Annotated in this window: 59 protein-coding genes (2 of these 59 cut by a window edge); 32 read left to right on the top strand and 27 right to left on the bottom strand. The window is 67.1% G+C overall.

All coding sequences use genetic code 11. The features are described 5' to 3' along the window. The 6 genes from OCI36_RS07870 to OCI36_RS07845 all read left to right on the top strand — a co-directional run. Positions 1–183 carry the 3' portion of a hypothetical protein gene (locus OCI36_RS07870; RefSeq protein ID WP_261664546.1) on the top strand. Its footprint begins 96 nt before the window's first position, so only the last 183 of its 279 coding nucleotides appear in the window; its start codon lies beyond the left edge, outside the window; the stop codon is at positions 181–183. A gap of 220 nt (positions 184–403) precedes the next feature. Continuing rightward, entirely contained in the window at positions 404–1,414 is a 1,011-nt protein-coding gene (locus OCI36_RS07865) for an L-lactate permease (RefSeq protein ID WP_261664545.1), read from the top strand. Then, the gene (locus OCI36_RS07860) at positions 1,375–2,100 is read left to right on the top strand and encodes an L-lactate permease (RefSeq protein ID WP_261664544.1); all 726 of its coding nucleotides are present in this window, start codon (positions 1,375–1,377) and stop codon (positions 2,098–2,100) included. The genes OCI36_RS07865 and OCI36_RS07860 overlap by 40 nt, the downstream gene beginning before the upstream one ends. Positions 2,101–2,148: 48 nt before the next feature. After that, complete coding sequence (locus tag OCI36_RS07855; RefSeq protein ID WP_261664543.1) at positions 2,149–2,412, top strand: hypothetical protein; 264 nt, start codon at positions 2,149–2,151, stop codon at positions 2,410–2,412. Positions 2,413–2,601: 189 nt separating this feature from the next. Next, positions 2,602–3,666 (top strand): ABC transporter permease, encoded by a 1,065-nt coding sequence (locus tag OCI36_RS07850; RefSeq protein WP_261664542.1) that lies wholly within the window; start codon positions 2,602–2,604, stop codon positions 3,664–3,666. Between the two features lie 63 nt (positions 3,667–3,729). Continuing rightward, the gene (locus OCI36_RS07845) at positions 3,730–4,491 is read left to right on the top strand and encodes an ABC transporter ATP-binding protein (protein WP_261664541.1); all 762 of its coding nucleotides are present in this window, start codon (positions 3,730–3,732) and stop codon (positions 4,489–4,491) included. A 114-nt stretch (positions 4,492–4,605) separates the two neighbouring features. Here the strand turns inward: OCI36_RS07845 and OCI36_RS07840 are convergent, their stop codons facing one another. The 7 genes from OCI36_RS07840 to OCI36_RS07805 all read right to left on the bottom strand — a co-directional run bounded on the left by OCI36_RS07840 (position 4,606) and on the right by OCI36_RS07805 (position 12,655). Next, entirely contained in the window at positions 4,606–5,709 is a 1,104-nt protein-coding gene (locus OCI36_RS07840; protein ID WP_261664540.1) for a glycosyltransferase, read from the bottom strand. A 103-nt stretch (positions 5,710–5,812) separates the two neighbouring features. Beyond that, positions 5,813–6,241 carry a hypothetical protein gene (locus OCI36_RS07835; protein ID WP_261664539.1) on the bottom strand — a complete coding sequence of 143 codons (429 nt, stop codon included), beginning with the start codon at positions 6,239–6,241 and terminating at the stop codon, positions 5,813–5,815. Beyond that, positions 6,238–7,698 (bottom strand): phytoene desaturase family protein, encoded by a 1,461-nt coding sequence (locus OCI36_RS07830; RefSeq protein WP_261664538.1) that lies wholly within the window; start codon positions 7,696–7,698, stop codon positions 6,238–6,240. The genes OCI36_RS07835 and OCI36_RS07830 overlap by 4 nt, the downstream gene beginning before the upstream one ends. Continuing rightward, the gene (locus tag OCI36_RS07825; RefSeq protein ID WP_261664537.1) at positions 7,695–8,831 is read right to left on the bottom strand and encodes a glycosyltransferase; all 1,137 of its coding nucleotides are present in this window, start codon (positions 8,829–8,831) and stop codon (positions 7,695–7,697) included. Before OCI36_RS07825 ends, OCI36_RS07830 begins: the two co-directional genes overlap by 4 nt. Next, positions 8,828–9,538: a lysophospholipid acyltransferase family protein gene (locus OCI36_RS07820; RefSeq protein ID WP_261664536.1), complete on the bottom strand. Its 711-nt coding sequence runs from the start codon at positions 9,536–9,538 to the stop codon at positions 8,828–8,830. Before OCI36_RS07820 ends, OCI36_RS07825 begins: the two co-directional genes overlap by 4 nt. Continuing rightward, positions 9,535–11,046 carry a carotenoid biosynthesis protein gene (locus OCI36_RS13345; RefSeq protein WP_315941263.1) on the bottom strand — a complete coding sequence of 504 codons (1,512 nt, stop codon included), beginning with the start codon at positions 11,044–11,046 and terminating at the stop codon, positions 9,535–9,537. Before OCI36_RS13345 ends, OCI36_RS07820 begins: the two co-directional genes overlap by 4 nt. Positions 11,047–11,104: 58 nt before the next feature. After that, positions 11,105–12,655 (bottom strand): phytoene desaturase family protein, encoded by a 1,551-nt coding sequence (locus OCI36_RS07805; RefSeq protein ID WP_261664535.1) that lies wholly within the window; start codon positions 12,653–12,655, stop codon positions 11,105–11,107. A 116-nt stretch (positions 12,656–12,771) separates the two neighbouring features. On the opposite strand from OCI36_RS07805, the gene OCI36_RS07800 reads away from it, so the two are divergent. From OCI36_RS07800 to OCI36_RS07790, 3 genes are all read left to right on the top strand, one after another. Further along, entirely contained in the window at positions 12,772–13,860 is a 1,089-nt protein-coding gene (locus OCI36_RS07800) for a YpdA family putative bacillithiol disulfide reductase (RefSeq protein WP_261664534.1), read from the top strand. Positions 13,861–13,972: 112 nt separating this feature from the next. Next, the gene (locus OCI36_RS07795; protein ID WP_261664533.1) at positions 13,973–15,121 is read left to right on the top strand and encodes a VanW family protein; all 1,149 of its coding nucleotides are present in this window, start codon (positions 13,973–13,975) and stop codon (positions 15,119–15,121) included. Positions 15,122–15,205: 84 nt separating this feature from the next. Further along, positions 15,206–15,733, top strand: a complete 528-nt coding sequence (locus OCI36_RS07790; protein WP_261664532.1) for a DUF3105 domain-containing protein — start codon at positions 15,206–15,208, stop codon at positions 15,731–15,733. Positions 15,734–15,757: 24 nt separating this feature from the next. Here OCI36_RS07790 and OCI36_RS07785 read toward each other — a convergent pair whose 3' ends face one another. Next, on the bottom strand, positions 15,758–16,693 hold the full coding sequence (locus tag OCI36_RS07785) for a magnesium transporter CorA family protein (protein WP_261664531.1): 936 nt from the start codon (positions 16,691–16,693) through the stop codon (positions 15,758–15,760). Between the two features lie 472 nt (positions 16,694–17,165). Then, positions 17,166–19,001 carry an acyl-CoA dehydrogenase C-terminal domain-containing protein gene (locus OCI36_RS07780; RefSeq protein ID WP_261664530.1) on the bottom strand — a complete coding sequence of 612 codons (1,836 nt, stop codon included), beginning with the start codon at positions 18,999–19,001 and terminating at the stop codon, positions 17,166–17,168. 664 nt (positions 19,002–19,665) lie between these two features. On the opposite strand from OCI36_RS07780, the gene OCI36_RS07775 reads away from it, so the two are divergent. Continuing rightward, positions 19,666–20,373: a Crp/Fnr family transcriptional regulator gene (locus OCI36_RS07775; RefSeq protein ID WP_261664529.1), complete on the top strand. Its 708-nt coding sequence runs from the start codon at positions 19,666–19,668 to the stop codon at positions 20,371–20,373. Between the two features lie 93 nt (positions 20,374–20,466). Here the strand turns inward: OCI36_RS07775 and OCI36_RS07770 are convergent, their stop codons facing one another. Further along, entirely contained in the window at positions 20,467–20,991 is a 525-nt protein-coding gene (locus OCI36_RS07770) for a hypothetical protein (RefSeq protein ID WP_261664528.1), read from the bottom strand. A gap of 148 nt (positions 20,992–21,139) precedes the next feature. On the opposite strand from OCI36_RS07770, the gene ddrC reads away from it, so the two are divergent. The 3 genes from ddrC to nth all read left to right on the top strand — a co-directional run bounded on the left by ddrC (position 21,140) and on the right by nth (position 22,809). Next, complete coding sequence (gene ddrC, locus OCI36_RS07765) at positions 21,140–21,835, top strand: DNA damage response protein DdrC (protein WP_261664527.1); 696 nt, start codon at positions 21,140–21,142, stop codon at positions 21,833–21,835. Positions 21,836–21,899: 64 nt separating this feature from the next. Beyond that, positions 21,900–22,070 carry a hypothetical protein gene (locus tag OCI36_RS07760; protein ID WP_261664526.1) on the top strand — a complete coding sequence of 57 codons (171 nt, stop codon included), beginning with the start codon at positions 21,900–21,902 and terminating at the stop codon, positions 22,068–22,070. Next, the gene (nth, locus tag OCI36_RS07755) at positions 22,063–22,809 is read left to right on the top strand and encodes an endonuclease III domain-containing protein (RefSeq protein ID WP_261664525.1); all 747 of its coding nucleotides are present in this window, start codon (positions 22,063–22,065) and stop codon (positions 22,807–22,809) included. The genes OCI36_RS07760 and nth overlap by 8 nt, the downstream gene beginning before the upstream one ends. Before the next feature lie 28 nt (positions 22,810–22,837). On the opposite strand, the gene OCI36_RS13340 is transcribed toward nth, so the two are convergent. The 4 genes from OCI36_RS13340 to def form a co-directional block, all read right to left on the bottom strand. Next, positions 22,838–23,086 (bottom strand): hypothetical protein, encoded by a 249-nt coding sequence (locus tag OCI36_RS13340; protein ID WP_315941262.1) that lies wholly within the window; start codon positions 23,084–23,086, stop codon positions 22,838–22,840. A 57-nt stretch (positions 23,087–23,143) separates the two neighbouring features. Continuing rightward, positions 23,144–23,392, bottom strand: a complete 249-nt coding sequence (locus tag OCI36_RS13335; protein ID WP_315941261.1) for a hypothetical protein — start codon at positions 23,390–23,392, stop codon at positions 23,144–23,146. An 85-nt stretch (positions 23,393–23,477) separates the two neighbouring features. After that, complete coding sequence (gene fmt, locus OCI36_RS07745) at positions 23,478–24,476, bottom strand: methionyl-tRNA formyltransferase (protein WP_261664524.1); 999 nt, start codon at positions 24,474–24,476, stop codon at positions 23,478–23,480. Next, positions 24,460–25,125 (bottom strand): peptide deformylase, encoded by a 666-nt coding sequence (def, locus tag OCI36_RS07740; RefSeq protein WP_261664523.1) that lies wholly within the window; start codon positions 25,123–25,125, stop codon positions 24,460–24,462. Before def ends, fmt begins: the two co-directional genes overlap by 17 nt. A gap of 100 nt (positions 25,126–25,225) precedes the next feature. Between def and OCI36_RS07735 the strand changes: the two genes are divergently transcribed. From OCI36_RS07735 to groL, 3 genes are all read left to right on the top strand, one after another. Continuing rightward, entirely contained in the window at positions 25,226–25,807 is a 582-nt protein-coding gene (locus OCI36_RS07735; RefSeq protein WP_261664522.1) for a GNAT family N-acetyltransferase, read from the top strand. Positions 25,808–26,029: 222 nt separating this feature from the next. Further along, positions 26,030–26,317 (top strand): co-chaperone GroES, encoded by a 288-nt coding sequence (gene groES / locus OCI36_RS07730; protein ID WP_261664521.1) that lies wholly within the window; start codon positions 26,030–26,032, stop codon positions 26,315–26,317. Positions 26,318–26,457: 140 nt separating this feature from the next. Beyond that, positions 26,458–28,101 carry a chaperonin GroEL gene (groL, locus tag OCI36_RS07725; protein WP_261664520.1) on the top strand — a complete coding sequence of 548 codons (1,644 nt, stop codon included), beginning with the start codon at positions 26,458–26,460 and terminating at the stop codon, positions 28,099–28,101. 125 nt (positions 28,102–28,226) lie between these two features. On the opposite strand, the gene OCI36_RS07720 is transcribed toward groL, so the two are convergent. From OCI36_RS07720 to OCI36_RS07710, 3 genes are all read right to left on the bottom strand, one after another. Continuing rightward, entirely contained in the window at positions 28,227–30,053 is a 1,827-nt protein-coding gene (locus OCI36_RS07720) for a hypothetical protein (protein WP_261664519.1), read from the bottom strand. A gap of 47 nt (positions 30,054–30,100) precedes the next feature. Continuing rightward, positions 30,101–30,877 carry a roadblock/LC7 domain-containing protein gene (locus OCI36_RS07715; protein WP_261664518.1) on the bottom strand — a complete coding sequence of 259 codons (777 nt, stop codon included), beginning with the start codon at positions 30,875–30,877 and terminating at the stop codon, positions 30,101–30,103. A gap of 72 nt (positions 30,878–30,949) precedes the next feature. After that, entirely contained in the window at positions 30,950–31,600 is a 651-nt protein-coding gene (locus tag OCI36_RS07710; protein WP_261664517.1) for a hypothetical protein, read from the bottom strand. Between the two features lie 138 nt (positions 31,601–31,738). Between OCI36_RS07710 and OCI36_RS07705 the strand changes: the two genes are divergently transcribed. After that, positions 31,739–32,488, top strand: coding sequence for a HepT-like ribonuclease domain-containing protein (locus OCI36_RS07705; protein ID WP_261664516.1), 750 nt, complete (start codon positions 31,739–31,741; stop codon positions 32,486–32,488). After that, positions 32,485–33,123, top strand: coding sequence for a hypothetical protein (locus OCI36_RS07700; RefSeq protein WP_261664515.1), 639 nt, complete (start codon positions 32,485–32,487; stop codon positions 33,121–33,123). Before OCI36_RS07705 ends, OCI36_RS07700 begins: the two co-directional genes overlap by 4 nt. 40 nt (positions 33,124–33,163) lie before the next feature. Here OCI36_RS07700 and OCI36_RS13330 read toward each other — a convergent pair whose 3' ends face one another. Both OCI36_RS13330 and OCI36_RS07695 read right to left on the bottom strand, forming a co-directional pair. Continuing rightward, positions 33,164–33,469: a DMT family transporter gene (locus OCI36_RS13330; RefSeq protein ID WP_315941260.1), complete on the bottom strand. Its 306-nt coding sequence runs from the start codon at positions 33,467–33,469 to the stop codon at positions 33,164–33,166. Next, on the bottom strand, positions 33,430–34,107 hold the full coding sequence (locus OCI36_RS07695) for a DMT family transporter (RefSeq protein ID WP_315941259.1): 678 nt from the start codon (positions 34,105–34,107) through the stop codon (positions 33,430–33,432). The genes OCI36_RS13330 and OCI36_RS07695 overlap by 40 nt, the downstream gene beginning before the upstream one ends. Before the next feature lie 109 nt (positions 34,108–34,216). Between OCI36_RS07695 and OCI36_RS07690 the strand changes: the two genes are divergently transcribed. Beyond that, on the top strand, positions 34,217–34,897 hold the full coding sequence (locus tag OCI36_RS07690; RefSeq protein ID WP_261664514.1) for an SRPBCC family protein: 681 nt from the start codon (positions 34,217–34,219) through the stop codon (positions 34,895–34,897). Between the two features lie 104 nt (positions 34,898–35,001). On the opposite strand, the gene OCI36_RS07685 is transcribed toward OCI36_RS07690, so the two are convergent. Next, positions 35,002–35,331, bottom strand: coding sequence for a hypothetical protein (locus OCI36_RS07685; protein ID WP_261664513.1), 330 nt, complete (start codon positions 35,329–35,331; stop codon positions 35,002–35,004). A gap of 197 nt (positions 35,332–35,528) precedes the next feature. Continuing rightward, complete coding sequence (locus OCI36_RS07680) at positions 35,529–35,885, bottom strand: hypothetical protein (RefSeq protein WP_261664512.1); 357 nt, start codon at positions 35,883–35,885, stop codon at positions 35,529–35,531. Between the two features lie 64 nt (positions 35,886–35,949). On the opposite strand from OCI36_RS07680, the gene OCI36_RS07675 reads away from it, so the two are divergent. The 4 genes from OCI36_RS07675 (at position 35,950) to OCI36_RS07660 (ending at position 39,913) form a co-directional block, all read left to right on the top strand. Further along, on the top strand, positions 35,950–37,035 hold the full coding sequence (locus OCI36_RS07675; protein ID WP_261664511.1) for a pyridoxal phosphate-dependent aminotransferase: 1,086 nt from the start codon (positions 35,950–35,952) through the stop codon (positions 37,033–37,035). 53 nt (positions 37,036–37,088) lie between these two features. Beyond that, on the top strand, positions 37,089–37,463 hold the full coding sequence (locus OCI36_RS07670) for a YkgJ family cysteine cluster protein (RefSeq protein ID WP_261664510.1): 375 nt from the start codon (positions 37,089–37,091) through the stop codon (positions 37,461–37,463). Between the two features lie 175 nt (positions 37,464–37,638). After that, a protein-coding gene (gene prfB, locus OCI36_RS07665) for a peptide chain release factor 2 (protein ID WP_261664509.1) occupies positions 37,639–38,737 on the top strand; the annotation gives its coding sequence in 2 pieces (ribosomal slippage) (positions 37,639–37,683 and positions 37,685–38,737; 1,098 coding nt in all). Between the two features lie 216 nt (positions 38,738–38,953). Next, a complete protein-coding gene (locus OCI36_RS07660; RefSeq protein ID WP_261664508.1) occupies positions 38,954–39,913 on the top strand; it encodes a serine/threonine-protein kinase in 960 nt (319 codons plus the stop codon). A 66-nt stretch (positions 39,914–39,979) separates the two neighbouring features. On the opposite strand, the gene OCI36_RS07655 is transcribed toward OCI36_RS07660, so the two are convergent. Continuing rightward, positions 39,980–40,987 (bottom strand): 4Fe-4S binding protein, encoded by a 1,008-nt coding sequence (locus OCI36_RS07655; protein ID WP_261664507.1) that lies wholly within the window; start codon positions 40,985–40,987, stop codon positions 39,980–39,982. Between the two features lie 222 nt (positions 40,988–41,209). Between OCI36_RS07655 and OCI36_RS07650 the strand changes: the two genes are divergently transcribed. After that, positions 41,210–42,304 (top strand): hypothetical protein, encoded by a 1,095-nt coding sequence (locus tag OCI36_RS07650; RefSeq protein ID WP_261664506.1) that lies wholly within the window; start codon positions 41,210–41,212, stop codon positions 42,302–42,304. Between the two features lie 115 nt (positions 42,305–42,419). Here OCI36_RS07650 and OCI36_RS07645 read toward each other — a convergent pair whose 3' ends face one another. Beyond that, entirely contained in the window at positions 42,420–43,319 is a 900-nt protein-coding gene (locus OCI36_RS07645) for an ABC transporter permease (RefSeq protein ID WP_261664505.1), read from the bottom strand. Further along, on the bottom strand, positions 43,312–44,283 hold the full coding sequence (locus tag OCI36_RS07640; RefSeq protein WP_261664504.1) for an ATP-binding cassette domain-containing protein: 972 nt from the start codon (positions 44,281–44,283) through the stop codon (positions 43,312–43,314). The genes OCI36_RS07645 and OCI36_RS07640 overlap by 8 nt, the downstream gene beginning before the upstream one ends. 146 nt (positions 44,284–44,429) lie before the next feature. Between OCI36_RS07640 and OCI36_RS07635 the strand changes: the two genes are divergently transcribed. Both OCI36_RS07635 and OCI36_RS07630 read left to right on the top strand, forming a co-directional pair. Beyond that, positions 44,430–45,515, top strand: coding sequence for a hypothetical protein (locus OCI36_RS07635; RefSeq protein ID WP_261664503.1), 1,086 nt, complete (start codon positions 44,430–44,432; stop codon positions 45,513–45,515). Positions 45,516–45,560: 45 nt separating this feature from the next. Then, positions 45,561–46,487 (top strand): glutaminyl-peptide cyclotransferase, encoded by a 927-nt coding sequence (locus OCI36_RS07630; RefSeq protein ID WP_261664502.1) that lies wholly within the window; start codon positions 45,561–45,563, stop codon positions 46,485–46,487. A gap of 21 nt (positions 46,488–46,508) precedes the next feature. On the opposite strand, the gene tmk is transcribed toward OCI36_RS07630, so the two are convergent. Together tmk and OCI36_RS07620 are read right to left on the bottom strand one after the other, a co-directional pair. After that, on the bottom strand, positions 46,509–47,147 hold the full coding sequence (gene tmk / locus OCI36_RS07625; RefSeq protein ID WP_261664501.1) for a dTMP kinase: 639 nt from the start codon (positions 47,145–47,147) through the stop codon (positions 46,509–46,511). Beyond that, positions 47,144–47,947, bottom strand: a complete 804-nt coding sequence (locus OCI36_RS07620) for a Nif3-like dinuclear metal center hexameric protein (protein ID WP_261664500.1) — start codon at positions 47,945–47,947, stop codon at positions 47,144–47,146. The genes tmk and OCI36_RS07620 overlap by 4 nt, the downstream gene beginning before the upstream one ends. Before the next feature lie 153 nt (positions 47,948–48,100). Here OCI36_RS07620 and pstS point away from each other — a divergent pair, with 153 nt between their 5' ends. The 6 genes from pstS (at position 48,101) to OCI36_RS07590 (ending at position 54,488) form a co-directional block, all read left to right on the top strand. Beyond that, on the top strand, positions 48,101–49,129 hold the full coding sequence (pstS, locus tag OCI36_RS07615) for a phosphate ABC transporter substrate-binding protein PstS (protein ID WP_261664499.1): 1,029 nt from the start codon (positions 48,101–48,103) through the stop codon (positions 49,127–49,129). A 209-nt stretch (positions 49,130–49,338) separates the two neighbouring features. Continuing rightward, positions 49,339–50,181 (top strand): phosphate ABC transporter permease subunit PstC, encoded by an 843-nt coding sequence (pstC, locus tag OCI36_RS07610; RefSeq protein WP_261664498.1) that lies wholly within the window; start codon positions 49,339–49,341, stop codon positions 50,179–50,181. Positions 50,182–50,207: 26 nt separating this feature from the next. After that, the gene (gene pstA, locus OCI36_RS07605) at positions 50,208–51,065 is read left to right on the top strand and encodes a phosphate ABC transporter permease PstA (protein WP_261664887.1); all 858 of its coding nucleotides are present in this window, start codon (positions 50,208–50,210) and stop codon (positions 51,063–51,065) included. A 67-nt stretch (positions 51,066–51,132) separates the two neighbouring features. Further along, positions 51,133–51,891 carry a phosphate ABC transporter ATP-binding protein PstB gene (gene pstB, locus OCI36_RS07600; protein ID WP_261664497.1) on the top strand — a complete coding sequence of 253 codons (759 nt, stop codon included), beginning with the start codon at positions 51,133–51,135 and terminating at the stop codon, positions 51,889–51,891. A 205-nt stretch (positions 51,892–52,096) separates the two neighbouring features. Then, positions 52,097–53,635, top strand: coding sequence for a nitronate monooxygenase (locus OCI36_RS07595; RefSeq protein ID WP_261664496.1), 1,539 nt, complete (start codon positions 52,097–52,099; stop codon positions 53,633–53,635). A 130-nt stretch (positions 53,636–53,765) separates the two neighbouring features. Further along, positions 53,766–54,488 (top strand): phosphate signaling complex PhoU family protein, encoded by a 723-nt coding sequence (locus tag OCI36_RS07590; protein ID WP_261664495.1) that lies wholly within the window; start codon positions 53,766–53,768, stop codon positions 54,486–54,488. A 36-nt stretch (positions 54,489–54,524) separates the two neighbouring features. Here the strand turns inward: OCI36_RS07590 and OCI36_RS07585 are convergent, their stop codons facing one another. Continuing rightward, a protein-coding gene (locus tag OCI36_RS07585) for a hypothetical protein (RefSeq protein WP_261664494.1) crosses the window boundary here: on the bottom strand, positions 54,525–54,589 show its 3' end. It continues 139 nt past the right edge of the window; only the last 65 of its 204 coding nucleotides appear in the window; its start codon lies beyond the right edge, outside the window — the gene reads right to left on this strand; the stop codon is at positions 54,525–54,527.

Here is a 54,589-nt window from a genome sequence, read left to right as displayed (position 1 = left end):
GAATACGCCCGTTTTGTTAGCCGCAGCCGAGACGCCAGCACGCCCGATTTGCAGGTGCTGGTGCGCTGCCAGCAGCTGGGCAACCTGGCGCAGCTTGACGTGCGGACCGCCGGCCCCCTGCCGCTGGACAGCCTGACAACGGTCAGTGAGCGGTTGCTGGCGGCGCTACAGGCACAGCCGTAAGCAGGTGCCGAAACGGTGAAAATGTCTATGCTCTAGCGGCGGTGTGCTCTGAGTACGGAGAAATCTGGGGGCAGAGAAATCTGAGGGCAGAGAAAAAGGCTCTTGCGGGCCGGGCCGCCTTGTCCTTGGCTGCGTGACACGCTGGCCCGGCGCGGGCGCCCGAGCGGAATAATCGGGGCATGTCTCTCGCCGCTTCTTCTTTCACATTCCAGGTGCGTCCATGACGGCGCTGCTGGCCCTGCTGCCGATTGCCGCAGTGTTCGTGCTGCTGGTGGTGCTGCGGCTGCCGGCGGCGCGGGCCATGAGCCTCAGCCTGCTGCTGACGGCGGCGCTGGCTTTGCTGCACTGGCAGGTTCACCCGGCTGCCGTGGCCGCTTCACTGGCGCAGGGCGCACTGGTGGCGCTGTCTATCCTCTATATCGTGCTGGGGGCCATGGCGCTGTTCAGCGTGCTGCAGGTCTCGGGCGCGGTGGGGGTGATGCAGCGCGGCTTTACCGGCTTGACCGCCGACCGGCGCATTCAGGTCATTCTGATCACCTGGCTGTTCGGGGCCCTGATTGAAGGCGCGGCCGGGTTCGGCACGCCGGCGGCCATCGCTGCGCCGCTGCTGGCCGCGCTGGGCTTTCCGCCGCTGGCCGCCGTGGTGCTGCCGCTGATCGGCAACAGCACGCCGGTGCCGTTCGCAGCGGCCGGCACGCCGCTCCTGATTGGCATGCGCCAGGGCCTCAGCGAGGGGGGCGGCGGCAACGCCCTGGAACCGGTGCTGGCGGCCAGCGGCGGCATGGACCAGTTTCTGGGACAGGTGGGCGTGCAGCTGACCACCCTGGACCTGCTGGTCAGCAGCCTGCTGCCGCTGATTCTGGTGGTGCTGATGACCCGCACTTTCGGAGCGCGGCGCTCCTGGCGTGAGGGGCTGGAAGTCTGGCCGTTCGCGCTGTTTGCGGGCCTGGCCTACACGGTCCCCGCCTGGGCGGTGGCGCGGTTCAGCGGGCCCGAGTTCCCGGCCATCATCGGGGGCTTTGCCGGATTGTTGCTGTGTGTGGCTGCCGTGCGGCTGGGCTTCCTGCAGCCGGCTCGCCCCTGGGACTTTGCCGCGCGGACCAGCTGGCCGGCCGGCTGGAGTGGCGACCCGGCCGCTCCCCGGGCAACAGTGCGCCGAGCGGCCCGGTGGCCGCAGAGCCAGCTGCACCGATGCCCACCTGGCAGGCCTGGGCGCCCTATCTGGCGGTAGGCGCGCTGCTGGTGCTGACCCGGCTGGCCTCGCTGCCGCTGCGGGGCTGGTTGCAGGCGCCGCAGGTCGGGTTCAGCAACCTGCTGGGCACCGGAATTTCCGAGACGTTGCAGCCGCTGTATCTGCCCGGCACCGTGTTTCTGGTGGTCACGGTGCTGACAGCGCTGGGCTACCGGCTGAACCGGGCGCAACTGCGGGCGGCCGCGCAGCAGACCTCGCGGAGCGTGGTGGGCACCGGCCTGACCCTGCTGACGGTCCTGCCGCTGGTGTTCGTGTTTATCAACTCGGGCCCCGAGCTGAACGCCAGCGGGTTGGCCAGCATGCCGCTGTCTCTGGCGGCAGCGGCGGCCGGGGCGCTGGGGCCATTTTATCCACTGGGCGCTCCGTTGATCGGCGGGCTGGGCAGTTTCGTGGCCGGCGACGCCACCCTCAGTAACGTGATGTTCAGCCTGCTGCAAGCCAGCGCTGCCCTGCAGACCGGCGCGTCGCCGCAGCTGCTGCTGGCGCTACAGGGCAGTGGGTCGGCGGCCGGCAACATCATCTGCGTGGCCAAGGTGGTGGCCGCTGCCGCGATGGTGGGCCTGGCCGGGCGCGAGGGCCAGATTATCCGTCTGGCATTGCCGCCAGTGCTGTACATGTTGGGTCTGGCCGGGGCGCTGGGGCTGCTGCTCAGCCGCTGGGGCTAGTGCCCGGCTGCTGCCGTTTCTCCGCGGCTGCCCCACCACCACACCACCGTGCTGCTGGCCGAGCACCCGCGCTGGGGCTACTGGCTGCGGCCCGGCACGTTGCAGCTGGGCAGTCAGGACGGGCCGCCGCTGCGGCAGCTGCTTCAGGATCAGCTTGTTCTCAGCAGCATCGGCACCGTGCGGCTGTCCCCGGCGCGGGCGCTGGAATTCAAGCGCCGGCTCTGGGAGGTGCTGGGCGAGTTTGAGGTGGATGAGGCCGGCGGCGAGAGCTACATCCTGTCGCTGCAACTGGTGCGCGGGCAGGTGGAGTGACTGCCAGAGAAACCGAGCAGCCGGGAAAAAAGCACCCGCATAAGGGGCAGGCTTAAGTGCCCTTAAGCCACGCTCCGGAGAGGGGGGCAGCCCTTAACTTTGCCGCCCCCTTACCGTACGGTAAGTAACAGATAGGTGACCGAACGGTCAGTCTGCTTTTTTTCCCTCTTACTCTCAAGGAGCCTGTGAATGTTTCTCGGACTTAAGGAACTGAAATACAACTGGTTGCGCTCGGCTTTGCTGGGCGGTATTGCTGCGCTGCTGGCCTTTATGGTCTTTATGCTGCTGGGCCTGACCCGCGGCCTCAGCGAAGACAGCGCCGCTTGGATGCTGAACAACCCCGCCGCCACCTTTGTGACCACCACCGACGCGGACGGCAACTTTACCCGCTCGTTTATCGGCAAAGATGACGTGACGGCCATCCGCAAAGCCAACCCGGACGCCGCGCCGTTTGCCCAGAGCTTTGCCAGCTTTGGTGTGAACAGCACCGCCAGCACCCAGCTGGGCGCCGTGATGATGGGCCTGAACAAGGATTCTTTCCTGGCGCCCAAGGTCACTGAAGGCCAGGCCATGCAGGGCAGCGGCGCCGTGGTAGACGCCAGCCTGAAGAAAGACGGCGTGAACCTGGGCGACACCATCATCCTTAAGCCCAGTGGCGAGAAACTGAAAGTGGTGGGTTTTACCGAAGGGGCCCGCCTGAACCACCAGCCGGTGATGTTCGTGACGCTGGATGAGTGGCAGAGCCTCAACCCCCGCGCCGGGGGCACTGTGAGCGGTGTGGCCCTGGAAGCGGAAAACGTGAGCAACCTGCCCGAAGGCCTGGCGACCCAGACCCGCTCCGAAGCTCTGCAGTCGCTGCAAGGCTACAAGGAAGAACAGGGCAGCCTGCTGATGATTCAGGTGTTCCTGGTGGCCGTCTCGGCGCTGGTGATGGCAGTGTTCTTCTACGTGATGACCCTGCAAAAGACCGCCCAGTTTGGCCTGCTCAAGGCCATCGGTGCCGGTATGCGCACCCTGGCTGGCAGCCTGGTCGCCCAGGTGGTCGTGCTGACCGTGCTGGCCCTGGCGGTGGCCGCCGGCGCGATGTTCGGCACCACCCAGGTGCTGCCCGAAGGCATGCCATTCGCGCTCTCGTGGTCCGCCGTGGGTCAGGCCAGCGCCCTGCTGCTGGTCGTCTCTTTGCTGGGCAGCCTGCTTTCCCTGCGCACCATCGCCCAGGCTGACCCCCTGCAGGCCCTCGGTCAGAACGGCTGAGTCCGGCCCCCGGCCTGGCTTTTCCTTCCCTCTTCCCTTCTTTTCCCCTCTAGGAGTTCTGTCATGACGACCTTTTCCCAGCCTCAGACCCAGCCCGCTTCTACCCTCTTCACCCCGGCAGCCCAGCCTGCTCTGAGCATGCGCGGCGTCAGCAAAGTGTTCGGAGACGGTGAAACCCAGGTCACCGCGCTGCACCCCACCGACTTTGAAGTGCGCCCCGGCGAACTGGTGGCCGTGATTGGCCCCAGCGGCAGCGGCAAGAGCACTTTCCTGACCCTGGCCGGCGCCCTGCAGACCCCCACCGACGGCAGCGTTGTTATTGCGGGGCAGGAACTGGGCCGGATGAATGCCCGCCAGCTGGCCGACTTCCGGCTGCACCACATCGGCTTTGTGCTGCAGGCCAGCAACCTGATTCCTTACCTGACGGTGCGTGAACAGCTGACGCTGGTGCCCCGGTTGGCCGGTCACGCCGGCGCCCGCGACACCGCGCTGGCTGACGAGCTGCTGGCGAAACTGGGCATGAGCGAGCGTGCTGGCCACTACCCCGACCAGCTGTCGGGCGGCCAGAAGCAGCGGGTGGCGATTGCCCGCGCCCTGATGAACGACCCCCAGCTGATTCTGGCCGACGAACCGACCGCCGCGCTGGACGGTGTCCGTGGCCGCGAAGTGGTGAGCATGCTGGCCCGCGAGGTCGCGGAACGGGGCAAGGCCGCCGTGATGGTTACCCACGATGAGCGTGTGCTGGACCTCTGCACCCGGGTGGTGCGCCTGGAAGACGGCCGCGTGACCGCCGAAGGCACCCCCGCCGAACTGGCCGCCGACTAAGAAGAGGGGCAGGCGAGAAAAGAAAAAAGAAGGGGGCTGGCCGGCCCCCGCAGCGCTGAGAGGAGCGTGGCGGGGGCCGGCCGCTTTTATGGATGGGTGGGTGAGGGTGCGGGCTTAGCCGGCCTGGCTCTGGTCGTAGCGGCGGCCTTTCCAGCTCACTTGCCGGCGAGCGGCCAGCAGATAGGTGGGCCAGCCGGCAGGAGCTACCAGCGGGGTGAGCAGCAACTCGGCCAGTTCGTCCGGGCGGGTGCGGCGGGTGATCAGCCGGACCAGCAGCCCTTCGGTCAGGCCCAGCGCGATCAGGGTGTGGTTGCGGGTCAGATATGGCCAGCTGTAGCTGAAAAAGACGGCTGCTGCCCCCAGCGCCAGGGCGGCCCGCTGCCCGCCGTGTGCCGCCAGCGAATTCTTGCCGAAGCCCTGCACCGCCTCGCGGTAGGAGTGGTACATCCGCACACTGATCAGGTCGCTGCCCAGCACCAGGGCGAGTGTTTCGCCGCGCTCCTTGAAGCGCCGGGCAAAAGCGAAATCTTCTAGAATCTCGCCGCGCACCAGCGCGTGCCCGCCGGCCGCCAGGTAAGGCCGGCGCCGGAAAGCCATGACCTGCCCGTTGGCGGCGGCAAAGGCCGGCTCCGGGCGGCACAGCAGCGGCCAGGGCAGTAGCCCCAGCGTCATGGTGTCTACCATCGGGGTGATCAGCCGCTCGCCCAGGCGGCGGTTGACCTGCCGGGGCCACACGCTCAGCAGGCTGGCCGGTTCACGCTCCCACTGTTCCAGCAGGGCGGCCAGGGCGCCGTCTTCCCAGGTCACGTCGGCGTCGGTAAAAATCAGCCGCTCGCCACGGGCCGCCCCGGCCAACTGCTGACAGGCCCAGGGCTTGCCGCGCCAGCCGGGCGGCAGCGGCTGCCCGCTGATGACCTGTGCCCCCAGCCGGCGGGCCACCTCAGCGGTGCCGTCGCTGCTGCCGTCGTCCAGTACCAGCACCTCACCGGCCCCCTGGCGCAGCAGCCGGGGCAGGGTCCGGGGCAGGTTCTGGGCTTCGTTGCGGGCTGGGACCAGCAGGGACACCTCCGGCAGGCTGCCGGGCGTCGCCGGGCGCATTTTCCCTGACAGCCGGGGAAAAGTCACCGCATTGACCAGCAGGGTACCGATACGGGCGGCCAGACTGACGCCGACGGCCAGGGCGGCGGCTTTTTCCCAGGGGCGGCGGTGTCGTTGCATGAAGTTCGGTTCCTCAGGGGTGGGCGGGGAGGGGACGCAGGCGCGCCGGAGCGGTTTCCAGCAGTCTAGAGGTTGAGCGCCGCAGCGCAGCTGTGGGGGGAAGCTACGCCGGGCCAGTCCGTTCTCTGCGCCACATCACCCGCACGGCCAGGACGGTGAGCAGGCCGATAGCCGCGCCGGGAAGCAGGTGCACGGTGGCCGGCCAGGCGGCCAGCTGGGCCAGCACGAGGCCGGCGGTGGCTCCGGTGACGGCCCCAGTCAGGAGAAACGCCCGGTCGCTCAGGCCCGGCTGAATGCTCTCGGCCAGGACGCCCGGCAGCAGCAGGGGCAGGCCCAGCAGGAGCGGCAGCAGCCACATGAAAAGGAAGAATGCTTGCAGGCTGAACGGTAGTTCAGGGCGCAGCACCAGGCTGATGAGCTGGAGGTAAGCCGCCATCAGAATCAGGGGGAGGGCCGCACCGACCAGCACCCGCCACCACGAGAAGCGCGGGAAAGACTTGCTGATCTTGCCGGACTGCACAGGTTCAGTCATATCGGTTCTGCCTCGGTCACGAACTCCGGCCCACCCAGAGGGTCATAGTCCAGCCCCAGCAGCTGTCCGGCGCCGTTCCAGCCGCTCAGCAGGCTGAGGGGCACGCCGCCGCCGGGGTGAACGGTGCCGCCTACTTGCCGCAGGTTTTCCAGGGGGCCGGCCGGTCCGCTCAGCTGCCAGCCGGGGCGCAGGCTGCCGCTCAGGCCGTGCGGGGCGTTGCCGTAGAGTGCGCCGCTGGCGGCGGTGCGGGCGTAGTCGGCCGGCGAGAGGGCCAGCGCTTCTGCCACCGGCAGCGGAAAGCGGGCCTGCAGGCGGCGCAGCAGGTAGGCGGCGTATCCGGCGCGGTTGGCCTCGCGGCGGGGCGTGGCCGGCGCATTCACCAGCAAGAAGCCTTGCCGCCCGTCCAGATGCAGGTAGAGGGTGGGGTCCAGCGGCAGCCGCCCGGCGCGGATGTCGCGCCACTCGCCGGGATACCACTCCGGCCAGAAGATGTGGTGCGCCTGCCCCAGGTCTTCGCGCAGCCGCAGCTGCACGGCAAAGCCACTCACGCCCTGTGGGCGGTCCGGGGCCGACTGGCCCAGCAGCCGCCGGGTCAGCGAAACGTCGGCGGCGCTCACGAAGGCGTCGGCGGCCCACTCGCCCCGGCCGGTCTGCGCCGCCACCACCCGGCGGCCCTCGTGGCGTAGCTGCTGCACTGGTGCGCCGTACTCGAAGCGCACGCCCAGGCGCTCGGCCTCGGCGGCCAGGCGTCCGGCCAAGCCCAGCAGGCCGGCGGTGGGCGGCTGGGTTTCTGCTCCTTCCGCCTCTGCCGGATGCGAGAGGTGCCAGACCCCGCCGCCCAGTTCCACCCAGGCCACGTTGTGCAGCACCGCCGGGGCGCGGTAGGGGTCGGCGCCCAGATAGGTGGCGAAACGCAGCCAGAACGGCGTGAGGAAAGGGCCACTTTGCACCAGCGACGCCAGCGAGCGGCCCGGCTGGGCGCGCCAGCCGTGGGTCAGGCCGTAGCGGGCCAGGGCTGGCAGCCCCGGCGGCGGCGCAAACAGGAAAGTGCCGGCGGCGTCCTGGTACAGCTGCTGCGACAGCTGCAGCAGCTCCATGTAGCGCCTGCCTTCGTGGCGGCTCAGCTGGGCCAGGGTGGGCTCCAGGCTGCCGGCCACATTCAGCGACTGTGGGGCAAAGTGGCGGCCATCCAGTGCCTGATAGCGGGTGGTGGGCACGGCCGGGGTCAGCCGCGGCGCAGCCCAGCCCAGCCGGGCATGCAGCGTCCGGAAGACCTGCGGCATGGTGACCACCGTGGGCCCGCTGGAAAAGTCGCGGTAGCCCAGTCCTGCCTTGCCGCCGGGCGCGTCCAGCGTTTCCAGTACCGTCACGCTGGCCCCGGCCCGGCGCAGCCGCAGCGCCGCCGCCAGGCCCGCAAATCCGGCGCCGATGACCACCGCCGAGGTGGGCCGGCTCACTGGTCCGCCTCGGTGGGCGCTGCCGTTACCGCGCCGCCTTGCCGGTAGACTCGGCCTTTCCAGACCACCTCGGGCCGGGCCGCCTGTCGGTACACCGGCAGCGCCAGCAGCGGCAGCAGCGGGGTCAGTAGCACCTCGGCCAGGTCGGCGGGGCGGGTGCGGTGGGTCAGCACCCGGACCAGCAGCCCTTCGGCCAGCCCGGCGGCCACCAGCCCCCGCTGCCCGCTCAGGTAGGGCAGGGTATAGGTGACCAGATGCAGCGCCAAGCTGAGCGGCAGCAGCGCGCGCTGCCCCCCGTGAAAACTCAGCAGGCCCTTGCTGAACCCGGTGACCGATTCGGCGTAGGAGCGGTACATCCGCACCCGCACCGCGCCCCCGCCCAGCATCAGCGTGACCTGGCCCCCGGCCGCCTTGACGGCGCGGGCAAACATCACATCTTCCAGCAGTTCGGCGCGGACGGCGGCGTGCCCGCCCAGGCGCTCGTAAAAGTCGCGGCGGAAGATCATCACCTGCCCGTTGGCGGCGCTGGCTTCCGGGGTGGGCACCGCCAGCAGCGGCCAGGGCAGCAGGCTCAGCAGTACGTCGTCTACCAGCGGGGTCAGAATACGTTCGCCGGGGTGGCGGTTGTCCTGCTGCGGCCACACCGTCATCAGGTCGGTGCCCGACTGCCGGAAATACGCCAGGGCTTCGGCCAGGGCGCCCGGCTGCCAGGTCACGTCGGCGTCGGTAAAGACCAGCCACTCGCCGTGCGCGGCCCCGGCCAGCTGCTGACAGGCCCAGGGCTTGCCGTGCCAGCCGGACGGCAGTGGCTGCCCGCTGAGCACTGTGGCCCCGGCGTCACGGGCCAGCTGGGCAGTTTCGTCGTCGCTGTCGTCGTCCAGCACCAGCACCTCGCCAGCCCCCTGCGCCAGAAAACCCGGCAGGGTCTGCGGCAGGTTGCGCGCCTCGTTGCGCGCCGGAATCAGCAGCGAGACCTCCGGCAGGCTGCCGGGTGTCGCCGGGCGCATTTTCCCCGACAGCCGGGGAAAATGCGCCGCATTGACCAGCAGCGTGCCCAGTTTGACGGCCAGAAAGCTGCCGGCCACCAGTCCGGCGGCCCGCTGCCAGCCGCTTGTCTGTGCCCGGCGCCTCACAGCTGGTCTCCGGTCAGCCGGGTCAGCAGGTGCGAGGCAGGAGTTTCCTGCTGCTGGGCGCCGCGCCCGCGCCACAGTGCCAGATACCCTTCCGGCGGCTGGTAGAGGTCGGCGGCCTGCAGGTCGGCGTCCAGCTGCCGCAGCTCATGGTTCAGCGCCGGCTCCAGGCTGTCCGGCGGGCAGGGCGGCCCGAAACGGGCGAAAGCGGCCGGGGTACGGTCAGCGCGCAGGTGCACCCGCAGCGCCACCGGCACCAGCGGCACCGGCCGGCCCGGCGCCGAGGCACTGCGGGCTATCCAGGCGGCGCCGGAATGCAGCGGGGCCAGCCGCTCGCCGCCGGGCTGTGTGGGCGGTTGCAGGGCACCTTCGGGGAAAATCATCACCCAGCTGCCCGCCTGTGCGGCGCGGGCCAGCTCGCGCCCCGCCGAGGGCGGCCGGCAGCCGATCCGTTGCAGGAAAGGAAAGCGGGCCAGCTCCGGCGCGTTCATCATGATGTGCGCTGGGTGCCCGAATTCCCAGCCCAGGTGCAGCATCAGGTAACCGTCCCACCAACTGCCGTGATTGGCGGCCAGCACGGCGCCGCCGGAGGGTAAGCTGCCGCACACCCAGAAGCCGCTCAGCTGCCGGCGCAGGTCGCGCTGAATGGTGGCACGCAGCATCGGGGCCACCCAGGGAAAGTCGCTTGTGTGAGGGGTGGCAGGCGTCATGGAGTCTCTCTTTTCAGGTCAGGACTAAGGCGAGGTGCCGGGGCCAGGGCGCGGGCCAGCAGCAGGGCCGCCAGCATCACCAGCAGGGTGACGCCGGCCGCCAGCGGCTGCCCCAGCAGCAGCAGGCCGCCCGGCAGGAAAAACAACTCGGTCAGGTAAGCCAGCGAGAGGTCCGGCCCCCGCTCCGGCCGGCGCAGCTGCGGAGCCAGCCGGGTCACAGCCAGGCTGAGCGCGGTGCCCACCGCCCACCAGCCCAGGAAATTCTGCAGCGGAGCGCCGGCCCACAGCGGCCGGGGGTCGCTCCAGGTCCAGAAGCCCTGCGCGGTCATCAGCGCTTCGAGGCCCACGTCCCAGGCGGCCAGCAGCAGCCCGGCCAGCCAGGGTCGGCCCCGGCTGAGCGCGGTGGTGGCCAGCGTCAGCGCGAACCAGCCCAGCGGCACCAGCAGCGGCACGCCCAGCAGCGTGGGGCCGGGGGCGCCCGCGTAGCTGTACTGCCCGAACGGAAAGCCGGTGGTACTGCCCAGGTATTCCACCGCCCAGCCGGCCCCGAAACACAGCGCGCCCAGCCCCAGCGCCCGGCCCCAGCCCACCCGGCCGGCCGCGTACAGCAGCGCCGCGCCGAACAGTGCCCCGGTGCTGAGGGTCGCCAGCAGCGGAAACCCGGCCGGCCACAGCGGCACCGGAATCTTCAGCAGCAGGTAGCCGGCCAGCAGCCCCAGCCAGGGTTTGAGCAGCGGCCGCGCGCCTTCCAGCCGCCGCAGGGCCTGCGGGTGCAGAAACAGCATCAGCCCGGTCACCACGAGAAGGTTGGTCACCAGGAAAAACAGCATTTCTTCCAGTGGCAGCGGCCCCAGTTTCGGGCCCAGCGACAGCCCCTCCGAGATGCTCCAGATGCCGTTGTGCAGCGCAAAAGCGTCGGCAGCCCACAGGTAGAAGGTGGGCAACAGCACCGCGGTCCAGAACAGCCGGGGCTTTCCCAGAATCAGGTCGCCGCCAAAGGCCCACTGCCCGGCCAGCACCGGCAGCGCCCAGGCGGCAATCAGTCCGAAATAGGTGGCGGGTGGGTAGCCGCTGACCAGCGCCGCCGCGCCCAGCATGGCGCCGCCCAGCCACAGCGCGGCCATGCCCCAGCGGCTCAGCAGCGGCCGGGGCGAAACCTGGGCCGGGCCGCCGAAGGGCGCGGCCGGGCGGCGCATCAGCCACAGCAAAAAAAGACTGCTCAGCAGGGTTTGCAGCAGGAAAAAAGCGTATTCCTCGTAGGGCACGTAGCCCACTGTGCCCAGCACCCGCTCCGGCGGATACTCCCAGCCACCCGTGTACACCAGATAATTGTCCCAGGGCGTGGTGTAGATGAACGCCACCGCCAGCAGCACCCCCAGCCACAGCCGGGTCCAGCGGTCGTCAGGGCAGTACTCGCCTGCCAGCGGGCCCCGGCGCCGCGCGGTCAGCCACAGCAGCAGCAGCAGCGGCGGCAGGATAAAGATGAGATGGAATTGCAGGTAAGTCACTGGGCCGGGCCTCTCTGAGAGCGCTGAGCCTTATTTTCTGGATTTTCTGGTGACCGCTTCACCGCCAGCCCCGCCGGGTCAGGTCGCCCACAATCACCCGCGCCGTATTGCGCCCCGAGGCGCCCATGATGCCGCCGCCGGGGTGGGTGCTGGCGCCGGTCAGGTACATGTTCTTCAGGCCCGGCCAGCGGTACATGCCCGCGCCCAGCCAGGGCCGCAGCGAGAACATCTGGTCCATGGTCATTTCCAGGTGCATCACGTTGCCGCGCGGCAGGAACAGGTTGTCGTTCAGCCACTGCGGGGTCTGCACCAGCTCGCCCACGATTTTCTCGCGGGTGCCGGGGGCGTAGCGCTCAAAAGCGTTCAGCACATATTCGCGGGCCTCGGCGGTGCGCGCAGCCCAGCTGCCCTGCGCCAGCTCGAAGGGGTAATACTGCGCCCACAGCCACAGCACGTCCGACCCGGGCGGGGCCAGCGAATCGTCCACCGCGCTGAAACTCATGGCGACGATGGGCGGCTCGGTGGTGGGTTCGCCGGCCAGATACTCGCCGTAGCCGCGCAGAATCTGGCGTTCGTTCTGCACCAGCAGGCCCAGGCCGGTGCGCCCCGGCCCGTTCTGACCATGGCGGTAGTCCACCTGCCCGTCCAACGCCAGCCGCAGCACCAGCCCAAAGCCATTGCCCACCCGGACGTCGCGCGCGGCCTGCGGCACGTACTCGTCCGGCAGGGCGCCGGCGGTCCAGTTCACGTGCGCGCCTGATACCACGGCGCGGGCGGTGTAGGTGTCGCCTCCGGCCAGCCGCACGCCAGCCGCGCGCCCCCGCTCCACCAGAACCTCTTCCACGGCCGCGTTCAGGTGAATTTCGCCGTCATAGGCCTCGATGGCCCGCGCCAGCGCTTTGGTCAGGCCGCCGCTGCCGCCTTTGGGCCGTGCCACGCCGCTTTTGTGATACAGCGGGTGCCACAGCAAAAAGGGCGCGCTGAGGGGGTCGGTGGGTGGGGGACCGCTCTGGGCCGCCATCCAGCTGAGGGGACTGCTCACCCGTTCCTCGCTGAAATACTCGCGCGCCACCTCGCCGTAGGGCCGCAGAATCCGTGCCAGGTTGTGGGCGGGGTCGCCGCCCTTGCTGGTGGACTTCATCGCCATTTTGCCCAGCTCCAGCGGCCCAGGCGCCGACATGAACAGCTCCGCGACCGCCTCGGCCATCGGGGTCCAGTCGTGCAGAAAGCGGCGGTAGGCTTCGCCCTGCCCGGGGAACAGGCGGTCCAGCTCGGCAGCGGTGCGTTCGGCGTCGCGGTACACGTACCACGGCCCGGCGCCGAACTCGTCGCCGTCGTAGCAGTGAAACAAGGGATCCAGCTCTAGGTAGTGCAGCCCGAAACGGCTCAGTTCCAGCTCACGGACCACCGGGGTCAGCCGAATCAGGATGTGGGCGCTGCCGCCATAGTCGAAGCGGTAGCCGGGTATGAGTTCCTCGGTGCTGACAGCCCCGCCCACCATGCCGCGTTTTTCGAACACCCCCACCTTGAGCCCGGCGCGGGCAGCGTAAGCGGCGGTAATCAGGGCGTTGTGCCCCGCCCCCATCACGATCAGGTCATAGTCCGGCATGCCTCTTTACTATGGCAGGTAGGCCAGGGGGCAAACGTGCCGGGCCGGATTCGGAAGCGGTCAGATTCAGGAACATGGCGCAGTTCTCCCGGGCCGCAGGTGGAATACTGGCGGGCATGACAACCGAACCGAACCCCGACCTTCCCAACCCGGAACCGCAAGGTGGCCTCTACGACGTCGCCATCGTGGGCGGCGGCCCGGTAGGCCTGGCAGCAGCCATCGCCTGCAAGCGCCACGGCCTGAGCTACGTGGTGCTGGAAAAAGGCTGCGTGGTCAACGCCATTTTCGATTACCCCACCGACATGACTTTCTTTACCACCGCGCCGGAGCTGGAAATTGGCGGGCACCCCTTTGTCAGCCCCTTCGACAAGCCCAAGCGGGTGGACGCCCTGCAGTACTACCGCAAGGTGACGCAGCGCGAGCGGCTGAACGTGCGCCAGTACACCCGGGTGGAGCAGGTGCACGCTGCCCCGGCCGGCTTCACGCTGGAAGTCGAAGCGCAGGACGGCACGGCGGACGCGGTGGAAGCCCGCCGGGTGATTGTGGCGACCGGCTACTACGATAGCCCGGTGCCGATGAATATTCCCGGTGAGGACAGCGAGAATGTCAGCCACTACTACACCGAGGCGCACCCCTTTTTCGGGCTGAACGTGACGGTGATCGGGGCCGGCAACTCGGCCGCCGACGCGGCGCTGGACCTGATGAGCGCCGGCGCCAACGTGACGATGGTGGTGCGCGGCGACGGCATCCGCAACACCGTCAAGTACTGGGTCAAGCCCAATCTGGAAAACCGCATCAAGGAAGGTAGCGTGAATGCCTACTTCAACTCGCAGGTGGTGGAAATCCTCCCCGAAGCGGTGCGGGTGCAGCGCGAGGACGGCACCACTTTCCTGTTGCCCACCCACTTCACCTTTGCCATGACCGGCTACCTGCCTGACCTGGCTTTCCTCGGCGACCTGGAAGGCCAGCTGGCGTTGCAGCCAGACCGCTGCTTGGTGCTGAGCGAGCACCACGAAAGCAGCGTGCCGGGCCTCTTTGTGGCCGGCAGCGCCGGGTACGCGGGCCGCACCAACCAGGTCTTTATCGAAAACGGCCGCATTCACGCCGAGCAGGCGGTGGACGAAATCGCCCGGCAGTTGCTGGGCGCCGGCGGCCCGCAGCTGCTGGCTGAACCGGCCGCGTCCGAACTGTCCGAACAGCGCTAAAACCCGCCGGAGCGCCGTGCCTGGGCCGCCCTGGCTGCGCGGGGTGGCCCGGTCCGGCAAGCCCGGTGAGACAGCTCGTCTTTATGCTCTCAGAAACTGAAATACTGAGGGGATGAAGGCTTTTTCTCTTTTATTCTCTGGCGGGTTGCTGCTGGGGGCCACGGCGGCCCAGGCACAGCCTCAGGCTGCTCCTTTGGTGATCGGGTTTCAGGCGAACGTTCCTGCTTACCAGGACGGCCAGAAGACCACCGTGCCGGTGACCCGTGAACTGCGGATTCCTGCCGACCGCGCTGCGGTGATTCGCAAGCGCGGCATCGTGACCCAGAGCCTGGGCGAAGACCTGGACCGCTGGATTCAGGAACAGGCCAAGGGCAGCGGCGCCCGCTTCGAGCAGCAGCAGGGCAAGTGGGTGCTGGTGCAGTACGACCGCTTCAAGCTGGACCCCGAAGCGGCCCGCGCTGCGCTGCTGGCCGCCGTCAAGGACCCGGCCATGAAGCCCGCGCAGGTCAAGGTGATATCGCAGTCGGCCCCCGAGCGCGACCTGAACTTCTTCCTCAGCCGCGGCATCACTGGGCACCTGGGCACTGGCAACACCAACTACCGTGGCAGCTCCAAGGCCCGCATGACCAACATCCACACCGGCGCCAGCCGCTTCAAGGACCGGCTGTTCGAGGGCAACACCTTCTCGTTCAACCAGTTCCTGGGCCCCATCACGGCCGGCAATGGTTACGTGGATGGCCTGGTGATTGCCGGTGACCGCACCGAGGACGGCCTGGGCGGCGGCATCTGCCAGGTCAGCACCACCGTATTCCGCAGCCTCTACCGCGCCGGCCTGCCGGTGGCTGAGAGGCACACCCACTCCTATCAGGTGGGCTACTACCAGCCGCAGGGCCTGGACGCCGCCATCTACCAGCCCAGCTTGGACCTGAAGTTCAAGAATGATACTGGCGCTGCCATCTGGTTCCAGACCGACTGGAACGACGCCACCGGCGAATTCAACGTGTACGCTTTCGGCAAGCCCCGCGACTTTGAGGTGCGCCTCAGCCAGCCGCGCACCATCAAGTCGGTGCCGGCGCCGGCCGACCGCACCATCGTCAGCTCCAAGCTGGCCCACGGTCAGCGCCAGCAGATCGACTGGGCGGCCCCGGGCGGCACCCTGGAAGTGGACCGGCTGTTCCTGCGTGACGGTCAGGTCTTCAAGAAGGAAACCCTGAGCAGCACCTACCGCCCCTGGCCCAACATTTTCCTGGTCGGCAAATAAGCCGGGACAGGTCAGTCACCGCAGCAGGGAAGAGCCGCACCGGCCGCTCTCCCTGCTGTTTTTTTGCCTAGTATGAACAGCAGCATGTCCCGCCCCTGCCTTCCTGTCTTCCTGCCGCTGGGCCTTTCCCTGGGCCTTTCTCTGATTCTGAGTGCCTGCGGCGATCCCCCACAGCGGCACCTGGCCGGCGTGCTGCGCTACGAAGCGCCGGCCGGGCAGCACCGCTCCGGCTCGCTGGCCTACGACCTGACGCCGCCCCCGTACGGCGACCACAACGCCCTGTGGCAGAACTGCGGTGTCTATCAGGCCCCGCTGGCCCCCGAATACGCGCTGCACAGCCTCTCGCACGGGGCGGTGTGGCTCACCTACCGGCCGCGCCTGGACGCTGCCGGCACCGCGCAGCTGGCCGCACTGGCTCAGGGCCACAAGGTGCTGCTCAGCCCCGAGCCGGGGCAAACCGCGCCGGTCGTGGCGACCGCCTGGAATGCCCAACTACCGGCCGACTCGGCAGGTGACCCCCGCCTGGGGCAGTTCATCAGCGAATTTGTGGACGCGGCGTCGGCGCCCGAAACCGGCCGCAGCTGCACCAAAGGGCACGCCGGCACCCGCTGACGCTGGGGGCCGGAAACCCTAGATCTACCACCACCCCCGCCGGCGGAAGAACCAGAACATGCCCAGCGCTACCAGCGCCATGCTGCCCAGCGCAGCGCCGTAGCCCCAGCGCTGATGCAGCTCCGGCATGTACTCGAAGTTCATGCCCCAGATGCCGGCCATAAAGGTCAGCGGCAGGAAAATGGCCGAGACCACCGTCAGTGTCTTCATCACCTGGTTGACGTTGTTGGAGATCACGCTGCCAAAAGCCCCCATCATGCTGCCCAGAATGTTGGAAGTGATGGTCGCCATTTCGATGGCCTGCAGGTTCTCGATCAGTACGTCGTCCAGCAGTTCGGCGTCGTCCTCGTAGGTCTGGAAAATCCGGTCGCGCTTGGCCCGCTCCATCATCGCCTCATTGGCCCTGAGGCCGGTGATGAAATACACCATGCTTTTCTCGAAATTCAGCAGGTCCAGCAGTTCCTCGTTGCGGGTGCTGTTTTCCAGCCGGTCCTCAATCTGCTCCACATCGCGGTTGATCTGGCGGATATCGATCAAGAAGCGCTGGGCGTTGCGCAGGAACAGCTGCAGGGTCAGCCGGTTTTTCTTGGAAGTGCTGATGCGCCGCACGAAGCCGCTCACCACGTCCCGGATCAGTGGATTCTCAATTGCGCAGATGGTGACCAGGCAGTGATCGGTGTGCAGGATGCCCAGCGGCACCGTGTCGTAGGGGATATCGCTGTCTTCGGGCAGGCGGTAGCTGGTCTGCATGATGACCAGCAACTCACCGTCTTCCCGCTCGAAGCGCGAGCGTTCGTCCGGGTCAAGCGGGTAGCTCAATACGTCAATGTCCAGCCCCGTCTCGCGGCTGATGCGGGCCAGTTCCTCGATGGTGGGGTCGGTGGCGTTGATCCAGCAGCCGTCGGTGTAGCCGTCGATGGTGGTCAGCCGGCCGCCGACCGAGCGATAGTAGGTCAGCACAGCCGGACCTCGCTGGTCAGGGCAGTGGCGTCGGGGTAGGAGTGCGGGTGCAACATGAGAGAACCTCCCGGGGCAGGGTCAGAGGTGAAAGATGACAGGCCAGCGGGCCGGGACTGGGGGGGTCGGGTTCAGCTTGCATGGAATTCATCACGGGTTCACCTCCTTTTTGCCTGGGCCGGCCCTCTCAGGGGCGGGTGCCGGGGCTCTTTCTTACCTCACCGCAGCACGCGGCCGGCGCCGCCCAGCGGGCGGAAACACAGCAACACACAACAGAAGGGGCCGCAGAGACTCTGGAACGGTCGGTGTGCGGCCCTCAGCGAGCTGATTTATTGTAAACGTTTTGCGGTGGCTTCGGCGGAGCAGCTGGCTTGCGGGGTGGCAAGGGCAGCACCTCAGCAATAAAAGATGCCCTCACCCGGAGGCAGGGGCATCTTCAGGCGCGCCGGGAAGCAAGCCGGCGCCACTTCTGCACTCAGGCGTGCTCGGGTTCGAAGCCGAACATACCCTTCAGGTCGAAGTCCAGGCTGTCGCTGCCGGCCTTGATGGTCTGCGACAGGCTCTTGGTTTCGGGGAACAGACGGTCGAAGTAAAAGCGCGCGGTGTCCAGCTTGGCCTGGTAGAAGCCGTCCTGATCCTGGCCGGCCGCCACCTTGTCGGCGGCAATCTTGGCCATGCGGGCCCACAGGTAGCCGTACACCACGTGGCCGAAGTAGCGCAGGTAGTCCACGGCCACGGCGTTCACCACGTCGCCGCCCTTGGGGCCGCCTTCCATGGCCTTCTGGCCAACCAGCATGGTCAGGGTGGCCAGCTGATTGGCGGCCTTGCCCAACTGGGTGATGTACTCGCCCACCACTTCGTCGTCTTCGTGTTCGTCGGCGAAGGCCTGCAGGGTGCCGGCCAGGGCCTGCAGCTTCTTGCCGCCGTCCATCAGCACCTTGCGGCCCAGCAGGTCTAGGGCCTGAATGCCGTTGGTGCCTTCGTAAATCTGGCCGATGCGGGCGTCACGGACGAACTGCTCCATGCCCCATTCCTGGATGTAGCCGTGGCCGCCGAAGACCTGCTGGCTCTGCACGGCGACGTTAAAGCCGTTGTCGGTCATGAACGCCTTGGCGATGGGGGTCAGCAGCGCGACGGTGTCGGCGGCTTCCTTGCGCTTGGCTTCGTCGGTGTGGTGGGCTTCGGTGTCCAGGCTCAGGGCCAGCCACAGCGCCAGGGCGCGGCCGGCTTCGGTGTAGGCCTTGCCGGTCATCAGCATGCGGCGCACGTCGGGGTGCACGATAATGGGGTCGGCCGGCTGCTCCGGGGTCACGCGGGGCTCGGCGCGCATCTGAATGCGGTCCTTGGCGTAGGCCAGAGCGTTCTGGTACGACACTTCACCTAGGCCCAGGCCCTGCATGCCGGTGCCCAGACGGGCGGCGTTCATCATGATGAACATGTGGTTCATGCCGCGGTTGATTTCACCGACCAGCCAGCCCTTGGCGCCGTCGAAGTTCAGCACCGCAGTGGCGTTGCCGTGAATGCCCATCTTGTGCTCCAGGCTGCCGCAAACCACGCCGTTGCGCTCGCCGGGGGTGCCGTCGGCATTCGGGATGAACTTGGGAACCAGGAACAGGCTGATGCCCTTGGTGCCTTCGGGGCTGCCTTCCAGGCGGGCCAGCACCAGGTGGATGATGTTGTCGGTGAAGTCGTGCTCACCGGCGCTGATAAAGATCTTGGTGCCGGTGATGGCGTAAGAGCCGTCACCGTTGTCCTGCGCCCGGGTGCGGATGATCCCCAGGTCGGTGCCGGCGTGCGGTTCGGTCAGGCACATGGTGCCGGTCCATTCGCCGCTGACCAGCTTGGGCAGGTACATCTGCTGCAACTCGGGGCTGCCCACTTCGCTCAGGGCGCTCACGGCGCCGTGGGTCAGGCCGGGGTACATGGCCCAGGCCACGTTGGCGCTGTTCATCATTTCCAGCATGGCGTTGGCCACGGTGTGCGGCATGCCCTGGCCGCCCCACTGGGGGTCGGAGTCCAGCGCGGGCCAGCCGGCCTGTACGTACTTCTGGTAGGCCGCCTTGAAGCCGTCGGGGGTCTTCACGTCGCCGTTGTCGCTGCGCTGGCAGCCCTGCTGGTCGCCGGTCTGGTTCAGGGGAGCCAGTTCGCCTTCCACGAAGCGGGCGGCTTCTTCCAGCACCTGGTTCATCAGGTCGGGGTCGGCGGTTTCGTTGTCCTTGTAAAAGGGCATCTGGGCCAGCTGGGCAGGAGCGTCCAGCAGTTCGTTGATCACGAAGCGGAAATCGCGCAGGGGAGCTTTGTACTGGGGCATGGGTGCTTCTCCTTGGAAGTTGTGAGGCGGGGGGTGGGGAGCCGGTGGGAAAGAAGGCAGAAGGGGGATTCCGGAAGAAACATTCCGCTGGCTGCCTGGTCCCGGAGCGGGCCTGGCCGGAAAAAGCCGGCCGGGGTCTTAGGGCCCGGAAGTGTGCGGCCGGCCGGGCCGAAAGAGGCGCGGAAGACAGCGACAGGTGCTGCGGAGCGTTCAGGAGGGCAATCTGCTCCTTCCCAGATTAAAGTTTCAAAAACTTGGACCCAGTCTAATATTTCCGGGCGGGCCGGGTCAATTGCCCTAGGCTGCCCTACAACTGGAAGAAGGGTTTTCCCCGCCAGCAGCGGACTTCCCCGGTTTTCAGCGGCAAGGCTCCTACCCAGTGTAAAGATTTCATAGCACAACTTTCGCCTTCTCCCTACACTGACAGGCCACGTAACCGTGTTACTCGTCCCTCTGCGGGAAAAGTGACTGACCTAAACTCAACCACGCTTTCGCTACCGTGTGTATTTTTCTGGCCCTGGAGCGAGGGTTTGTGTCAATGCCGGCATTCGGGCCGGACCGGACCCGCCGGGTTCTGCAGGCCTGGCCAGGGTGAAGGTGCGGACTGCCTGAATGGAAGTCTCTATCCCCAACATCTCTGCTGTATCAGGAGCAACCAATTACTGTGACAACTTCCGAACCCTCCAGCCTGGCCTGGTATCTGAAAAATACAGAACTCTTCTCTGACCTGGAGTTGGCCGATCTGGAGCATATGGCTGCCGCTGCACAGACCCGGACCTTCCGCGCCGGCGAAGTGATTTACCGCATGGATGACCCTGCTGACGCCCTGTATCTGGTGCACAGCGGCATGGTCAAAATCTACAAGCTGTTTCCCAACGGCAAAGAGGCGATTCTGGGCGTGGTGGGCCCCCAGGACTGCTTCGGGGAAATGCTGCTGCGCCCCGGTGAGCGCCGCCCCACCCAGGCTGAGGCACTGGAACCCACCCGCTTGATTGCGCTGCCGCAGGCCGAGCTGAGCCAGCTGATTCAGGCGCAGCTGGACCTGGCCCTCAGACTGATCGGGCTGCTGGCCGCCCGGCTGTTCGAGACCCAGCACTGGAGTGCCACGGTCAGCGCCTATTCGGCCGGCGAGCGCGTGGCCAGCCTGTTGGCGCGGCTGGGGCGCGAATTTGGCGTGACACACCCCGAGGGCACCGAGCTGAACCTGAAGCTGAACCAAGAAGACCTGGCCCGGATGATTGGGGCCACCCGCGAAACGGTCAGCCACTCGCTGCACAAGCTGCGCCGCGAAGGGGCCATCGTGCGCCAGCGCACGCCTTTTATCCTGAATCTGGAAGCGCTGGAAGCCTACGTGGATTCCTCGGCCCGCTGAGCACACCTCAGTCCCTCAGAAAACAGAATGCTGCGCCTCCGGCTGTCCTGCCCAGGGACCTCGCCGGAGGCGCAGTGCCGGTGCGGTGGTGTCCTAGCGTTCGCCGCGTGGGAGATCGTACCCGCTGAGCTTGGCGGTGGCGGCGCGGGGGTTGCCGGCGCCCAGCGGCTGTGAGGCGTCATAGAGGTTCCAGCCACGGCTGACCGACATGGCCGGAATGTTCAGCCAGTCGCGAAACTGGAAGCCTGACCAGTCGCCCCCATACACGCTGTAAATCAGGTACTGGCTGTTGCGGGCAAACGGTTCTCCGGGTTCATAGGTGGCGTTGCCGTTGATGTCATTAAAGGCGATGATCTGGTAGACCCCCGCCGCTGCCGGGACGCCGGGCAAGTCCACGCCGTACTGCCAGCCGCCCTCGTCCTCAGGCCGCGCACTGACCTGCTGCGGCAGGGTCGAGCGGCTGGTCAAGGCCTGCGGAAAGCCGGCGCCCACCAGATTCAGCCGCAGCTTGGGGTTCTCGCCCCACTCTCCGCTGATGAGGCCGCTCAGGTCGTGGTCCTGCGGCAGACGGGGGCGCGTTCTGGCAGGCGGCCAGCAGCGCTGGGAGTGCCAGGGCAAGGGCAGCGGGCAGGAGTCGGAAGGACATGCGGCCAGAGTAGAGGAAAGCGGGAATGCCTGTGGTGTGAGGCCAGAACATAGCCCAGAAGTTGCCAGAGACCCGACTGGTCGATTATGTCATTTACATAATCCGTGCTAGAATATCTGTATGAAGAACGCTCCTCTGATTCTGGAATTCGGCAGTGTGCGCCTGCCTGTCAGCGCCGATGGGCTGCTGCGGGCCAGCAGCGCGCTGGAGCAGCTGGACGCCGGGCGGGTGGACTGGGACTGGTTCAGCGAGAAGTACGGCTTGCAGGGCGCTCGGCGCGATTTCGGTGACGGCCCCGAGCCCACGCTCAGCGTGGCGGAATTCACGGCGCTGACTTTCCGGCTGGACACCCCGGCGGCGCGTCGCTGGCGCAAGCGGGCGCAGGACCTGCTGACGGCGGCGCTGCAGGGCGATGTCAAACTGGCCGCCCAGATTGCCGAGCGCAACCCCGACCCGGACGCCCGGCGCTGGCTGGCCGCCCGGCTGGAAAGCACTGAGGCCCGCCGCCAGCTGATGAGCACCGTGGCCCGCCGCGGTGGGCACGGCACGGTCTACCGGCAGCTGGGCAGCCTCAGCAACCGCTCGGTGCTGGGCATGAACAGCACTGCCCTGCGGCGCGAGCGCGGCGTAAAAAACACCCGCGACGGCCTGAACAGCGCCGAACTGCTGCGGATGGCTTATCTGGACACCGCTACTGCCCGCGCCCTGGAAGAACAGGACGTGCAGGGCAACGCGGCCATTCTGGCGGTTCACGGCGAGACGCTGGCCCGTGAGCAGCGCCTCTGGGACGCCGGCGCCCTGCCGCGCAGCGGCTGAACGCTAAATACGCCTTGAGCTGATTCCGGCTTTCGGGCCGTGCGGGGCGTGGCACCCTGACTCCATGACCAACAGCGATGACCTGAAGACCCAGAACACTTCCAGCCAGGACGCCGCCGAGGGCGAACGCGGCGGCAACGGCCAGCAACACGACGAGCCCCAGGCCAGCACCCAGGACCCTGCCGAAGGCAGCCGCAGCAGCGTAGAGGACAGCGCCACCCCCGGCCGTGACTGAGCCGTCTCTCTTTCCGCAGACCGCCCGCCCCCTGAATGCTGCCCTGCCGGCCGAGGAGCGGGCGGCGCTGCTGCTGTGGATACGCGAGCGGTTGCTGGCCGAATACGGTGAGAAACCGCTGGTCCCCCGCCGTGAGCCGATGCACGAGCTGATCAGCACTATTCTCTCGCAGCGCACCAACTGGCGCGACGAAGACGCTGCCTATCAGAAGCTGCGGGAGCTGGGCGACTGGGACGCCATCGCCGCCGCGCCGGTGGAGCAGGTGGCGCACGCCATTCGCCGCTCCAACTACCCCGAGCAGAAATCTCCCCGCATTCAGGCCACCCTGCACGCCATCAGGGACAAGCGCGGCAATTACGACCTGGATTTTCTGCGGGACCTGCCGGTCGCGGAAGCACTGAAGTGGCTGACCGACCTGCCGGGCGTGGGTGTCAAGACGGCTTCTCTGGTGCTGCTGTTCAATTACGCCCGGCCAGTCTTCCCGGTGGATACCCACGTGCACCGCATCAACACTCGGGTCGGGACCATTCCGAAAATGGGCGAGCAAACGGCCCACAAGGCGCTGCTGGCTCTGCTGCCGCCCGAGCCGCAGCTGCTCTACGACCTGCACATCAACCTGCTCAAGCACGGGCAACAGGTCTGCACCTGGCACCATCCCAAGTGCGGCCGCTGCATTCTCCGCGAACGCTGCGACGCTTACGCGCTGTACGGAGACGATGTGCCCAGCTTCAAGAAGTAGAGCGGGGCGGGGCTGAGGGGCTTGGGCCTCAGCCCCGGTCCCGTTCGCGCAGCACCAGCTGAATCAGGCCGGTGACCAGCAGTTCGGTGTCCTGCCCGGCGGCCGGCTGGAGGGCTTCGGCGGTGAACCGCCGCGAGAACAGCGAACGCTCCTTGCGGATACGGGCCACCGCCACGCCTGCCGGGTCGCGCACGGTATAGGTGGGGTTGACGAAATAGTCGAAACCCAGCGCCAGAAAGTTACCGATCAGCGGAATAAAGTCCAGCGCTCCTTCCACGGCGCTCAGCCAGGGCCGGTCGTCGCGGATGATGTAGCGCGGCTGGCCTTCGCTACCTCACAGGTCATAGGCGGCGCCCCAGAGGGTACGGACGCCCTGGGCACCCAGCGCCCCGACCGGGCGGCCGTCAGCGGTCACGATCAGGCGCTGGGCCTTCCAGTCCACCGCGCCGGCCAGAAACCCCTTGGCCTTGATGGTGTAGAGCTGCTCGCGCTTGGCTTCGTCGGCGTAAATCCGCACCTCGTCGCGCACGCTAAGCAGCTTTTCCTTGACGGTGGCCAGCAGCCGGCCATCTGCGTCAGTCACGCGAATCTCAGTGCGGAGACTGAGGCGGAATTCCAGATGGACCGGGAAGGCGGCGTGCTGCAGGGGCATGGCGCCGGATACGCGGCTAGGCCGGCTGCGGTTCCCACAGGTCGAAACGCCCACCTGGCAGCAGACCCTGGGCGCCCGCCCAGGCGGCAGCCGGCTGGGGCTTCTTGCTGGCTGGTTGCACGGTTTGAATCTGCACCGCGCTGCCCCCCCTGGCGGCCACGATCAGTGCGTCGTCTGCCGTACCCAGCACTGTTCCGGGCGCTGTCGCCTCTCCGGCCGGCTTCGGCGCTACGCTCAGCCCGGTCAGCTTGACTCGCTTGCCGCCGAGGAACGCAGTGGTCTGCGGCCAGGCGGCCACGCCCCGGGAGCGGTCCACAATGGCCTGGGCCGGGTCTTGCCAGCGCACGAAGCCGTCTTCCTTGGTCAGCAGTGGGGCGTGCGAGGCCTGGGCCGGGTCCTGCGGCTGCGGCGACAGCTGATGGTACTCACGGACCGCTTGCACTGCCAGCCGCGCGGCTTGCTGCGAGAGCGCTTCACTCAGCTCCAGCGCGGTCCATTCTGGTCCGATGGGCAGTGGCTCTTGCAGCAGCACCGGGCCGGTGTCCATCCCGGCGTCTGTCTGCATGATGGTCGTGCCGGTAACCGTTTCCCCGCAGATCAGCGCCCACTGAATCGGTGCGGCGCCCCGGTAGCGGGGCAGCAGGCTGGTGTGGGTGTTCAGAAAGCCATAGGGGAGGGTGTCCAGCAGGCTCTGGGGCAGCAGCTTGCCGTAGGCACAGGTCACGGCGACCTCGGCGCCCGAGGCCAGAAGCTGCGCCGCGAACTCGGCATTGCCGCGCAGTTTCTGAGGCTGTGCCAGTGGGAGCCCCAGCTCGGCGGCGTGGGCCGCTACTGGCGGCGGCGTCAGCTTCAGCCCGCGCCCCACCGGTTTGTCCGGCTGGCTGACCACCAGCACCACCTCGAAAGCCTCGTGCAGCGCTTCCAGCACTGGCAGCGCAAAAGCCGGCGACCCGAAAAAAGCCACCCGGCGAATCCCGGCGGCCGGCCCCGCCCCGGCCTCAGAGCCGCTTGTCACGGTGTCCGTCCGGTTGCTGCTGGCGGGCCTGCTGGGCCAGGCGTTCCAGGTTCAGCTTGGCCTGGCGCTGCATGGACAGCAGGGCCGCGCGATGGTCGTTCAGCACGTCCTGCGGCAGATAATCCAGAAAGAGTTTGCCGTTCAGATGGTCGTTCTCGTGCTGGAATACCCGCGCCAGGTAGTCCTCAGCTTCCACGGTCTGGGGGTTGCCGTCCAGGTCGGTGTAGTCCACCCGCACGGCGCGGGCGCGCGGCACGCCTTCCTCATAGACGTCGGGAATGCTGAGGCAGCCCTCGGTTTCGGCGCGGTCCTTTTTCTTATCGATCACCGTCACCTTGGGGTTCAGCATCACGAAGTCGCGCAGCACCTTCGACTTCAGTTCGGTCTCTTGGCCTTCATTTTCTTCCTCGTTGTCGTCGTATTCCACTGCCACGAACATCCGCACGCCCAGGCCCACCTGCGGCGCGGCCAGGCCCACACCTCTGGCCTCGAACATCGTTTCCAGCATGGTGTTGGCCACCTCGCGCAGCGACTGCGAGCCGTAACCGGGCACCGTCAGGGTGTCGGTATGTTTCAGCGGGCGGGCCTTGCGGCGCAGTACGGGGTCGCCGTAAAGGCGAATAGGGTAGAGAGAAGGAACTTGAGTCATAACTCTTTTTTCTAGCGCATCTGCCGGCTGCCAAAAGCAAGGGGCATCTATTACGCCAGATGACTGATGGCCGGTCGCCGCACCCGCGTTAGGCTGGGGCATGAGCGAACTGCATCCTGTTCTGACCGGGCAAAAGGTCGTGCTGGCCCGGCTGCGCCGTGAAGACGTGCCCGATATGGCCCGCTATTTTTCCAATCTGGAATTGACCACCTATCTGGGCGCGTTCGGCGGTGCTTTCAGCCTGGAAGACGAAGAGGCTTACTTCGAGAGCATCAGCAAAAGCAGCCCCGACGGGGTGACCTTTGGCATCTACGACCGGGCGACCGAGCAGTTTATCGGCGGGCTGGACCTGCGCGGCGTCAACCACCGCCACGGCACCGCCGAGCTGGGCATCAGTGTCCACAATCCCGACTTCTGGGGCGGCGGCTACGGCTCCGAAGCCGTGAGCCTGATGGTGGAATACGGCATGTATTTTCTGGGCCTGTACAACATCCAGCTGAATGTCTTCGCTTACAACACCCGCGGCATCCGCGCCTATGAAAAGGTGGGCTTCCGTGAAATCGGGCGCCGGACCGGGGCGGTGCGGCTGGGGCAGGAGCGCTTTGACAGCGTGCTGATGGAAATCACTGCCGACCGGGTAGACACTGCCCGGATGCGGGCACTGGTGCGGCTGCTGGATTAGAGCCTGGCGCCGGAACTGGCTGACCGGACAAAAGCCTGTCGTAAACACAACTTGAGTCTAGGGGACTCAGATTTATTGGGATCAACGCTTGACATTTTCAGGCGTCAGGCGCTAGCCTGAAGGCAAGAAGAAGTCTGGCCGCCCTGTCCTGGACACTGTTTTTGGGCTCAGGTGGCCCGGCGCCTCTTTCTACTTACTATCTCACATCAGGAGGTCTGAACCATGTTGAAACCCCTAGGCGACCGCGTGCTGGTCGAAATCATCGAAGAAGCAGAGCAGAAGACCGCCGGCGGCCTGTACGTGCCTGACACCGCCAAGGAAAAGAGCCAGCGCGGCAAAGTCGTGGCTGTGGGCACCGGCAAGATGCTGGACAACGGCCAGCGCGTGCCCCTGGAAGTCAATGTCGGCGACACCGTCTACTTCGCCAAGTACGGCGGCACCGAAGTCAGCGCGGAAGGCAAGGACTACTCCCTGCTGTCCGAGCGCGACATCCTCGCCATCGTCGAATAATCGCTGAAGGTCGGCTGCGCGGCCGGGACTTTTTATGTCCGGCCCAGCCACTTACGGCCTCTCGGTGAAGGTTCAGCGGCAAGCGGCCCGGCCGCCCCGCCAGCCTCCCCTCCCAAGTTCAGACTCGAAGGAGCAATCACATGCCCAAACAACTGGTTTTTGAAGAATCTGCCCGCCGCAGCATGGAACGTGGTGTGAACGCTGTTGCCAACGCTGTCAAAGTGACCCTTGGCCCGCGTGGCCGCAACGTGGTGATCGAAAAGAAATTCGGCAGCCCCACCATCACCAAGGACGGCGTGACTGTTGCCCGCGAAGTGGAACTGGAAGACAAGCTGGAAAACATCGGCGCCCAGCTGCTCAAGGAAGTGGCGAGCAAGACCAACGACATCACCGGTGACGGCACCACCACTGCGACCGTGCTGGGTCAGGCCGTGGTGAAAGAAGGCCTGCGCAACGTGGCCGCCGGCGCCAACCCCTTGGCCCTGAAGCGCGGTATCGAAAAGGCCGTGGCCGCCGCTATCCAGGAAATCCAGCAGCTGGCCGTGCCGGTCGAAGACAGCGACGCCATTAAGAAGGTCGCCGGTATCTCGGCCAACGATCCCCAGGTGGGCGAAGAAATCGCCTCTGCCATGGACAAGGTCGGTAAGGAAGGCGTCATCACCATCGAAGAGTCGAAGGGCTTTGACACCGAAGTGGACGTGGTGGAAGGCATGCAGTTCGACAAGGGCTACATCAGCCCCTACTTCATCACCAACACCGAAAGCATGGAAGCCGTGCTGGAAAACCCCTTCATCCTGATCAACGAGAAGAAGATCAGCGCTCTGAAGGACCTGCTGCCCGTGCTGGAAAAGGTGGCTCAGACCGGCCGTCCCCTTTTGATCATCGCTGAAGACGTTGACGGCGAAGCGCTGGCAACCCTGGTGGTCAACAAGCTGCGCGGCACCCTGAACATCGCCGCTGTGAAGGCTCCCGGCTTCGGCGACCGCCGCAAGGAAATGCTGCGCGACATCGCTGCTGTGACCGGCGGCGAAGTGGTCAGCGAAGACCTCGGCCACAAGCTGGAAAATGTCGGCATGGAAATGCTGGGCACCGCGGCCCGCGTGCGCATCACCAAGGACGAAACCACCATCGTGGACGGCAAGGGTGAACAGGGCGAGATCGACAGCCGCGTGAACGCCATCAAGGCCGAACTGGAAGGCACCGACAGCGACTACGCCCGTGAAAAGCTGCAGGAACGTCTGGCCAAGCTGGCCGGCGGTGTGGCCGTGATCCGCGTGGGCGCCGCGACCGAAACCGAACTGAAGGAAAAGAAGCACCGCTACGAAGACGCCCTGTCCACCGCCCGCTCGGCTGTGGAAGAAGGCATCGTAGCCGGCGGCGGCACCACCCTGCTGCGCGTGATTCCCGCTGTTCGCAAGGCGGCTGAAAGCCTGGAAGGCGACGAAGCCACCGGCGCCCGGATCCTGGTCCGCGCCCTGGAAGAACCCGCCCGCCAAATCGCCGCGAATGCCGGCGAAGAAGGCAGCGTGATCGTGAACGCCGTGATCGGCAGCGATAAGCCCCGCTACGGCTTTAACGCCGCGACCGGCGAATACGTGGAAGACATGGTGGCCGCCGGTATCGTCGACCCGGCCAAGGTGACCCGCACTGCCCTGCAGAACGCGGCCAGCATCGGCAGCCTGATCCTGACCACCGAAGCCATCGTGGCCGACAAGCCCGAACCCGAAAAACCCGCTGCAGGCGGCGCCCCCGACATGGGCGGCATGGGCGGCATGGACTTCTGAGCGAGGAAGACCAAGCCGCAACCGGAGCAAGATAAAGAAGCTGGGGCCAGGTGCCCCGGCTTTTTTTTGTGTTGCTGTGCGTGGAGAATCTGTCCTGTTTGCCTCTGCACAACCGGCGGATCAGCTCAGGACCCGGATTTGTCCCTGGGCCTGGAAGTACGGCCCGGTTTGATTTTGCCCAGTGAACGGGCCCAGCCGGACCAGCTGTTATGGGCGTCCGGCGTTTCGGAAGGCTGCGCAGGACTCTGCTTCAGAGGGCCAGCGTCTGAAAAAGTGCGCGAGCGGTGCCAGTTTTCCCTGACCTGGGCCAACCGCACCCGGTTGCGGTTCAGCTGCGAGAAGCCGGCCGTCATCAGGAGGACCCCGAACAGGCTGAACAACCACCACAGGAAATGGCCCAGCGGGCTTTGACGCACGCCCAGGGTGGTGGCCGCTTGCAGCAGCGGACTGCCCAGCAGGTCACCCAGCCCACTGGCGATGACCAGCACGCCTTCCACAAAAGGTGGGACCGCCAGCATGCCGATTCCGGTCACGATCAGGGCCCATTCGCCTTTCTGGTGACCCAGCGCACGGAATTTGAAATAAAAGGGCGCCGGCAGCAGCAGGGTCAGCAGCAAAAAGGCAGCGGCCTGAATCTGCCCGTTCCAGTAGCGGTTCATCAGGTGTTGCAGTGGCGAAGTTTCGGTGACGCGACTGCCCTGGGCGACCTGGCGCTCGATGTTTTGCAGTCCGGCTAGCTGGGTGTCAATATCGCTGGCTTCCAGCCGGGAGTGCCCGGCCAGCTCGCGCAGGCGCCCGGCCAGCTGAGTGGTGGCTTCGCCCCGCCAGGCCGGCGGCAGCTGCTCCACGGCCTGGGCCGCCGCTTGCAACTGCACCTGAGCCTGGTCCTGGTCACCGGCCATGACGGCCGCCAGCGCCCGGCCCAGCGCTGTATAGACTGGATCGGCAGCTTCTTTGGGAGATGAGACAGACGGCGCGGTGGCCGTACCGCTGGCGGCTGGCGAGGCTGGCTGCGTAGGCACGATGGTCACGCTGGCGCCGGAGGTGGCCGTACTGGAGGTAACCGGGACAGCGTTGGTTGGGCTGGGCTGGGCCGGAGCCGGGGTGGACGGTGCCGCCTGCGTGGCTGGAGCCACCGGGACTGTGCTCGCCGGAGAAGCAGATGAGGCAGAAGCTGGTGCTGCCGGCTGGGATGCCTGCGCTGCTGGCTGGGCCGGTGCAGGCAGTGTGTCCAGGGTGTGGCCGAGCTGCTGGGCGGTATGTAGGGCGGCGGCATACAGCTGCCGGACCGGCTGCTCGGCGCCGTCAAGGTCGCCCTGGGCCAGCCGGTTCAGGGCCTGGTTGTAGCTGGCCGCCGGGGGGGTTCCGGGCAACTCGGCCAGGTGCAGCTGCCACCCGCTGGCCCGTGACAGCCGCAGATAGGCGTCGCTCTGTGCCAGTGAGCGGCCTACGCCACGCCCCCAGGGCTCCAGCTCGCGGGCGACGCTGCGGGCAGCGGCCCGCTGGAGCCGGGCGGCCACCGCTTCGGGAGGGCCGGCCCGCCCAGACTTTTCCAGCGCGGCTGTCTCGGCCGCGTTCAGCCTGAAATCCCGGGTCAGCTGTTGCAGCCGTGACTGTACCTCTGCCGTCCAGCCAGTTTTCAGCAGGTCCTGCAGGGTCTGGCTGTAGAGAGCCTGCCGCAGCAGCGCCTGTGCATAAGATACCTGGGCCTGCCGCTCGGCTGGTGTGCGGGCCAGCGCGGCGCGCGCCCGGTCCAGTGCCGCTTGCACGCTGCGGCGTAGCTGCGGGTCACGCAGCTCCGGCTGCAGCTTGGCGTAGGCTGCCTCGGCGCGGTCCAGTTCCTGCAGGGCCCCGGGGCCGTCGGTGGCTGTACCGGCCGCCGTCAGGGCGCTGCTTAGCTGGCGGTAGCTGCCCAGGTCCTGTGCCTGAGCAGCGCTGCCCAGGCACAGCAACGTCAGCAGCGCTCCACGCTGGGCCGCCGCGAGGCAGGCCGTGCGTTTCAGGCGGCGTTCTCCGTCTGGAGCTGGCTCAGTTCTCCCAGCAAGCGGCCCACGTTGACTTCCGGGTCGGCCAGCACAGCCACGGCGTAGTCGCCCAGTGGCCGTACGCAGACCACCGTGCCGCCCACCTGGGCCGACATCAGCCGCAGGGCGTGCCCACGCAGCAGCAGCACGGTGGCTGCCACCACGCTGCCCAGGGCCGTCAGGTCCTTGAGCGAGCGGGCCTGCACCACTTCGCCGTTCTGGCGGCAGATCATCACGCTCTGCACGCCGCCCACCCGGCCCAGCTCGGCAATCAGGCTGTTCTGGTCGGCCGCACTACTGAGGTCGTAGCTGCGGGCAGCCGGGGCCGCCAGATATTCGGGATCCTCGAATTCAAATTCGTCTTCACCGAATTCCCAGTCCTCGCCGCTTTCCGCTGCATCTTCGGTGTCCGTTTCAGTCTGGCTGCCGGCAGTATCCAGCTCAGTCTCTGCCGCAGGCGCGGGGGCAAAGACGGCGTCCAGTTCCTGCGCCACCAGCTGCTCGGAGAGGGTCCGCAGCAGGCGCTGGCGGGGCTCATCTTCCAACACGCCGCTGTAGGCCCGGTCCAGCTCCGGGAACAGCAGTCCCTGAAGCTGCCCGCTGGTCAGCTGCCCGGCAGGCAAGCCCTGGGCCGCCAGGACCCGGTCCAGCACCTGCGACAGGGCAGCGGCCGGCAGGCCCTGTTCCTGGGCTGCCGTTGCCAGGGCAGAAGTGGCGAGTTCGTAGGCGGTGGCCGTCTCTGGGTTTGCCATAGTTTTTCCAGGTTCAGCTTAGGGGGTGCGGTGTCACAGAACTGTTTTTTGCCTCAGGTGGCGGATCTGTGCTCAGTTGGGCAGCGAGCACAGGCTGACATTGCCGCGCCCTTCCTGGCCCGAGGAAAAGCTGCCGAACAGGTCTGGCCGGTCGGGGTGTTTGGCCAGCCAGCTGTGGTCCTCGCCCAGTGCCGTTTCGGTGTCGCTGACCTGATAGCCCAGTTCCAGCAGGCGTTCCTGCACCGCCGGCAGCGCCTGATGGGCGTCGGAAAACAGAATCACCTCGGTCTGCTGGCACTGCCAGCCCCGGTAAGCGGCCGCCTGCGCAAAAGCGTCTGCGAAGCTGAGGTTCTCCAGCTTGGGCGGCGCGAAGCCGCTGGGCACCTGCAGGTCCAGCAGCGCCGAGTGGCCGCCGGCGGCGTCCAGGGTCTCGGTGGTGGCCGGCGCACTGGTCTGGCCTGGCCGGACAATGGTGGTGGTGGCGGTGGTGCCGTCGGGTGTAGCGGCGGTGGCCGGCTGGGAAGCAGCGGCCTGGGCCGTCTCCTCGGCCACAGGCACCGGCGCATTCACGGCCGGCTGGTCACGCAGCATCCAAAAGGCGGCCCCCAGGCCCAGCAGGCCAATCAGGACACCGGCCAGGCCGACCAGCCAGCCGCTGGGCAGGGCTGAGCGGCGTGGCTCGGGCTGGTGGTCCGGTGGGGTGGGTGAGGCAGAAGGGTCCATCCCCCGCATTGTAGGGGCTGAAAGCTCAGGGCGAGGGTGAGGGAAAGGAAGGAGAGAAGCAAAGGGCCGACGCCAGGGGGTGCCAAAGAACAGGCAGGCTGGGCGGCCCAGGGGCAGCCCAGGCCCTATGCTGAAGGCATGACGCCCGCAGAACGTTCTTCCCGAGGACATCACCGCTCAGCGCCGGCGCCGCTTAGCCCCAGCCTGCCTGCCGTGGCGGCGCAGCTGCGCAGCATCGAGCCCGACTGGCGGCGCCTGGGGGTGACCCGGGTCAGGATTTTCGGGTCGGTGGCCCGCGGCGAGGCGACTGACCTCAGCGACGTGGACCTGCTGCTGGACCTGCAAGAAGGTGCCGGACTGCTGAACCTGATGGCGGCCAAGGACCTGTTCGAGGGCCTGCTGGGCACCCGGATCGATGCCCTGACCGAAGGCGGAATCAAGCCGGCGCTGCGCCGTGGCATCCTGACCGACGCGGTGGACATCATGGAGCTGCCGGAGCGGCCCCGGCGCACCCACCGCCGCAAACGCTGGCGCTGGCGCGTGTACGACCTGCTGGACGCCCTGGACCGCATTGTGGACTACACGGCGCCGCACGATCGCCACTCGTTCCGCAACGACGAGCAGGCGGTAGACGCCGTGCTGCGGAACCTCTCGCGGCTGGGCGAAACCACCAAGTTCATTCCCCAGTCGCAGGAGGACCGCCACCCTGAGGTGCCCTGGGCGCTACTGCGCGACATTCGCAACCTGGTAGCACATGATTATTTCGGCACTGACCTGGACCTGGTGTGGCAGACGGCCCGCTACGAGCTGCCCAAATTGCGCCCGACCCTCCAGGCCCTGGCTGAAGGCGGCAGCCCGGAAGATGAAGACGAGGTTGAAGGCGGTTGACCCGGCCCCGGCGGCTGAACGAGGTCCGCTTTTACGGCGGTGATGTGTGCCTGCTGGCCGACCTGGACTTTGAAGCCACCCTGCCAGCTGAGGCGGCCCGGCTGGGCAGCGGTCTGGACCGCTCTCTGGCCGAAATCTTTTACTGTGACGCGGCTTTTTGCCTGGACCTGGGCTGGTACGACGCTTCCGGCAGGGCCGACGGGCACTACCCGGACGGCGAGTTTATCCTGCGCCTGAGCGCGGGCCAGCTGATGCTGTGGGAATGGCGTACCCGTGACCTGGGGCAGCTGCGCCGGTACGTGTTGCAGGCCCGTGACCGAGCAGCGCAGCTGCACCCCCGCCGCGACCGGCCGACCACGCTGCTGCAACTGCTGGGCGACCTGGCCGACGCGGCTGCCCTGGCTGCTGAAGTGGACGCTCTGCTGGCGGCCCAGCTGCCGGGGCACCGCGTCACCCGGCGCTGTGTCCAGTGGCCGGGTGGGGACCACCTGCTCTGGACTGCTTTGCCGCCTTTGCAACTGGCCGAGGCTGCCGCTGTATACGCGGCGCTGCAGGACTGGGGGCAGCGCCGGGGCGCCGGCCAGCTGGATCTCTCTGAGCTGCTCGGCTGGCTGGATGACCTGCGCGGAGCTTGACCCGCAGTGATTGGGGTTCACCGGGCGCCCAGCGGCCCAGCTAGCTGACCTGTTCTCCCGGCTTCCGGGGCCGCCCCAGCGTGCCGACCAGCGCCACTCCGGCCAGGGCCACTGCGCCGCCCAGCAGGGTCAGCCGGGTGGGCACTTCGCCCAGCCAGAGGTAGGCGATCAGGGTCGCCAGGACCGGCGTGACATACATCAGGTTGGTACAGGCCGCCGCCCCCACCCGCGAGATAGCGTAACTCCAGGTCAGATAGGCCAGCGCGGCGGGAAACAGCCCGATATAAATGGCGGTCAGGTGGGCGCTCAGCGGTGCCTGACCCCAGACCTGCAGCAGCCCCGGCACAAAAAGACCAGCAGCGGCACCGTGCCGGCAATCAGGCTCCAGACAGTGAACTGCAGCGGAGACAGCTGGGCCAGCAGCGGTTTTTGCAGCACGAAATACAGGGTGCTGGCCAGCGCCGAGCCCAGCACCAGCAGCGCGCCGCCGGTAAAGTCCAGGCTCTGGCCGCGCCCCAGCACGATTAGCAGTACGCCGCCCAGACTGATCAGGCTGCCGGCCCATCCCATCCGGCTGAGCCGTTCCTGCCCCAGTGCCAGCGAGAGCAGAGCAGTCATGACCGGCACCACCGCGATGATGATGCTGGCGGTGCCGGCCGGCACCGTCTGCTGGCCGTAGTTCAGCAGCAGGTGATAGGCCGTGATGCCCACCAGGCTGACCCCAGCCACCGGCAGCAGCAGGCGCAGTGGCGGCGGCGGAATGCGGGCAATCAGGGCATAGGCTCCCAGTGCCAGGCTGGCGACCCCGAAGCGGTACAGCGCCAGCGGTCCCGGACCAAAAGCCTGGAGCCCCGCCCGCACGCCTGCAAATGCCGAGGCCCAGAACAGAATGGTGATCAGCCCGGCGGTCAGTGCCCGGGCGTCCCAGCGGCCGGCCGCTGGGGGAGCCGGCGCGGCGCCGGAATCGGAAAGCGTGCGGGACATACCCCACTATAAGTTGCGCTGCTGCCGGGATTAAGCTGGCGTTGCGGCAAACTTCACTCTGGGCCCCGCCGGGGCTGCATACACTACAGTAGATTTAACGGAGGACTATATGACCAAACAGACGAGCAAGAATGCCAGCAGCGCCAGCGCTCTTGGCGAGATCGACCAGAACCGCCTGCTGAGTGGCGCTGCCGGTGGCGCCATGCTGATGCTGGGCCTGCGCCGCCGCGGCGTGCTGGGCCTGGGCATGGCCGCTGTGGGTGGCTACCTGGCCTACCGCGCCGCGACCGGTTCCGACCCCGTAATGGAAGCGGCCGGTCTGGGCAGCGCCAACACGGCCGCCAAGCCTATCTTCGTGGAGCACTCGATCGTGATCGACCGCCCCGCGCAGGACGTGTACGGCTACTGGCGCAAGCTGGAAAACCTGCCCCAGATCATGAGCCACCTGGAAAGCGTGACCGAGCTGGACAGCCGCCGCAGCCGCTGGGTGGCCAAGGCGCCGCTGGGCACCAACGTGGAATGGGAAGCCGAGATCGTGAACGACAAGCCCGGCGAACGCATCGGCTGGCACTCGCTGCCCGGCGCTTCGGTGGACAATGCCGGCAGCGTACAGTTCGAAAGCCTGCCCGGCGACAAGACCCGCGTGCATGTGGCCCTCAGCTACCGTCCGCCGGCCGGTGTCCTGGGTGCGACCGTCGCCAAGCTGTTCGGTGAAGAACCCAGCCAGCAGATTGCCGAAGATCTGCAGCGCTTCAAGACCGCTTTTGAAGGCGGCACCACCAAGAACTGAGCGCGAACGCTTCACACAACAGCATCAAAAAAGAACGCCCCATTTGCGGGGCGTTTTTTCTTGGCGTGCCGGTGTAGGGAGAGCAGGCCGCTGACCAGTTCAGATTACCAGGTCAGATCGTAATCGGAAAAAGGTGTGCCGCTCTTGACGACATTCAGCCCCTGAATCTCGGTCCAGCCGGGGCGGAGATTCGCCAGGCTGCTGCCGTCTTTTTTGCCTAGGCCCGCCGCGCTGTAAATCAGGCCCTTGCCGGCGCTGCGGGCGCGGGGCTCACCGCTGTCCCAGCGACCATTGTTGTTGCTGTCAGCGTAAGCGTAAACGTCGTAGGCGCCCTGCTGAGGCGCAGACGGCAGGCTAACGCTATAGACTTTCTTGTCCGGGTTGAAGGTGGCCAGTGCCAGCTGATCCGGGTTGCTGTTGGTGATTCCAGCCACCGTCAGGCTGGCCAGGGTCAGCTTGATCGGGCCTTTGCCGGTGGGTGCCGCGCCGGTGATGGTGCCTGAAACGTCGCCGTTGGGCAGGCCCAGCTAATTGCAGGAGGCCAGCGCCAGCGGGGCAGCGGTCAGCAGAAGCAGAGCTTTTCTCATGCTGCAAATCTACGGGGCGGCGCGTGAGAAATGCTCCAGCGCTTTCATGAGTCCGGCTGAGTGGTGCTCTCTGACAGGGTGGCCGTGTCCTCGGCTTCTTCGCTGCCCGCTTCTTCCGCTCCGGCTTCGATCACCGTCAGTGAGCGCAGAGTTTTGCCCTGGTGCCAGCCGTACTGCGGGTCACGCAGGCCCAGTGTCTCGGCAATAATCCGGGCGGTGGCCTGGTCAGGTTCATTCTCGTCGCCCAGGCAGAACAGCAGGAATTTGCGGCCCCCTGGTGCAATCCGGATAAAAAGGTCCTCGCCCAGTTCGATCTGCTGGGTGCGGCCGGTGCGTGCGGCGCGGGCCTGGCCGCCCACCAGAGCCGTGCGGACGGTGACGGTGACGGTTTCGTGAGCCATATGACCGGCAGGCTAGCACGCGGCCTGCCGGCCCGGCCGGGTGGTAAAACAGGACATGGAGAAGATGGAAAAGAGTGATTCGCCCCTCAGCCGCCTGGTGGGCCTGCGCCGTCAGGTGCGCGACGTGCCTGCGTACCCTTATGTGCCCAGCCCGGCCCGCATCAAGCTGGACCAGAACGAAAGCGCCTACGATTTCCCGGCCGAACTCAAGCAGCTGGCTGTAGAGCGGATGCTGGAGTGCCCCTGGCAGCGCTATCCCGACCTGCACAGCACCGGTCTGCGGCAGGCCATCGGCCGGCTGGAAGGCTGGGACCCGGAAGGCGTGGTGGTCACGTCCGGCAGCAACGTGATGATCAAGCTGCTGACCGAGCTGGCCGGTATCGGGCAGACGGTGCTGACCACCACGCCCACCTTCTCGGTGTATCCGCTGGAAGCCGGCATGCTGGGCGCCGAACTGGTACAGGTGCCGGTGGAAGCCGACCTCTCGCTGCCGGCCGGGGGACTGCGGCAGGAACTCCGCCGCCGCATCCCCGGCCTGTTCGTGCTGATTCAGCCGCAGGCCCCCACCGGCTACGCCGACTGCCCCGAGGTGGTGCGTAGCCTGGTGGAAGAAGCGGCCGCGCACGGCTGGCTGACCGTGATTGACGAGGCGTATCACCACTTCAGCGAAACCAGTTACCTGGACCTGGTGCGTGAGTTCCCCGGCGTGCTGAGCATGCGGACCTTTTCCAAAGCCTGGGGGCTGGCGGGGCTGCGGCTGGGTTATGCCCTCGCGCACCCCGAGCTGGCCGAGCAGCTGAGCAAGCTGGTGTCGGCCTTTGCCATCAACGTGCTGACTCAGTCGGCGGTGGAAGTGGCGCTGGAACACCCCGAATACGTGCGCGAGCGGGTAGAGGAGAACCGGCGCGAGCGTGAGCGGATGCTGGCGGCCCTGCAGGGGCATCCCCACTGGCGGGCGCGGCCCAGTTCCACCAACTTTTTCCTGATACAGACCGATGATGACGCCGCTGCCCTGCGCCTGCTGGAGGAGCACGACGTGGTGGTGCGGGTGCAAAAAGCCCTGCCGGTGGTGGGCGACTGTCTGCGCGTCAGCGTGGGGTCGCCGGCCGACAACGACGCCTTTTTGCAGGCGGCTGCGGCGGCGCGCTAGGAAAGGCTGCAGCCGTCTCCGTGCGGGCAGAAAGAGGCCTTTACAATGCAGCGGTGACGCTTCCCTTTCTTGCCACGCCGGCTGACCTTGACCCGGGCGAAGCGGTGCCACCCGGCTACCCGCCCCGCTCGGCCTGGCCGCGGGCGGGCCGGGAATGCACCGCCTGCGGCGCCTGCTGCTCGGCGCCGGATATTGCGGCGCTGCACAAGCCGCTGGGGGTGCCCTGCCAGCATCTGGGTGCAGGCTGCCTGTGCGCGGTCTACCCGGCGCGGCCGGCCATCTGCCGCTCGTATCAGCCCGACTGGGTCTGCGGTGAGGTGGCTTCACTGCCCACGCTGGAAGCGCGCACGCGGCGCTTTCTGGAGATTTACGGGCTGCTGGAAGAAGCCGGAGTGCAGCCTGGAACGCGGACGCCGGAGCGCCCCTGACCGTATACTGGATTTTGGCCGCTGGGCGCCGGCATCTGGCAATCAGACGTCATGCGTACCTCGCCCGGCTGGAAACAAGGCCCTGACTGCTCTGGCAGCAGAACAGAGCCGGCCTGCCGCAGCCGCACGTGCGCGTGCGTGCCCCGCCGCAGGCCGCAAAGGAGAGAAAAGCGCCATGCAAGAACTGCAAGAAAAACTGGCGTCCCTCCGGGAGTATCTTTGACATTCCCGGCAAGGAACGCCGACTGAACGAACTGGACCACTTTCTGGCCGACCCGGAACTGTGGAACGACCAGAACCGTGCCCGCTCCATCACCCAGGAAGCCACCGGCGTCCGGAATGTAGTGGAAAAGTACCGCAGCCTCAAGTCCGATCTGGACGGCCTCAGCGAGATGCTGGAGCTGGCCGAGAGTGACGAGGAACGCGAGATGCTGCTGGAAGAACAGACCAGCGTCGAGCAGCGGGTAGACGAGCTGTACCGCGAGACCCTCTTTACCATGAAGCACGCCGATACCCCCGCCATCGTGCGGATCAAGGGGGGCGCGGGCGGCACCGAGGCACAGGACTGGGCCGGAATGCTGGCCCGGATGTACATGCGCTGGGCCGAGCGGCGCGGCTACAAGGTGGACATCCTCGACGAGCAGCCGGGCGACCAGGCCGGCTATCAGAGCATCGAATTCATTATCCGGGGTGAGAAAGCCTATGGCATGATGAGCGCCGAGCACGGGGTTCACCGTCTGGTGCGGGTTTCGCCTTTCGATTCCAACAACCGCCGCCAGACCAGCTTTGCCAGCGTGGACGTGGTGCCGGAAGTGCCGGAAGAGGAAATCGACATTCACATTCCCGATTCCGACCTGCGCCGTGACGTGTTCCGCTCGCAGGGCTCGGGTGGCCAGGGTGTGAACACCACCGACTCGGCCGTGCGCCTGACCCACCTGCCCACCGGCATCGCGGTGGCCTGCCAGATTACCCGCAGCCAGATCAAGAACCACGAGCTGGCCCTGCAGATTCTCAAGCAGCGCCTCTACGACATCGAGATGAAAAAGCGCGAGGAAGAGGCGCTGGCGGCCCGTGGGCAGCAGTCGAGCGTGGAGTGGGGCAGTCAGATGCGCTCTTATGTGCTGGACAAGCAGTACATCAAGGACCACCGCTCGGGCCTGATGCAGCACAACCCCGATGAGGTGCTGGACGGCGCCCTGGACGATCTGATGTGGGCCGGCCTGGAGTGGAAAGCCGGTAAGCGTGTAGCCGATGAGGACAGTGACGACGAGTAAGGTCGCCTGACCGGTTCCGGTCAGCGTGCCGGGGAGCAGCAGAAAGCCGTGGTCCCGCTCTGAGGGGCCGCGCCGGGCCAGAGCACTTTCCGGAGTGCCTGGCCTCACTTTTGGCTGTTGTGCCGCTTCTGTGCCACAGAAATGGTTAATCTTGGCTGAGAACCCTGTGAACGAAGCTGCACCTGCTCTGGCCCGCTGTTCACCCCGCCCAGAACCATGACTGATCTGCCTGCCATTTCCGGATTCCGCCCGACCCGCCTGCTGGGTACGGGGGGCACCGCCCACGTTTATCTGGCGCGGGATACGGCCGGCCGCCGGGTGGCCCTTAAGGTACTGCTGCCCGAGCAGGAGCGCGTCAGCAACCCAGCTGCCGCTGAAATGTTCGCCAACGAGGTCCGGATGACCCTGCAGCTGCAGCACCCGCAGCTGGTGCGGGGCTACGCCGGGCAGCCTTACGGCGAGGACGCCTATCTGGCGCTGGAGTATTTCCCGGAAGGTTCGCTGGACCAGCAGATGATGGCCGGGGTGCCGCTGCCGCTGGAACAGGGCGCCCGGATTCTGCACGGGGTGGGCAGTGGCCTGGCCTATATGCACGGGCAAGGCGCAGTGCACCAGGATGTCAAAACCCAGAATGTGTACCTGGACAGCGAGCGGGCTGTGCTGGCCGACTTCGGCTGCTCTTATATGGTGGGTCAGGGCGGGCGTGCGGGCGGCAGCCCCTTTTATATGGCCCCCGAGATTTACCGCGGTGAGGGCGGCACGGCGGCCAGCGACGTGTACTCGTTCGGAGTGCTGGGCTACGAGGTGCTGACCGGACAGCGGCCTTTTCAGGGCACCAGCTACGACGACCTGATGGGTGAGCACCTGGTGGCCAGCCCGCCGGCACTGGCGGCGCTGAATCCGGCGGTGCCCCGGTCTCTGGCCCGGCTGCTACAGCGTGCTCTGGCCAAGGCTCCAGCCGACCGGCCCGGGCTGCCCGAATTGCTGGCCGAGTTGGAAACGCTGACCGGTCAGCCAGAGGCGGCACTGGCTCCGCCAGACTCCTCAGCTTGCACCGAAAGCGGGATGCAGCTGGGCCGGCCAGCGGCGCCGCTGGCTCCAGCAGCCTCGGCCGAGCCGGAAGCCCCAGCGGCCGGGCTGCTGGCCCGCCTGAATCCCTTTCGTAAAAAGGGGTAAAAAAAGCCCCTGGCCGGGGTGCCGCGCTTGGGTCAGCGTGACCAGCAGGGCATCCACAGCAAAGGGTCAGGGACGCAGTTTCTCGAACAGCAGCAGGGGAGCGTCCAGCGCTACCGCCTGCCAGTGGTTCTGGCGGTGCATCGCCTGGGGTGGGCAGCTGTTGATGCAGGCCATGCAGCCGGTGCAGGCGCTGAGGTCCAGCGTCAGGTGCAGGGTGCCGGCCGCGTCGTGGGTGCGGGTGATCGCCTCGGTGGGGCAGACATTGGAGCAGACCGGGCAGTCCATGCAGCTCTCGTCCACCAGCGGCGCCGGCCAGTACACAGCTGCGCCGGCCGGGGGCGGCGGGTTGAGGGTGGCTTTGCGCCAGCGCCATTCCTGCGGGGTGCGCTCGGCCGGTTCGCTCCAGTCCACGAACGGCAGCGGTGAATCGGGAATCAGGCCCACCAGTTCGCGCCGGCCACTGCTGACCAGCTGACTGAGTGCGCCGCGCCGCGAGAAGCGCTGGTCGCGTTCACGGTCGCCCGGCTGCGCGGCCCGCACCTCGACTTCGGCGGGGCGCCCGGTGGCTTCCCGCAGCTGCTGCGCCTCGTCCAGCGCCAGGTGCAGGCGCCGGGGAACGTCGTAAATGCCCACCGGGCAGCTGGCGCATTCTCCATGAATCAGGGTCAGCGGCACCTGCCAGGCTCCGGCGGCCGAAAGCAGCGCCGGGGTAACGCGGCCCAGGCAGGGCACGCTGGGCCCGCCCGCTCCACTCTGCGAGCAGGTCAGGCTGGCTGCCGCAGCCGCCTGCTGCGGGCCGCCGCGCTGGTCGCGCACCGAGGCCAGCGGGCCGGTCAGGTCGTATTCCAGAGCGCCGCTGGGGCACACCTGCACGCACAGGCCACAGCCGGTGCACAGGTCCGGGTCAATCTGCACCGAGTCGCCCAGCGGGCCCAGCACCACCGCCTCGTGCGGGCAGGCCCGGGCGCACAGGTCACAGCCACCGATCGTCTGGCGCTCGCGCAGGCAGCGCTGGGCGGTGTAGCGCGGCTCCTGCGTGCCCAGCTCGCTGAGGCGGTCCAGCCAGCGGTTCATGCGCCCTGCCGGAGGAGCGGGGCGGAGGCGGCCAGCGGAAAGAGAGAAGAAAGCAGCGTCTTCACAGAGGCTCAGCATAGCCCGCCCCCCGTGCCCAGACGGGGCCTGGAGTGCCATTGCGCCGGAACACTAGACATGGACAGCGGCAAAGCCGAGGCCGTCTCAGCAGGCGGTTAATGCTTTTTCACCCGGCTGCCCTGCGCCGGCCCGCACAATGTTCTCATGACCACTCCCGAGCGTGATGCCCAGCGTCCTGAAAGTCAGGCGGCCGATTCCCGGACCCCGGCAGCCCCAGCTGCAGATGCCCAGCTCTCAGATTCTCAGGTGCCGGGCCTCGGCCAGAGTGCCGACGCGGCCGATGCTCTGGGCAGCGCCGACCGCAACGCCCCCAGCGACGCTGCCGGCAAGCCGCTGTATGCCGAGCAGAGCACCGCACAGGCGGCCGGCACGTCGCAGGTGACTGGCACGGCGCAGGCGCCTCGGACTGGCGAGGCAGCTGCGCCCACGTCACAAAAGGTGGCCTCGCCGGCTGCCTCTGCCAGCGCCGCAGCACCGGCGCTCCATCCGGACGCCGACCAGCTGGCCCAGGCGGAAGCGCCCCGCCCCGCAACCAGCGTGGAGCAGCTGCCAAAGCACACTGAAGGACATACGGTCACCTACTCGGCCGCAACCGGCGGCGTGCAGCGGGTGGAATCGAGCGCGGCAGGCCGCAGTGAGGCCGAGCAGCCCACCAACGACCATACCCCGGAAGAAGGTGGCGTGCTGGACAGCCTCAAAGAAACGCTGCTGAACCGCACCGAGGGCCTGCGTCAGCGTGGCAGCCAGCTGGCCCAGTCCGCCCGGCTGCGGATGGAAGTGATGCAGTACGGCCGCGACCTCGAAAGCCTGTATGCTCGGCTGGGCCGCGCCTATCATCACCACGCCGACCGCGAAATTCTGGCCATGATTGAGCAGGAAATCACTCAGGTGGAGCGCGATATCGCCCTGCGTGAGCGGCAGCTGGACAGCCAGGACGTCAGCCACGAATTGCAGGTGCAGCGGGTCAAGGCGGCCCGCGCCCGGCCCGACGTTAACCTGCCGGACCCCACCATGCCCAGCGTGGCCGGCGCCATCGGCATTGAGGAGCGGCCGCCCCGGATTCAGCACCACCTCGAAACCGAAAAGCGCGACACCTTCTTCGGACTGGATAAGGGCGGGGTAGATCAACAGGCCACCGTCTCCGGCGGCAACGCAGCTTTCGACACCCAGATTGAACCGGAAGACTCGGTGGTGTCGCTGGATGACCTAGAAGAAGCCGAGCAGCGCCGCCGCGAGTAGGGCCGGAACTGACCATTGGCCTGGCTCCAGCGCCGCACATTTTTAGATAATTAGATAAAAAGCCGGACTCCTGCTTGGAAGTCCGGCTCTTTCACGTGTTCTCGGGGGGGCAGGCTTACAGGTCGCGCCGGCTGAAATTCCACATGGCAGCCAGCACCGCCAGTACGGTCAGGGCGATGGCCCACAGCAGCATCCCGGTGTTCATCGGGTCACTGCCGAAAAAGGGATTGGGCACCGGCGAGAGCTTCAGCCCGGCGTTCACTTCCGGGTCCTGCAGGTAGTAGCTGGCGCCCAGCCACAGCTCGTTGGTGGGCATCAGGGTGTTGGCAATCCGGCTGAGGGTCAGCATGATCGGACTGTTCACCAGGGTGCCGATGGAGTTCAGGATACCGCCGGCCATGCCGACCCCGTACAGCACGAACACGCCGATGCCGTTGGCGAGGGTGGTGAACAGGGTGCTGCCCAGCACGGTCAGGCCGGTAATCAGGACAATGCTCAGCAGCATCAGGCCAATCGCCATCAGCGGGTGCGGCGGCACGAAGCCGGTCAGCAGATAAATGCCGCCCAGCATCGCCGCGCTGACCAGCAGCACATACAGCACGTTTACCACGCTGAAGCCCAGCCAGCGGCCGGCCACCAGTTCGGCGCGACTGACCGGCCGCGAGATGATGCTCTGCACCACGCCGCTTTCCACGTCTCCGCTGACCGAGCCCACCGTGGACAGCACTGCCATCAGCGAGCCCAGAAAAGTCACCAGGTACATGCCGAACATGGTGGCAAAGTTGATCGGCAGCAGCGCACTGCCCAGCTGCCCGGTCACGGGGTCGAGGCCGCCGGGCCGGTCCAGAAAGTCCAGATACATCCGGTGAATGCCGTAAAGGTAAAAGCCTACGAACAGGCTGGTCAGAATCAGCAGGACCGCCACCAGCCGTTTGCGCAGCGATTCGCGCAGCGACAGGTTGGCAATCAGCTGCACCCGGCGCGGGTTGAGGTTGAATTCGGACAGCTCAGGCATGGGCGGCCTCCGGGGCAGCGGCGCTGGGGGCCGAGTCTCCGCTCTGACCCACCAGTTCCAGAAAAATGTCTTCCAGCTCGGGGCGCTGCGGGGTCACCTCGTATACCTGCGCGCCGCTTTCGACCAAGTGGCGAACCACATCCGGCAGTTGCCCTTCATGCTGCAAGCTGACTTCCAGGGTATTTGTGCTCTGCGAAAGCAGCGGACCCAGCGGGCGCAGGGTTTCCAGCACGGCGGGCGTCACTGCGTCCAGGCGCACCCGCACCCGCAGGTCGCCGCCCATGATGTCGCTGAGGCGGCCCTGCTTGAGTACCTGACCCTGGCGCACAAAGGCCACGTGGTCACACACCTGCGCCACCTCGGACAGCAGGTGCGAGTTCAGGAACACGCTGACGCCTTCGCCGCGCAGGTCCTCGATGATCCGGCGCACCTCCATGCGGCCGATAGGGTCCAGGGCGCTGGTGGGTTCGTCCAGAAAGACCAGCTTGGGGCGTGCCAGCAGCGCCGAGGCCAGCCCGGCCCGCTGCAGCATGCCCTTGGAATACCCGTCCAGCCGCTCCTCGCCGCGACCGCCCAGGCCCACCCGTTCCAGCACCTGCGGAATCCGGGCGCGAATCTCGGCGTCTTTCAGCCCGGCCAGCTGGCCGTGGAAAGTCAGGAATTCATGCCCGGTCATCCAGGTCTGGAAGCGGAACTGCTCGGGCAAAAACCCCAGCCGAGCCCGCACCGCCGGGCTGGCCGGCGACCCGCCCAGCACCTCGGCCACGCCGGAGGTGGGGCGCACCAGCCCCAGCAGCATCTTGACGGTGGTGCTTTTGCCGGCGCCGTTGGGGCCCAGGAATCCGAACACTTCGCCTGGGTCCACCCGCAGGTTCAGGCCGCGCACCACCTCCTTGGAGCCGTAGCGCTTGTGCAGGTCGTGGGTCAAGATGGCGGGGGTGCCGCTGTTGGGGGGCGCAGTCATGCGAGCACCATAGCCGCGCCCGGGCCGAGCAATTGTCGCGCGCGGACGGTCTGAAGCCCCGGTCAAGTTGCTCCCGCCTCGTCTCTGGCCTGTTCTCTGGCCCGGTCCCGGAGCTGGCCCAGCCCGCCCTCCCTATAATTGGCCGTGTGAGACAGCTGGGTGGCTACGAATTGCAGCAGAATCTGGGCGGGCGCGGCGCCGCGCTGGTCTGGCAGGGCCGGGACGGCGACGGGCGGCCGGCGCTGGTCTTCCTGCTGCCGGCCGCCTATCTGCCGCAGGCCCGCACTGACCTGGGCAGCCTGCACCCGGCGCTGCTGCCGCTGGACCGCTCCGGCGTGGCCGAGGTGCCGGGCGAGGGCGGCCAGCCGGGCGGCCGCGCGGCGTACCTGGGCAGCCGGCTGCCCTCTGAGGCACAGCCGCTGGACACGCTGGACCGCGCCGGTGTGCTGACCCTGCTGGACGCGCTGACGGCCCTGCACCGCGCCGGAGCGGTCCACGGCGGTCTGTGCCCGGCGGCGCTGTGGCGCACCCCGGCCGGAGAGACCCGCTTGGCCGGGGCGGGGGTGCCCTGGGCAGCCGGCGCAGAAACCCAGCCCACCCCGGCCCAGGACCTACACGGGCTGGGCGACGCGCTGGAAGGCGTGCGCGAGGCTCCCGACCTGCCGGCCGACTGGCTGGCGGCGCTGCGGTCGGCCAGCGGGCCACAGCCGGCGCAGGTGCTGCTGGAACGCTGGCAGCCAGTGCCGGCGCCGGCGGAGGAACGGGGGAAAGCGACTGGCCCGCGGCCCGCTGCGGCGGCGGCGCCTGCCGAAATGACAACGGCGCCTGCGCCGGCTCGCCAAACTCCGGACCCGGCGGCCCCTGCTGCTCGTGCCCGCCGTCTGCCGCTCTGGCCCTGGGCGCTGGCGCTGCTGGTGGCCGCTGCCACTGTGCTGGGCAGTGTCCGCACCACGCAGTTTCTGCGGCCGCCCGACGCGCCGCAAAATGAGCCAGACTGCTGCGCGGTGAGCTATACGGTGCATGGTGCCGACCTGCCGGTGCATCTCCAGGTGCTGGACACGCCGCCGCAGCTGAAGATGCCGCCGGCCCAGGCCGAAAGCACCGCGCCGGGCACCATGCAGCTGCCTGGCCCCGGCGAGTACCGGGTGCGCGTCTGGGCTGATGGCTACACGCCCCAGACCATTGCCATCAGCGTGCCGCGCAGTGAGCCGGTGGTCATCAACCTGGAATGATGCGCGGCCTTGAGCAGGTTGCTGCAGGTAAACTGGGAACAGATTATGCGACCCTACTTACTTTTGCCTCTGCTGCTGGTGGCCTGTCAGGCCCCGGCTCAGGGCCCCCAGGACGCTGCCGGTTCTCAGCCGGCGACCAGCGCCGCTTCTGCACCGGCCACCGCTGGCACGCCTGTGCCTTCCCAGGACACCACTTCTGAGGCCCAGGCGACAGCCGCGTCTCCAGCCACTGCCGCCACCACCGCTGCGCCAGCCGCCCTGAAAGCCAATGTGGTCCGGCGCTGGCCGCACGACACCGCCGCCTTTACCGAGGGCCTGCAGTACGTGGAGGGCCGTTTTCTGGAAAGCACCGGGCAGGTGGGGCAGTCCGGCGTGCGCTGGGTGGACCCCAAAACCGGCCGGGTGCTGGAACAGGCCGCCACTCCCACCCCGGGCGCTTTCGGCGAAGGCGTCACCTTCCTGAACGGGCGGGTCTATCACCTCACCTGGCAGGACGGCGAAGCCTACCGCCTTGACCAGGCCCTGCAATTGCAGGAAACCTACACCTATCAGGGCGAAGGCTGGGGCTTGGCCCATGACGGCCAGCAACTGATCATGAGCAACGGCAGCGCCGCGCTGGCCTTCCGCGACCCGGACACCTTCAAGGTGACCCGCGAAATCACCGTGACCGATGCGGGCCAGCCGGTCACGCAGCTGAACGAACTGGAATGGGCCAATGGGTCCATCTGGGCCAATGTCTGGCTGCAAAACCGGATTGCCCGGATTGACCCACAGACCGGGCAGGTCACCGGCTGGCTGGACGCCTCCGCGCTGGCCGCCGAAGCGACCCAGGCCGCCGCGGCCAAAGGCCAGCAGTTCACCACCGACGATGTGCTGAACGGCATCGCTTACAACGCCGAAACCCACCACTTCTACCTGACCGGCAAGCGCTGGCCCTTCGTGTTCGAGGTGCAGGTGAGCGGGAACAACTGAGGCCGCTGCGCTGCCGGGCCTCTACTGCGCCAGCAGGGCCGAGACCCGCGCCCAGATGTCTGCCTCCAGCTCATCCGCCGGGCGGGTAGCGTCCAGCACCAACCAGCGCTCCGGATCGGCGGCGGCCAGTTCCAGAAAGCCGGCGCGCAACCGGCGGTGAAAGGCCAGGTCGGCCCGCTCCAGCCGGTCTTTTTGCCCGCGCTGCGCGACCCGGCCCAGCCCGGCGGCCGGGTCAATATCCAGCAGCACGCTCAGGGTCGGGGTCAGGCCGCCGGTGGCTTCGGCAGTCACGCTGCGCAAAAAAGGCAGCGGCAGTCCCCGCCCATAGCCCTGATAGGCCAGGGTGGAGTCGGCGTAGCGGTCGCACACCACCACCTCGCCGCGGGCCAGCGCCGGCTGCAGGACTGTGCGTACCAGCTGCGCCCGGCTGGCCGAATACAGCAGGAACTCGGCCAGCGGGTCAATCTCCAGTGCCGGGTCCAGCAGCGCAGCGCGAATCTGCTCGCCTGCGGGGGTGCCGCCGGGTTCCTTGGTGAACAGTGCAGGTACGCCGGCTGCTGCCAGCCGGGGCTGCAACCTGGAAAGCTGGGTACTTTTGCCGGCGCCCTCGCCGCCCTCGAAAGTGATGAAGGCGGGGGGCGGGAAGGTCCGGGCGGTCACAGGCCGGTGGGCTGGTGAATGAACTGCCACGGCAGCCCGAATTCCTCCTCGATTTTGGCGGCCAGGGCACGCACCCCAAACACTTCGGTTTCGTAGTGGCCGGCAAACACAGCGTTCAGACCGTATTCAAAAGCGTCGTGGAAATACTTGTGCTCCGGCTCACCGGTCAACAGGGTATCCAGCCCCATCCGCGCCGCTTCGGGAATCAATCCCGCGCCCTCGCCCGAGCTGATGCCGATGCGGTGAACGAAGGGATGGTTGCCGGAATGAACCAGGCAGATTTCGCCGGTCAGCTTCTGAATGCGGTCGGCAAAGTCCTGCAGGTCCAGTTCGCGGGGCAGGGTGCCGGCCAGGCCCAGCTTCTTGCCGCCGTATTCACCGAAATCTTCCATGTCTTCCAGCCCCAGCGCCTGGGCCATCATGGCGTTGTTGCCCACCTCGCGGTGGTAGTCCAGCGGCAGGTGCGAGGCGTAGATGTTCAGCCCGGCTTCCAGCGCGGCCTTGACCCGCCGGCCGTGCGGCCCGGCCACCGCCAGCGGCTTGCCCCAGAACAGACCGTGGTGCACCAGCAGCAGGTCGGCGCCGGCTTCGGCGGCCGCTTCGATGGCGCGCAGGCTGCCGTCCACGCTGGCGGCTATGCGGGTAATGTGCTCTTTGCCCTCCACCTGCAGGCCGTTGAGGCTGGCGTCAGCAAAAGCGTCGGTGTCGAGGTAGCGGTCCAGCCAGCGCACCAGTTCGTCGCGCGGCACGCCGGCGCCGCTGCGGGCCGGGGCCTCGGTGTTGGGATTCGATGCAGTCATGGGGTTCAGTGTATAGGCCACCGCCAGGGAGCGGGCGGAAGCACCGTTACGGTCCTGCCGGCAGGTACCGGGCCAGGACCGTGTCCGCCGGGCTGACATGTGCATGACATGAAGCTGACCTTTATCTGACGCTCAGGCCCCAGGCTGAAAGCCATGAAAAAGATCCTGACTCTGGCCCTGGGCCTTGTCGCCGCCGCCAGCGCTTCCGCTTCTGCTCAGACCATCACCGGTGCGGGTGCCTCGTTCCCCAACCCGCTGTACTCCAAGATGTTCGCCGAGTACAAGTCCCAGACCGGTATTTCCGTGAACTACCAGTCGGTGGGCTCTGGCGCCGGCCAGAAGCAGATCATCAACCGCACCGTGGATTTCGGGGCCAGTGATAACCCCATGACCAACGACATGATGAAGCCGGCGCCCGCCGCGCTGCTGCACGTGCCCACCGCCATCGGCGCCGTGTTCCCGGCCTTCAACGTGCCCGGCGTGAGCAACATGAAACTGACCGGCGACGCCCTGGCCGGCATCTACCTGGGCAGCATCAAGCGCTGGAACGACCCCCAGATCACCGCGCTGAACCCCGGCCTGCGCCTGCCACCCCTGCCCATCACCCCGGTGCGCCGCTCTGATTCGTCCGGCACCACCTACGTGTTTACCGACTACCTCAGCTCCATGAACTCTGCGTTCAAGGGCCGTGTGGGCCGTGGCAACGCCGTGAAGTGGCCGGTGGGCAGCGCCGCCAAGGGCAACGACGGTGTGGCCGGCGCGGTCAAGAGCACCCCCGGCGCCATCGGCTACGTGGAGCTGGCCTACGCCAAGCAGAACCGCCTGCCCTTCGCGCAGCTGAAGAACAAGGCCGGCAACTGGATCACCGCCGATAACGGCCCGGCTTCGGCGGCCGCGACCGGCGTGGTGATCCCCAGCAACACCCGCGTCAGCATCGTGAACAGCGGCAACGCTCAGGCCTGGCCCATCTCCAGCTTCACCTACGTGATCTTTTACAAGGACCAGAAGTACGGCAACCGCAGCGAAGCCCAGGGCAAGAACCTCAAGAACCTGCTGTGGTGGATGACCCACGACGGCCAGAAGTTTAACGAGGGCCTCGACTACGCCCGCCTGCCCGGCAACGTGATGCCCAAGGTGGAAAAGATCATCAAGAGCATGACCTACGGCGGCAAGTCTCTCTGATCTCGTTGGTTTCTCTGAGCCGTGCCTGAACGGCACCGGCCCGAATCCGCAGCAGGGTTCGGGCCGGTGCCGTTGTAACCGGCAGACGACTCCTCCCCGGTAGCCGAGCTGACCTTCAGCTGACAAAGGCCCATTCAACTGAGAGGCAGATGCAGCAGACCGTCTCCTGCTACGCCGGCCTCCGCCTCCGCCCTTCAAGGAAGTGCCCCATGAGCCAGTACACTGAGCGCCCCACTGCCGGGCGCGGCCTGAGCAGCCGCAGCGACGACGTGTTCCGCAACGTCATCATCGGACTGTCGCTGGTCATTGCCCTGATTTTTATCCTGAGCGTCTATCAGCTCGCCACCGTTTCCTGGCCCACGCTGCGGACCTTCGGGCTGGATTTCTACACCGGCCGCGTCTGGGACCCGGTCAACAACGTTTACGGCGCCTTTTCGATGATCATCGGCACCCTGGTGACCAGCTTGATTGCGCTGGCCATCAGCGTGCCGCTGGCAATTGCCAGTGCGCTGTTTATCGCGGAATACTCGCCCCGCTGGCTGGCCGGCCCGGTCGGTTACCTGATCGAGCTGCTGGCCGCCGTGCCCAGCGTGGTGTACGGTCTCTGGGCACTGGTGGTGATTGCGCCCAAGCTGGCCGCGTGGCAGCTGACCTACTTCACCGAGCCGGCCAAGCTGGAAACCTACTCGGCCTGCCAGAACCTGTGGACCCAGGGCACCAGCAGCTTTCAGTGCTTCTTCGTGCCCTCAGCGGCCGACGGGCGCGGGCTGGCGCTGGCCACATTGATTCTGACCGTGATGATCCTGCCCTACACCGCTTCGGTGGCCCGCGACGTGATCAATCTGGTGCCGCGTGATCAGCGCGAGGCGATGTACGCGCTGGGCGCCACCAAGTGGGAAGTGATTTCGCGGGCGGTGCTGCCCTACGCCCGCGCCGGCATCATGGGCGGCGTGCTGCTGGCCCTGGGCCTGACCCTGTTCTTCGTGTCGGTGCTGGTGAATATCGTGGCCCGCGCCGTGATCAAGCGCCTGACGCCGGAGGGCATCAAGTGAGCGCCGTTCGTGAAGACGCTGCGGCCATGCGCCGCCGCGTGCCTGGCATCAGCCCGGCCCGCCGGGTCACCAACCTGCTGATGGGTGGCCTGATTTCGCTGGCGACCCTGCTGGTGATCGCCCCGCTGGTCCTGATCTTTTATTACCTGCTGACCACCGGGGTGCAGACCCTGACCCCCGAGTTCTTTACCCAGACGCCCGCGCCGCTGGGCGAAACCGGCGGCGGCCTGAAAAACGCCATCGTCGGCAGCGTCACCATGCTAGGCATGGCCTCGGTGATCGGCATTCTGGTGGGGGTGTCTGGCGGCATTTTCCTCTCCGAATATCCCCGCCACCCGCTGATGCCGGTGATCCGGATGCTCAGCGACGTGCTGGCCGGCATTCCTGCCATCGTGATGGGTCTGGTGGTGTACGGGCTGCTGGTGCTGCGCTTCGGCTTTTCGGGCCTGGCCGGCGCCCTGGCGCTGGGCTTCTTGATGATTCCTATCGTGGTGCGCACCACCGAGGAAACCCTCAAGCTGGTGCCCCGCGCCACCCGCGAGGCTGGCCTGGCCCTGGGCCTGCCGCGCTGGAAAGTGATCTTGCAGATCGTGTTGCCTGCAGCGGCTGGTGGCATCGTGACCGGCGTGATGCTGGCACTGGCCCGCGTGGCCGGCGAGGCAGCGCCGCTGCTGTTCACCGCTTTCGGCAACAACGCCGTAACCACCAACCTCACCCAGCCGATGAGCGCCCTGCCGGTCGAAATCTTCAAGCTGGCGACCAGTGCCTACGAAACCGACCGGCAGCTGGCCCAGGCCGCCTCGCTGGTGCTGATTCTGCTGATTCTGGTGACCAGTCTGCTGGCCCGTTATTTCAGCAGCCCCCGCAAATACCGCGCCAAATAAGCCAGCATTCTGCCCCGGCCCGCGCCCTCTTTCTCCCTCAATTTCCCCAGCAAGGAGCTTTCTGCCCATGACCCCTATCCTGGTCGCCCGCGACGTCAATATCTTTTACGGTGATTTTCACGCCCTTAAGAATGTCAGCCTGGACGCCGAAACCGGCACGGTGAACGCGCTCATCGGTCCTTCGGGCTGCGGCAAGACCGCCTTCCTGCGCTCGCTGAACCGCATGCACGACCTGACCCCCGGCGCCCGCGTGGAAGGCACCATTCAGGTGGACGGCCAGGATATCTACGGGGCCGGCGTGGACCCGGTCGCCATGCGCCGGCGGGTGGGCATGGTCTTTCAGAAGCCCAACCCCTTTCCCACCATGAGCGTGTTCGACAACACGGTGGCGGGCCTCAAGCTGGCCGGCGTGCGCGACAAGAAGCGCCTGATGGAAGTGGCCGAGCGTTCGCTGCGCGGTGCGGCGCTGTGGGACGAGGTCAAAGACCGCCTGGACATGCCCGGCATGGGCCTTTCCGGCGGACAGCAGCAGCGCCTGTGCATCGCCCGCGCCCTGGCCGTCGAGCCCGACGTGCTGCTGATGGACGAGCCCACCTCGGCCCTCGACCCGGCCAGCACCGCCAAGATCGAGGAGCTGATGGGTGAGCTGAAAAAAGTCACCACCATCCTGATCGTGACCCACAACATGCAGCAGGCGGCCCGCATCAGCGACACCTGCTCAGTGTTCCTGAACGGCGACATGATCGAGCACGGCTCCACCGAGCAGATTTTCCAGAACCCCCAGGACCGTCGCACCGAGGATTACGTCTCGGGCCGTTTCGGCTGAGCGCCCGCTTTCCGGAGCACTCTGGCCGGGCGGCTCCGGTCACCCTCCTCACAGTTCATGCCAGTTTGCTGGACCCCGTTCCCAGACGGGGTCTTTTGCGTTGTCGCTGCCTAGACTGCCGGGTGGGGGAGACCGGCTCCGTTTCCTGTTTCTGCCCGTTTCTGTCTGTACTTTTCTTGATCCTCTCCGGCTTAAAGGAGTCCCAATGACTGCACCTGTATTGCCCCAGCCTCTGCCCCAGATTATTCAGGGGGGCATGGGCGTTGCCATTTCCGACTGGCGGCTGGCCCGCGCCGTCTCCACTGCCGGGCAGCTCGGCATCGTGTCGGGCACCGGCATCGACAGCCTGCTGACCCGCCGCCTGCAAGACGGCGACCCCGGCGGGCACGTCCGGCGCGCCCTGGCGCATTTTCCCAATCCCGAGATGGCCCAGCGCGCCCTGGACGGTTATTTTCTGGAAGGGGGCCGCGCCGAAGGCCAGCCCTACAAGCGGGTGCCGCTGCCCAGCGTGGGCCGGCTGGATCCGGCCTGGGACCTGGCGATCGTGGGCGGCTTCGTGGAAACCTGGCTGGCCAAGGAAGGCCACAGCGGTCTGGTCGGCATGAACCTGCTGACCAAGCTGCAGATGCACACCGTGCCGCCGTTGCTGGGTGCCATGTTGGCCGGCGCCGACTTCGTGATCATGGGTGCCGGCATTCCCCGCGACATTCCGGCGGTGCTGGACAACTTTGCCCAGGGTCTGCCCGGCAGCATCCGGCTGGACGTGAAGGGCGAACCTGAAGGGCACGCCACCCGCCTGACCCTCGACCCGGCCGACTATGGCCTGGACCTGGGCAGCCTGGGCCTTGCCGGGCTCAAGCGCCCTAATTTCCTGCCCATCGTCACCTCGCATGTGCTGGCGCAGACGCTGGCCCGTAAGGCGAGCGGCAGCGTGGAAGGCTTCGTGATTGAGGCGCCCACTGCCGGCGGCCACAACGCGCCCCCACGCGGCAAATTGCAGCTGGACGAACTGGGCCAGCCTATCTACAGCGAGCGCGACCTGGCCGACCTGACGCAGATGCGCGACCTGGGCCTGCCGTTCTGGCTGGCCGGGGGCAGCGGCAGCCCCGAGGGCTTGCAGCACGCCTTGAGTGAGGGCGCCGCCGGCATTCAGGTGGGCACGCTGTTCGCCTACTGCACCGATTCCGGCATGGACGACGGCCTGCGCCGCGAGGCCCTGGCCCAGATCCGGGCCGGCGCCAGTCTCCGCACCGACCCGCTGGCCTCGCCCACCGGCTTTCCTTTCAAGGTGGTGCAGCTGCCACACACCCTTTCCAACCCGCAGCTCTACGCCGAGCGCACCCGCATCTGCGACATCGGCTACCTGCGCGAAGCCTACTGGCAGGAGGGCGCAGGCAAGGACGGCGCGGGCCGGGTGGGCCTGCGCTGTGCCTCGGAACCGATTGAAACCTACGTGCGCAAGGGCGGCCGGCTGGAAGCCACCGTGGGCCGCAAGTGCCTGTGCAACGGCCTGATGTCCGACGCCGGCTTTCCGCAAACTCAGAAAAATGGTGAGGTGGAGCGCCCGCTGCTGACCAGCGGTGACGACGTGGTCAAGCTGGCCCACTGGCCCGACCGCTATGCCGCCAGCGACGTGATCGGCTATCTGCTGGGCCAGTCGCGGCCGGCCGCTGAACCTCAGGCGGAGGGGACGGCAGCGGAAGACGGCCCGCAGCTGTCACCCAGCATGGCCGGACACCTTTGAACATGGATTTGCAGCCGTGCCTCCCAATGAAAGTGCCACGGCTGCAGTGGGCAGGCGGGCGCTTCATAGAGCCTTTCTTTAAGTTGCCCTGACCCGGATTTGACGTCCAGCACTCTATTCTGAACTATCCATGTTGCACTCTGCCCGCGCCACCCTGCTGACCTCCGGTCTGCTCCGCATGATTTCCATCGCGTTGGAGCAGCTCGGGGCGGTCCGAGCAGCTTCAGAACGGGCCGAGTTTGCCGGGCTTTCGGCCGTGACCAACTCGCTGGAGTCGGAAACCGACCGCCTGGAGCGCGATATCGGCGAGCAGTGCCTGCAGGGGTTTGCGCAGCCGCAGAGTGGAACCTCGCCGGAGTTTTACCTGATGGTGTTCCGCAGCCTGGCCCACCTGGAGCGGGTCGGCGACTACGCTTTCGGGGTGGCGTCCGACCTGGAGCGGCTGGCCCCGCGCACCCGCAGCGCCACCTTGCAGGACGTGCTGCCCATCACGGCACACCTGACCGAGATGCTGGAACTGCTGGCCTATGCCATCAGCGAGCACGACCTGGACGCCGCCCGCCGGGTGCAGCAGATGGATTTCGAGGATGTGGACGCCCTTTACGAGCAGATGCTGCGGGCCAGCCTGACCCGGCTGCGCGAGCGCCCCGAAGACCACGAGATTGCCCTGGCCGCCAGCCGCATCGCCCGGAATCTGGAGCGGCTGGGCGACCATGTGGGGCATGTGGCCGCCCGGCTGGAGCGCTACCTGCTGGCTGAGGCCAACCGGCCGCCGCGCGCCGCTACAGCCGAGACTGAAACGGCGGAGCGCCTCGCCATCAACCCCGGCAAAAACGGCGCTGGCCCCGCTTAGGGCCGCGCCGCTGGTAGGTTGCTGGCCTGAGACGGCTCAGTCGATCAGCGATTCCACGCGTTCTTTGAGGTCACCTTCCTCGTTCATCATGCCGGTGCCGT

The organism is Deinococcus sp. Marseille-Q6407 (genome assembly GCF_946848805.1).
In the GTDB taxonomy this organism is placed as follows: Bacteria; Deinococcota; Deinococci; order Deinococcales; family Deinococcaceae; genus Deinococcus.
Note: the sequence above shows the minus strand (reverse complement) of the source record. Positions and strands in the feature narration are given on the sequence as shown.

What these genes read in the sequence shown, in the direction of transcription:
- OCI36_RS07865 (WP_261664545.1), top strand. Translation starts at nt 404, where the DNA reads ATGACGGCGCTGCTGGCCCTGCTGCCGATTGCCGCAGTGTTCGTGCTG.
- OCI36_RS07860 (WP_261664544.1), top strand. Translation starts at nt 1,375, where the DNA reads ATGCCCACCTGGCAGGCCTGGGCGCCCTATCTGGCGGTAGGCGCGCTG.
- OCI36_RS07850 (WP_261664542.1), top strand. Translation starts at nt 2,602, where the DNA reads ATGTTTCTCGGACTTAAGGAACTGAAATACAACTGGTTGCGCTCGGCT.
- OCI36_RS07845 (WP_261664541.1), top strand. Translation starts at nt 3,730, where the DNA reads ATGACGACCTTTTCCCAGCCTCAGACCCAGCCCGCTTCTACCCTCTTC.
- OCI36_RS07840 (WP_261664540.1), bottom strand. Translation starts at nt 5,709, where the DNA reads ATGCAACGACACCGCCGCCCCTGGGAAAAAGCCGCCGCCCTGGCCGTC.
- OCI36_RS07835 (WP_261664539.1), bottom strand. Translation starts at nt 6,241, where the DNA reads ATGACTGAACCTGTGCAGTCCGGCAAGATCAGCAAGTCTTTCCCGCGC.
- OCI36_RS07820 (WP_261664536.1), bottom strand. Translation starts at nt 9,538, where the DNA reads ATGACGCCTGCCACCCCTCACACAAGCGACTTTCCCTGGGTGGCCCCG.
- OCI36_RS07805 (WP_261664535.1), bottom strand. Translation starts at nt 12,655, where the DNA reads ATGCCGGACTATGACCTGATCGTGATGGGGGCGGGGCACAACGCCCTG.
- OCI36_RS07800 (WP_261664534.1), top strand. Translation starts at nt 12,772, where the DNA reads ATGACAACCGAACCGAACCCCGACCTTCCCAACCCGGAACCGCAAGGT.
- OCI36_RS07795 (WP_261664533.1), top strand. Translation starts at nt 13,973, where the DNA reads ATGAAGGCTTTTTCTCTTTTATTCTCTGGCGGGTTGCTGCTGGGGGCC.
- OCI36_RS07790 (WP_261664532.1), top strand. Translation starts at nt 15,206, where the DNA reads ATGTCCCGCCCCTGCCTTCCTGTCTTCCTGCCGCTGGGCCTTTCCCTG.
- OCI36_RS07780 (WP_261664530.1), bottom strand. Translation starts at nt 19,001, where the DNA reads ATGCCCCAGTACAAAGCTCCCCTGCGCGATTTCCGCTTCGTGATCAAC.
- ddrC (WP_261664527.1), top strand. Translation starts at nt 21,140, where the DNA reads ATGAAGAACGCTCCTCTGATTCTGGAATTCGGCAGTGTGCGCCTGCCT.
- OCI36_RS07760 (WP_261664526.1), top strand. Translation starts at nt 21,900, where the DNA reads ATGACCAACAGCGATGACCTGAAGACCCAGAACACTTCCAGCCAGGAC.
- def (WP_261664523.1), bottom strand. Translation starts at nt 25,125, where the DNA reads ATGACTCAAGTTCCTTCTCTCTACCCTATTCGCCTTTACGGCGACCCC.
- OCI36_RS07735 (WP_261664522.1), top strand. Translation starts at nt 25,226, where the DNA reads ATGAGCGAACTGCATCCTGTTCTGACCGGGCAAAAGGTCGTGCTGGCC.
- groES (WP_261664521.1), top strand. Translation starts at nt 26,030, where the DNA reads ATGTTGAAACCCCTAGGCGACCGCGTGCTGGTCGAAATCATCGAAGAA.
- groL (WP_261664520.1), top strand. Translation starts at nt 26,458, where the DNA reads ATGCCCAAACAACTGGTTTTTGAAGAATCTGCCCGCCGCAGCATGGAA.
- OCI36_RS07715 (WP_261664518.1), bottom strand. Translation starts at nt 30,877, where the DNA reads ATGGCAAACCCAGAGACGGCCACCGCCTACGAACTCGCCACTTCTGCC.
- OCI36_RS07710 (WP_261664517.1), bottom strand. Translation starts at nt 31,600, where the DNA reads ATGGACCCTTCTGCCTCACCCACCCCACCGGACCACCAGCCCGAGCCA.
- OCI36_RS07705 (WP_261664516.1), top strand. Translation starts at nt 31,739, where the DNA reads ATGACGCCCGCAGAACGTTCTTCCCGAGGACATCACCGCTCAGCGCCG.
- OCI36_RS07695 (WP_315941259.1), bottom strand. Translation starts at nt 34,107, where the DNA reads ATGTCCCGCACGCTTTCCGATTCCGGCGCCGCGCCGGCTCCCCCAGCG.
- OCI36_RS07690 (WP_261664514.1), top strand. Translation starts at nt 34,217, where the DNA reads ATGACCAAACAGACGAGCAAGAATGCCAGCAGCGCCAGCGCTCTTGGC.
- OCI36_RS07680 (WP_261664512.1), bottom strand. Translation starts at nt 35,885, where the DNA reads ATGGCTCACGAAACCGTCACCGTCACCGTCCGCACGGCTCTGGTGGGC.
- OCI36_RS07675 (WP_261664511.1), top strand. Translation starts at nt 35,950, where the DNA reads ATGGAAAAGAGTGATTCGCCCCTCAGCCGCCTGGTGGGCCTGCGCCGT.
- OCI36_RS07660 (WP_261664508.1), top strand. Translation starts at nt 38,954, where the DNA reads ATGACTGATCTGCCTGCCATTTCCGGATTCCGCCCGACCCGCCTGCTG.
- OCI36_RS07655 (WP_261664507.1), bottom strand. Translation starts at nt 40,987, where the DNA reads ATGAACCGCTGGCTGGACCGCCTCAGCGAGCTGGGCACGCAGGAGCCG.
- OCI36_RS07650 (WP_261664506.1), top strand. Translation starts at nt 41,210, where the DNA reads ATGACCACTCCCGAGCGTGATGCCCAGCGTCCTGAAAGTCAGGCGGCC.
- OCI36_RS07645 (WP_261664505.1), bottom strand. Translation starts at nt 43,319, where the DNA reads ATGCCTGAGCTGTCCGAATTCAACCTCAACCCGCGCCGGGTGCAGCTG.
- OCI36_RS07640 (WP_261664504.1), bottom strand. Translation starts at nt 44,283, where the DNA reads ATGACTGCGCCCCCCAACAGCGGCACCCCCGCCATCTTGACCCACGAC.
- OCI36_RS07630 (WP_261664502.1), top strand. Translation starts at nt 45,561, where the DNA reads ATGCGACCCTACTTACTTTTGCCTCTGCTGCTGGTGGCCTGTCAGGCC.
- OCI36_RS07620 (WP_261664500.1), bottom strand. Translation starts at nt 47,947, where the DNA reads ATGACTGCATCGAATCCCAACACCGAGGCCCCGGCCCGCAGCGGCGCC.
- pstS (WP_261664499.1), top strand. Translation starts at nt 48,101, where the DNA reads ATGAAAAAGATCCTGACTCTGGCCCTGGGCCTTGTCGCCGCCGCCAGC.
- pstC (WP_261664498.1), top strand. Translation starts at nt 49,339, where the DNA reads ATGAGCCAGTACACTGAGCGCCCCACTGCCGGGCGCGGCCTGAGCAGC.
- pstA (WP_261664887.1), top strand. Translation starts at nt 50,208, where the DNA reads ATGCGCCGCCGCGTGCCTGGCATCAGCCCGGCCCGCCGGGTCACCAAC.
- pstB (WP_261664497.1), top strand. Translation starts at nt 51,133, where the DNA reads ATGACCCCTATCCTGGTCGCCCGCGACGTCAATATCTTTTACGGTGAT.
- OCI36_RS07595 (WP_261664496.1), top strand. Translation starts at nt 52,097, where the DNA reads ATGACTGCACCTGTATTGCCCCAGCCTCTGCCCCAGATTATTCAGGGG.
- OCI36_RS07590 (WP_261664495.1), top strand. Translation starts at nt 53,766, where the DNA reads ATGTTGCACTCTGCCCGCGCCACCCTGCTGACCTCCGGTCTGCTCCGC.